The organism is Oscillospiraceae bacterium CM, from assembly GCA_022870705.1.
Classification (GTDB): Bacteria; Bacillota; Clostridia; order Oscillospirales; family Oscillospiraceae; genus Sporobacter.
The window spans coordinates 1-56,353 of record CP072107.1 but is presented as its reverse complement, the minus strand read 5'-3'; the positions used below and the strand labels follow the sequence as shown (position 1 = coordinate 56,353).

Genomic DNA, 56,353 nt, shown 5'->3' with positions numbered 1-56,353 from the left:
TCTGATGATGCGCCAGTCAGGCGTTTCCCTAGAGGATATCTTCTTAAAACTCACTTCAGAAAAGCCTGAAGCAGGCGATATACATTCGAGCCGGAAGGTTGGTGATGCGTCATGACGGCCATTTATAAACGCGAGGTTCGCTCCTACTTTTTTTCGATGATCGGCTGTATATACGCTTTTGTCGTCCTGCTTGTGATTGGACTGATGTTTCTCTTTACAAATCTGCTCGGCGGATACCCTTATTTCGCCATTACAATTGCCAACTGGCTTTTCCTGCTCGTTATGGTTTTCGCCGTTCCTTTTCTGACAATGCGCTCTTTGGCGGAAGAGCGCCGCGCTAAAACCGATCAGATGCTTTTGACATATCCCGTATCCGTTTCCCAGGTTATTCTCGGCAAGTTTTTCGCCATGGTAACGGTTTATGCTGTCCCGCTCATCATCTCCTGTCTGATCCCCCTGATCATTTCGTGGGACAGCGCCGGCGCAGGCTCCTTGATGATTGACTTTTCCGCCATTTTGGCGCTCATCTGCCTCGGGTTTCTGTTCGTCTCCGTCGGTATGTTCATTTCTTCCCTCACGGAGAGCCAGGTCATCGCGGCCGTTTTGTCAATGGGTGTTTTGCTATTGCTCTTCCTTTGGTCGGATCTGGTCTCTTTGCTGCCGCAGACAGTGGCGGCTTCGTTGATCGGCTTTTTTATCATCCTGCTTATTCTTCTCTTTATTTTGTATCATTTGTCTCACAACGCGACGGCAACGGCTTTTGTCGGCCTCGGCGGCGCGCTCACTCTATTCGGTCTGCTCCTTTTCGGCAGGGGCTTGCTGCCCGGTTTGCTGAACAAGATACTCGGAATTTTTTCGGTTACTGAAACCATTAACAATTTTTCCAGCTACAACGTTTTTGATTTGAAAGGGCTGTTATTTTTCCTCTCCTTTGCCGCCCTGTTTGTTTTTCTCACCATACAGTCCGTCTCAAAACGGCGCTGGAGCTGAAGGAGGATGCGAATTTGAGTAACGAACTGATGAAAAAAGTTAAAAACCTTGTTAAAAAGCTTAATGGCGAAAAAACGGCCGGTACAAAACGCGGCATGATGACAGCTGCTGTTTCCGCTGTCGCCGTGGCCGTCGCGGTCATTTTTAATCTCGTGCTTGGCAGTCTGCCGGCGCGGACGCTGCAGTACGACATCTCTGGAAAGGACCTATACACGGTATCGGGCGATACGGTCTCCTATCTCAAAGGGCTTGATAAAGATATTTCTATCGTCGTTCTCGCCAAAGAATCCCAGCTTGACGAGCATCTGACGAAATTTTTAAAAAACTATGCCGCGCAGTCTCAGCACCTTTCTCTTAAAATAATCGACCCAGTTTTAGACCCCACGGCGCTGAAAACGTATGGCGCAGAGCAAAACACCGTCGTCGTCACCTGTTCTGACACCGGCCGTTCAAAAATGCTCTATATTAATGGGGTCGACGGCATTCAGGACGGCCTCATTATTAACGACTTTAACACGTACTATTCCACCCAGACGCTCAAGCCGATTGCCATCGACGCCGAAGGCCAGCTGACAGGTGCCGTCACTTACGTAACGAGCACCACCTCCTCGAATATCTACACGCTGACCGGTCATGACGAAGCCGGCCTCGGCGCAAACGCGCAGGACACCCTAGAGAAGGCGAACATCACCGTCTCCTCCCTCAATCTGCTCACGGCACCTTCGATCCCGACCGATTGTGAGCTTGTTGTCTGCGTGAGCCCGGAAAAGGACCTGGCCGACGTTGAGCTCTCAACCCTGCAGGCTTATCTCCAAAACGGCGGGCATCTTATGCTGTTTGTTAAGGACGCCTCCCTTAAAAACTTTAACACCCTGCTCAAGGCCTACGGGCTTGAGCCGCTTCAAGGAACCGTTGGGGACACCGAGCGGTATAACCAGCAGTACGCCAGTTATTACGGGCAATATTTATTTTACCCCGTTTTGTCGACCGACAGCGACATCACGTCGTCCATCACTTCAGACGCCATTGTACTCAATCCCAGCGCTTTAACGCTCGTCACGCCCGCGCAGGCAAACATCGCCGTTGCACCGCTGCTCACGACCTCGGAAAGCGGCGTTCTTGCTTCCGGCAGCGCCTCAACAAAAGGTACGTATATTGTCGCCGCGACGGCTGTCGTATCGCCCTCGGATGAAGCATCTGCCAGCACGCGGCTGACAGTATTTGGCGGTGCCTCGCTGATCGACAACGACCTGACGTCCTCCTTTACAAACCTCTCAAACCTGGACATCTTTTTAAACGCTGTTTCGGCAAATTTGAAAAACCCATTAAACACTGTCAATATTCCAGCCAAAAGTCTGCAGGTTCAGCCGGTTGAAATCACACATCCCGCACTCTGGAGCGTGTTATTCCTCGCTGTTATCCCCGTTGGCGTTTTGGTGACAGGGCTCGTCGTCTGGACAAAACGGAGACAGCGCTGATGAAAAAAAGCGTCAAACAGCTTTTAATCCTGTCTGCCGCTCTTGTTATTTGCGTCGGCGCTTACATCGGCGTGTCCGTCTATAATGCAAACACGGCAAAAAAGCAGGCCGAAGCTGAAAGTAAAACGGCGCTGTACAGCGCCGTCATGGGATCGCCTATTCAAATTTCCTGTCAAAGTGCGGGACAAACGCGTTCCTACTCTTTTGAGAACGGGATCTGGTATGACAATGGCAACAGGTCCGTGTCTGTTGACCAGACGGCTCTTGATGCGATTGCGTCCGCGCTCGATAGCCTCAAGGCTGTTGATACGCTCAGCGCGCCGTTATCACTTGAAGTCTACGGCCTCGAGCAACCGCTTTACACGGTTCAGGCAGCCGATAAAGACAATAAAGAATTCAGCCTGCGTATTGGGACGCAGACCGGTGAAAACTATTACGTGCAGGTAGCTGGTGCCAATGCGGTTTATACCATACCATCAGCGCTTGCCAATGCCTTGGCGGCAGTGATGACGGCGTCGTGATTGCTTTCCGCATGCCCCGAAACTGATGAAACTACCGCAAGAGAAGCCGCGGGACGATAACCTGAAAATCGGTTGCCGCTTTCGAAGGAAAGTGGCCATGACGCATGGATTTCAAAGACATGAAAGCTGCGTTTTGCCGAAGGAGGTTGCCGTCCCGCTTATGCTGCCCGGGAAATCATGGGTTCAGCCTCTGCGAAATCAGAGGCTTTTAAAGTCCTCGATGAGCTTTTTAACATTGTCGCCGCTGGCGCTGACCATACCGGTTTTGGAAACCGTACCGCCTTTTGCCTGACAAACTTTCGCCATCTGTTTGATAGCGCCTTTGCCACCCCAGAAGGACCGCGTGACAAACAAGCCGACCTTCTGCCCTTTGAGGGACGGGATTTTATCTAAGTAGAGCTTCATGACGGAAGCGAGCGATAGCCCCCAAACGGGCGAAGCGAGAATGACCGCGTCGTATCCTTCCGTACCCGGCGCCGCAGCGACTTTTGACAAGTCGTCACCGGCCGTCGTGACCTGTTCCAAAAGGACGTAATTGCCAGAAGAAAGAAGTGCCTCTTTGAGTTTTTTCGCCACGGAGAGTGTCTTGCCAGTTTTCGAATAAACAATGATGCCAATTTTCATTTTATTATTCTCCTTCTTTCTAAATTGGGTGGCTGGATGCTAGACGTTGCCAGTATAACATAAATAATTTTGCTCTTCAACTAATTTTCATAAAGGATGACAAAGGTTTTGCCTTTTTTTCAAAGACTTTGTATCTTTTGCCGTTGCAAAGTTATCTCTTTTCAACGGGCCCTCTTTTTTAACGTCCATTCTGGCGCAGCATCTCAAATTTTATTAACCGCGAGAAGAACAAAATTCACAATAAACAGAATCGTTGCGCCGTACATGATCGGGTGCACTTCCTTAAATTTTCCCTTGAGAAGACGAAGCGTCACAAAAAGTATAAACCCAAAGGCAATACCTGTTGTAATGCTGTAGGTAAATGGCATCATTGCCACTGTGACAAAAGCCACAGCCGCTTCTTCGAAATTGTGCCAGTCAATATCCAGAACAGATCCCATCATAAGAATACCGACAACGATCAGCGCGGGAGCCGTAGCGCAGGCCGGAACAATGCCGATAACCGGCGCGAGAACGAGGCTCAGTGCGAAAAGGATCGCCGTCACCACGGAGGTAAGCCCTGTCCGACCACCCTCGGCAATACCGACGGCACTCTCGGCATAGGCCGTTGTATTAGATGTTCCGACAAAAGCGCCTGTAATAGTCGCACACAGGTCGGCAAACAGTGCTTTGTCCATCCGCGAGTGAAGTCCGCTGGCCGAATATAAGAGTTCCTCGTCTTTCTGGTCGAAGATTCCCGTACGCCGACCAATACCGACAAAGCACCCCAGCGCGTCAAAAATATCGGTAAGGACAAAGGCGATGATGGCGGTAAAAGCGAGAACGAGTCTGCTTGGGTCAGCAAACAAACCCGTAAAATCCATTTTGAAAGCGGTGTCTTTAATCGCCGCGATAGACGACCCGATTGCAGAAGGAGATATGGAAATCGAGCTAAAAAACGCACTCGCCGTTGTATCTGCCGGAATTGACGGGAAGAAAACACTGGGTTTGATTCCGCAAGCTATACAGATCAGCGTAATTGCCGTTGTCGTTATAATACCGATTAAGATAGCCCCTTTGACCTTTTTAGCCATCAGAACAATTATCAGCAAAACGCCGATGATAGCGAGCAGAACGGCAGGATTTGAGAAATTGACAAGCGAGGGCACCGCCGAGGAATTAGCGATGACAGTTGCGTCTGCCGGGGTCTTACCAAGGAAAAGAAATGTGCCAGGGTCTGACGTGAATTTTAGCAATCCTGCGTCTTTAATGCCGATATAGGAGATAAACAAGCCGATACCGCCGCCGATTGCCCCCTGAAGCGTCTTAGGAAGAGAGCGGATGATCGCCTTGCGAAGGCCAGTCGTTGTAATGATGATGTTGATAACACCACAAATAAGTACCATCGCCAGCGCTTGTTCCCATGTAAAGCCCATGATCTGGCAGATGGTGAAGGTGAAAAACGCATTCATCCCCATACCCGGAGCAAGCGCAAATGGGACATTTGCAAAAAAAGCCATCACAAGCGTTCCGACGACAGACGCGATGATGGTGGCGACAAATATACCCTGAGGCGAAAACGGGTTGTCCGGCGTTCCGGCGAGTGTCAGGATGTTCGGGTTGACAAAGATAATGTACGCCATGGTGACAAACGTGGTAATGCCTGCGATGATTTCAGTTCTGACATTGGTGCCATATGTCTTAAGCTTAAATAATTTCTCCATAAGTATCTCCTCTCTTCTAATGCTAGTGTGCTTATTGGTGATATATTACACTATACTTTTTTCATGCACAAGTTCATTTATATATTTTGTCCTAATTTTATGCTTTCGGGTCATACTATAAGGTATCTGCTCAAAGAGGTACCTAACGATGTCCACCTATACCCGACTGAACGAAGTTTTTCACGCATCACCTGTGATCCCCTATAACGAAGATTCAAAAATCGTTTTAATTGGGGACTGCCATCGCGGTGACGGCAGCTGGATCGACAATTTTCTGCACAACAGGCCCCTTTACTATGCGGCGCTGCGCCATTACTATGATGGCGGCTTTACGTATATAGATCTCGGCGACAGTGAAGAGCTGTGGAAATTTAAAAGTCTGCGCGATATCAGCAGTATTTACATTGATATCTACCGCCTCCTGCACCACTTTTACGCCGAAAACCGCCTTTTCATGATTTATGGCAACCACGACATGGCTAAAAAGGATCCGCAATACGTCCATGAAAATATGGCGCGCTATTACGATAATCATACGAACCAGTATGAGCCGCTTTTTGAAAATATCACCGTTCACGAAGGTCTTATTCTTCGTCACGCGGTGACTGAAAAAGAGCTTTTCCTCGTGCATGGGCATCAGGGCGACCTGCGGGACGATCAGTTCTGGCGCAGCGGGCGTTTTTTTGTCCGGCATTTCTGGCGCCGGATGGAGCTTTTAGGCTTTAAAGATATCACGAGCGCCGCCAAAAATAACGTCAAGAAAAAACGCGTTGAGCGCAGCCTGACACAATGGGCCATCCAAAACAACACATATATCGTTGCCGGTCACACACATCGCCCTGTCTGCCCGCTTGACCCAAAAATCCCGTATTTCAATGTCGGCAGCGCCGTCCATCCAAGCTGCATCACGTGTCTTGAGCTTGTCGGCAATGCTCTAACGCTTGTCAAATGGAGCGTCCGGCCAACGGAGAACTTGTTGCTGTCAGTTGCGCGTCAGGAGATCGCCGTTCCGAGAAACCTCTCTGTCTATACTGACGAATGAATGATTTCGCCAGCCATATATTCAGACGATATATAATATCTTCATCTCCGGCAACGCTTTCAAAAGCCGCTCTCTGAAAAAGGCTTCAGCGACTGTGCGCAGCGGCTGCCGGTAGCAGTATTTGCCGCGCCCTCTGCCCGTCTGATATTCTTTATCAAACAAGACCGGCGCGTTCGGAAACGCTTCTGTATTAATCGCATTTTGGACATAGCTGTACGTCATAAAAATAATTTCGATGAAGGACGATTGTTTAACGCGGGCACTCAGCTTTTCTTGAAGCGTTTCTATAAGCGCGCCATACTGTGCTTCCCAGTCCTCCAAAAGAATGACCGGCGCGATGAGAATCCCCGTCCGATAACCGGCCTGACACATTTTATTGAGGGCTTCGATACGCATAGCAAGCGGTGATGTGCCAAGCTCAATACGCCGAATGATTTCCTCCGGGTTGACGCTCATACGGAAAACGGTCTTCCCCCGATGGTCAAGGCTTAAAAGAGGCTCCACCATATCAAACTTCGTCGGGAATGTGATGTGGCCCGTCCCGTGTGCGCCAAACTGCTCGATCGTCCATGGCAAATTTTCCGTTACGGTGTTCTCCAATACAAGATCGCTGTTGCTGCCGATTTCAAACGTCAGCGGCTTTTCTGCCGCTCTGCTTTTTTTAATGATCCTGTCCATCATGTCTTCCCGATTAACAAATACCCGCAGATATGCGCATTTATTGTATGTGCAGACAAGGTAACAGTATAGGCACATGGCGCTGCAGCCGGAAGAGGTATATGGCACAAGATAGTCTGAAACCTTGTGATTTTCAACGTATTTGTGTGTTTTCCGCACGCCGACGACGAGGCTTCTTTTCATCCGCGCAAATTCCCGGTTTTCCATCTGCTGCATTTGCGGAATACTGTTATGGCTTTTGATTGGAATCCAGTCGGCCACATCGTATTTTTGCCGGAGCATTTTCCCCAGCGGATAATGGAGCGCGTCCGGCTCATAATACACAGCTTCGGGGTGCATTCAATCCATCCCACCTAAAATTCATATTCAAAGCTTGCCTGATCCGTTGTGATGTCAAAAAGGACGCGGCCTTTTTCCGTCAGTGTATAACGTGCCTTGCAGCAAAGGCCTTCCCGGACAAGCCGCGTCATTTTACCGGACGACGGTGCGCGCAAGGCCGTCGTATGCCCCGATATCAGTTCCGCCGTCAGCACGTAAGCGTCCTGATAAACGCGCAGCGTCTTGCCCCCCGTATAATGGAGCTTCGCCCCGCGGTACGTGGCAAATCGCAGCTCCCGGCCACGCCAGAAAACAAAGCCGATGACGCCCACAAACGGGCGCCCAAACGGCCGGACGACGGCGGCCGACAGCATCAGCGAACATGGCCGCGCATCAAACCAACTGTACTGCGTCCAAATATAGCGTTTCGGAAACGAGCGCCCGCTGTCGCCCTCCACATAGCCGACACCGTCTTTAAAATCAAGAAGGCGTCCGTTTATCGTCACGCGGCCGGTGACGGCGTGCGTCACGCTATAAACACTGTGACGGCATTCCATAAACGGCACAAAGCGATACGGCCCCATGATATCGCTATCCGGCATCGTCCATTTGCCGTACCGGAGATGCCCCGTTGCGATGACGTTCGCTGATTGGACGTTGAGCTCAATGCCTTTTTTTGAAAACGTGCTGTCGGCAAGCGTTATGGCGGTATTGTAATTGTCAATGCGCGCGACGGACGCCGGAAAATCAAGATAAAAGGACGCGTCCTTCATGATGATCTGCAGGGACGCCCGCTCGCGCCCGCCCTTTTCAACAGAAACAGCCGGGATGAGTGCGAGCATGTTGCCACCGGCTTGCTGTTTAAAATACCAGCCTTCAAATCGTCCCGCCATCACTTTCTCCTCAGCTTTATGATTGACCTTCAAACGCAGCCACGCTGTTTTAGTATTCTCCGTCTATTGATATCCATTCTGTTTGCCGTCTCTTTTCTGCCGTCTTAAAAAATAAAACCGAAGGACAAAAATCCTTCGGTTTTATTGTAATTTCTTCACGTTTACAGCGGGTAATCGACAAAGCCGCTTGTCGTGAGCGTTTTGGCGTATTGAAAGCCGCAGGCCTTGGCCAGTTCTGCCGCTTCGCTGAATTGATAGCAGATCGACGCCCCATCGTGGCTGTCACTCGAGAGGATGATTTCGCCGCCGCGCGCTTTCAGTTCCTTTAAAAGAAAAGCTGCGGGATACGGGGCCTTTTTCCCAACGCGGTACATCGCGCCCGTGTTGATTTCAAACAAACGGTGTGTTTCTAAAACAGCAACGAGCGCCTCTATCGCCACGTTTTGATACCGTTTATCTGCCTCGTCAAAAAACCGGCCGCCCTCGTTGAATTTCGTGACAAGATCAAAATGCCCGATGAAGTCTGGGTTCGTTTTCCTGGCAATGTCGGCGGCTGTGGCATAAAAATCCCGGAAGTAGGCGTAAAAATCCCCGCCGTAGTGGCGCGTGACGTCATCTTGCTGCACCGCGTCGCTCTCGTCAACGAGCAAATATTCACCGTCCTTTTTGATGTAATGGCAGGAGCCAATCACATAATCAAAACCGGCTGTCGGCTCGGTGGCATAATAGTCCTGCTCGATGCCGGTAAAAAGCGTGATCCGGTCACCGTATGTCTCTTTCAAGCGGGTCATTTCGTCGACAAACGCCGCCGTTTTATCAGGGCTCATGCACCAGTCTGTCTCAAAGCCCATATAGGCGTGGCCGGAGAGGCCGAAGGCGACAAGCCCTTTTTGGACGGCGGCACGCACCATCTCTTCGCACGATTCCGACCCATCGCAATACGTTGTGTGTGCGTGAAAATTCGATAAGGTCATGGCGTCATTTTCTCCTGCTTCACTTTCTTGTCGACAATGTGCCGGGCGGCAAGCTCGCTTTTGATATCGTCAAGCGTGATGCCCATTTCGATCATGAGAACCAAAACGTGATACGTCAGGTCGGCGATTTCATACACCGTCTCTTTATTATCGCCCGCTTTTCCGGCGATGATGACCTCCGTAGACTCCTCGCCGATTTTTTTTAGGATCTTATCAATACCCTTTTCAAAGAGATACGTTGTATACGAGCCCTCTTTGCGCTCCCTTTTACGCCCAATAAGCAGCGCCATCAGATCATCCAGCGAAAAGGTCGGTGTCGATTCGCCGATGTAAACATCGTCATTAAAACATGAATCCGCGCCTGTGTGGCAGGCCGGGCCGTCTTTCCTGACGGTGACGGTCAAAGCGTCCCTGTCGCAGTCGGCCTGGATGCGGACGATGTGCTGGACGTTGCCGGACGTCTCCCCCTTGCGCCAGAGAGCCTGCCGCGAGCGCGACCAAAAGCATGTTCTGCCCTCTCGCATGCTGATTTCAAGGCTCTCCTTGTTCATATAGGCCACCGTCAGGACTTTTTTTGTCTCCTCGTCAAGAACGACGGCGGGGATCAGCCCCTTCTCGTCAAATTTCAGCGCATCGATGTCAATCATCATAACTTTTATATCCTCACGTTGATGTTTTCGTTTTTTAACACAGTTTTCAGGTCCTTGATGCTGACCTCGCCGAAGTGGAATATCGAGGCCGCCAAACCGGCGTCCACTTTTGGCAGGACGTTGAAGAGTTCGGTAAAATCCGCGATTTGGCCGGCACCGCCCGATGCAATCACGGGGATGGATACGGCATCGCAGACGGCCGCCAGCATTTCTAGGTCAAAGCCATTTTTCACGCCGTCCGTATCAATACTGTTGACGACAAGCTCGCCCGCGCCGAGGCTCTGGCCGCGTTTGACCCACTCAATAGCGTCCATCCCGGTGTCTTCGCGTCCACCCTTGGCAAACACGCGGAACTGCCCGTCGACACGTTTAATATCCACCGATAAAACGACGCACTGATCGCCATATATCTTAGCCGCTTCATGAATCAGCCCCGGGTTCTTTATCGCGCCGGAATTGACGCTCACTTTATCCGCTCCGCATTTTAGCACTCTGTCGAAATCGTCTGTCGTGTTGATGCCGCCGCCGACGGTGAGCGGGATGAAGATGCAGCTTGCGACCTCCTTGAGAATATCGGTGAAAAGCCGCCGCTCCTCGAAGGAGGCCGTGATGTCGTAAAAAACAAGCTCGTCGGCACCGTTGTCACTGTAGAATTTGGCGAGCTTCACCGGGGACGACACGTCGCTGAGCCCTAAAAAATTGACGCCCTTGACAACGCGCCCGTCCTTCACGTCAAGGCAGGGGATAATTCTTTTCGTAATCATCGCAGAGCCTCCCCGCTAAGCTTGGCCTCTTGGATGGCCGACTTAAGCTCAAGATGACCTGTGTAAAGGGCTTTGCCCAAAATAGCCCCGTAGAGACCGAGCGACCGTAGCGCGTGGATATCTTCAAGCGACGTCACGCCGCCCGAGGCGATAATGTCGGCTTTTATTTCAGCCGAGAGGCTTTGATAGAGCGCCGTGTTCGCCCCGCCGAGAACGCCGTCCTTCGAAATGTCGGTACAGATCACTGTCTTCACGCCGAGCGCGTCCATCTCGCGGCAGAACTCCATGCCAGTGCGCCCGGTGACCTCCGTCCAGCCCTTGATGGCAACGTAACCGTCCTTGAAGTCGATGCCGACGGCGATCCGGTCACCAAACGCTTTGACCATATCGCCAACAAAGCCGGGCTTTGTGACGGCCGCCGTGCCGAGAATGACGCGGCTGACACCGAGGTCACAGTATTTTTCAATCACGTCACGCGTGCGGATGCCGCCGCCCACTTGGAGAGAAAGGCCGCTTTCAGCAAGCTTTCGGATCGTTTCAAAATTCGCGGTCGTCCCGTCCTTTGCCCCTTCGAGGTCGACGACGTGCAGATTTGACGCGCCCGCGTCACTGAAAGACCGGGCAACGCTGGCTGGGTCGTCGCTGTAAACCGTCATCTGGGCGTAATCACCCTTGAAAAGCCGGACGACGCAGCCGTTAAACAAATCAATTGCGGGAAAAATAATCATGGCGACTCCTTATATTTCGCAGAAAGCACGCAGAATGTTGAGTCCCACGTCACCGCTTTTTTCGGGATGAAACTGCGTCCCGTAAATGTTGCCGTCGGCAACAGCCGCCGTCAGCTCCGCGCCGTATTCCGTTGTGGCGATGACAGCTTCGTCGCAATCTGACGCATAGTAGGAGTGGACGAAATAGACGCAGTCACCCTCACGGATATATTTAAACAGCGGGCTTTTTGCCTTGTCTTTCGGAAAAATCAGCCCATTCCAGCCAATTTGCGGGATTTTATACCCCTTTGGGACAACCGGCTCCATGGAGACGACGCGTCCCTTGATGAGCCCAAGCCCCTCATGTTCGCCGTATTCATAGCTTTTTTCAAACAAAAGCTGCATGCCGAGACAGACGCCCAGCAGCGGCTTGCCGCTTCGCGCCTGTGCCGTGACAACGTCATACAGGCCGCTGTTTCGGAGCTTTCGGGCGGCGTCCTCAAAAGCGCCGACACCGGGCAGAATGATCCGGTCGCTGTTTTGCAGCGCGGTGGCACTGTTTGTAACGGCGGCATCCTGCCCGATATATTGAAGGGAGCTGCGCAGGGAAAAGAGATTCCCGACGCCGTAGTCTACAATGGCGATCATAGTGTACCTCGAATAGTCAGTCTGCGCTGCCGTCAGCCCGCAGGCATGACGGCGGCGATTTGTTTCAGATAACGCCCTTTGTTGACGGAATTTCGTCCTTGAACGCCGCATCGATTGAAACGGCCTTCGCCAACGCGCGTGTCAGCGCCTTAAAGCAGGCCTCGATAATGTGGTGCGTATTACCGCCCGCCAGCTGACGGACATGGAGCGTGATCCCCGCCTTGCGCACAAAGGCCAGCAAAAACTCCTCCACAAGCTCCGTATCCATACTGCCGACCTTGCCATCCGGCAGGTCCAGCCCATAGGCCAAACAGCTTCTGCCGGAGACGTCCACAGCGCATAAGACAAGCGCCTCGTCCATCGGCAGCAGCATGTCGCCATAGCGCTTGATGCCCTTCATGTCGCCGAGCGCTTCGGCAAACGCCATGCCCAGACACAGGCCGATGTCCTCCACGGTATGGTGCGCGTCGACATGGGTGTCGCCTTGGCATGTCAGTGTAACGTCAAAGCGCCCGTGCCGGGCAAAAAGTGTCAGCATATGGTCGAGAAAGCCGATGCCGGTGTCGACGGTGCTGTCGCCCCGCCCGTCGAGATTCAGCTTGAGAGAAATGTCTGTCTCCGCTGTTTTGCGCTGAATGTCGCTCTGCCTCATATTATGTCTCCCTTCCGAGAATCACCGCCAGCGCCGATAGCAGCGCTTTCATCTGCTCCGGCGTGCCGATAGTGATTCTAAGATAATCTGAAATTCTGTTTTTGTCAAAATGGCGCACAAGAATGCCGCGCGCCTTCAACTGCCGGTAGAGGTCGCCGCCCGACGCTTCGGGGTGCCGGGCGAAAAGAAAATTGGCAACGGATGCCGTCATCTGAAAGCCGAGCGCCTTGAGCCCTTCGGCCGTCTTTTCGCGCGTTGCGATGACCCGGCGGCACATGGCGTCATAATACGCCGCGTCGTCAAACGCCGCTTCCCCGGCCAGAAGAGCCGGGCGGCTGACATTATAGGAATTAAAAGAGTACCGAACGGCGTCAATGTCGTCTATCAGCGCCTTACAGCCGAACGCAAAGCCCAGCCGCGCACCCGCCAGGGACCGCGATTTCGAGCACGTCTGCACGACGAGCAGGTTGTCATATTTTTGAATGAGCCCGACGGCGGTGTCTCCCCCGAAATCGACATATGCCTCGTCAACGATGACGACGTTATCAGGGTTTGCGGCCAGAATCTTTTCGATCGCGTCAAGCGATACGGCAAGGCCCGTCGGCGCGTTCGGATTGGCAATGATAATCGTCTTGCCGATGCCAACGTAATCGTCGGCGCAGAGCGTAAAATCAGACCGCAGCGGGATAACGGCGCGCGGGATCCCAAACAGGTCACAATAGACGGGGTAAAACCCATAGGTGACGTCGGCAAAGGCCGCGGGCGTCTTTTCGTCGCAGAAGGCCATAAACGCAAACGCCAATGCCTCGTCCGACCCGTTTGACAAAAAGACATTTTCGGGTTCCAAGCCGTACTGTGCCGCGATTTTTTGTCGCAGTGCCTTCCCCGTCGGGTCGGGGTATAGGTTGAGCTTGTCGAGCGCGGCACTGACAAGCCGCTCGAGCACCATGGGTGACGGCGGATACGGCGATTCGTTTGTGTTGAGCTTGATATAGGCCATATCGGTCGGCTGCTCGCCGGGAACATACGGTACAAGATCAGAAAGGCGTTTGCTCAAAAACCGGCTCATGGCGTCACGTCTCTTTCTGCCTGAAGCCGGACGGTGACGGAGCGGGCATGCGCGTCAAGCCCCTCCCGTGCGGCAAAGGCCGCGACGTCTTGGGCCACCGCTTCAAGCGCTGTTTTCGTGTAGTAGGTAAATGACGATTTTTTTATGAAGTCGTCAACGGACAGGGGGCTTGAAAAGCGCGCCGTCCCCATCGTCGGCAGCGTGTGGTTCGGCCCGGCAAAATAGTCACCCAGCGCCTCGGGGCAATATTTCCCCAAAAAGATGGACCCGGCGTTTTGGATCATGCCGAGATAATCAAACGGGTTATCCACACAGATTTCCAAATGCTCGGGCGCAAGCGCATTCGAAATCTCCAGCGCGCGCTTCAGCGTTTCGGTAACAATGATCTTCCCGTTGTTATCAATCGCCTCTCTGGCAAATGCGCGGCGCGGGAGCGCCTCAAGCTGTTTTTCAAGCTCGACATGCACGGCTTCGGCGAGCGATGGGCTGTCCGTCACCAAAACGGCACTCGCGTTTTTGTCGTGCTCGGCCTGTGAGAGCATATCGGCTGCAACAACGGCGGGACGGCATGATGCGTCCGCGATTACGAGAATTTCGCTTGGCCCGGCAATCATGTCGATGGCAACAGTGCCGAAAACCTGTTTTTTAGCCTCAGCGACATAGGCGTTGCCCGGCCCCACGATTTTATCGACCCGCGGGACGGATGCCGTACCGTATGCCAGCGCCCCAACGGCCTGTGCCCCGCCGATTTTAAAAACCCTGTCTGCACCCGCGATGCGCGCCGCCGCCAGAATGTTCGGGGATACAACGCCGCTAGGCGCCGGCGTCGTCACGATGATTTCGCCGACACCGGCAAGCTTTGCCGGGATGCAGTTCATCAACACGGAGGACGGATAGCTTGCCGTCCCGCCTGGGACGTAGACGCCGACGCGCGCAAGCGGCGTAATTTTCTGCCCGAGGACGACGCCGTTTTTCTGTGTGACAACAAAGCCTTGCCGCACCTGGTTTCTGTGAAACGCTTCGATATTGGCGGCTGCTTTTTGCATAATGGCGACGAGTGCGTCGTCCGCCGTCTCCTCGGCCGCATCGAACTCCTCTTGTGTAACTTCCAAGGCTGCAAGCTCGGCGCCGTCAAATTTTTTCGCATACTGAAAAAGCGCTGCGTCGCCATTTTCCCGGACGTCGGATAAAATGGCGGCAACGGTCTTTTCGATACCGCTCGTATCGTCAGACCGGTAGAAGATTTGATCCGGCGAAACGTCGCCGTCTTTATAAATCCGAATCATTTTACTCAGCCCTCTTTTATCATGTCGGATACCCTGTCGCACAGGGTTCGGAGCTTTTCGTGCTTAAACCGGTAGCTGGCCTTGTTGGCGACGAGCCGCGCGCTGACCGGCACAATCGTCTCGATGACGCCGAGGTCGTTTTCTCGGAGTGTTGTACCCGTTTCAACAATGTCGACAATGACGTCCGACAGGCCGAGAATCGGCGCGAGCTCAATAGAGCCGTTGAGCTTAATGATATCAATTTCCCGGCCGAGGCCTGCGTAAAACGTTTTGGCGACGTTTGAAAACTTCGTGGCAACACGCAGCGTCCTGTCAAGGTCGTCGCGAAAGTCTTTTTTCGCCGCCACGCACAGTCGGCATTTGCCGACGTGGAGATCCAAAAGCTCGTAGATATCGGGCTCATATTCCAGAAGAATATCCTTCCCGGCGATACCGAGGTCGGCCGCGCCGCGCTCGACATAGATGGCCACGTCCGACGGCTTGACCCAGAAGTAACGGACGCCCGTCTCTTCATTTTCAAAAATGAGCTTTCTGTTGTTGTCCCATATGGCGGGGCAGCCGTAGCCAACGGCCTCGAATACCTCATAGACCTTTTCGCCGAGCCGCCCCTTCGGCAGCGCGATATTAATCCAGTCGTTCAAGAACGTCGAACCCCCCGTCTTTCATTTGATAAAGCTGCCTGTATTTAATGCCGTCGGCGGGCCCCCGCTCTGCCCGGACGCTCATGTTGTCATCCGTCAGCACTTTCACGGCCCGCGCCAGTGCCTGGGCGTCCGTCGTCTCGTCATAGAGAAGCAAAATATCCACGTCAAACGGCCGCGGCGCCTCATCAAACCGCTCGAGAAGGTCGAGATAGACGGCAAACCCAATGGCGCCGGCCTTTTTCCCAAAGCGCTCCAGCAGCTTGTCGTACCGCCCGCCGGACAAAACACCCGTCGGAATCCCGTCGACAAAGCCTTGAAAAATAATACCGTTATAATACGTCATGTCGTTGACGATGGAGAAATCGAGCCGGATATTCTCGCCCGCGCCGAAGCTCTTGATAACGGTGAAGACGCTTTCCAGTTCACTGACGGCATCGTCCGTTCTCTCGTTAATGCTGAGCTTCTTCAAAAGGCCGATGGTTTCCTCAAACGACCCATACAGAGCGGCGATCGCCGTGAGCCGCCGGGTATCATCTGCTTGAAGGCCGACGGCCTGCGACAGCTTTTCAATCTCCGGCACGTTTTTTTCACTGATGCACCGGAGCATGTGCGCCGCCTGCTCTTCGGCAAGACCCAGCCCGTCAAAAAGGCCGCTGAGATAGCCCATGTGCGAAATGTCCAGCGCGTATCTGCCGCTGATGAGCTGCAGGCTCCTGTCCGCCAGCAGTATAACTTCCGCCATGGCGTACAGGTCGATAGGGCCGATGCACTCAAGGCCAGCCTGCATCCGCTCTTTAAACTCGCGGCCTGTGTGCGACAGGCGGTAGACGTTCTCATTATAAAAATATTTGCACAGAGACGCGTCATCCTTCGCGTTTTTGACAATTGATAGCGTCACGTCCGGCTTTAATGCCAAAAGCTTTCCGTTTGTATCATTAAACGTGATAATCTGCTCGGACGCAAGAAAATTTTTATTTCGGACGTACAGATCATACTCCTCAAACTTGTTCATCTTATATTGTGTATAGCCGTACTTTCTGTACAGAGCCCGCAGGCTCATCATCGCCTTTTCTTCGTTTTTCAGGACATCTCCGGAAAAAGTCATAATTCCTCTCCAGCCTTCATCATGATATGGTCATTATAGCTCACTTTAGCGTATTAGTCAAGTAATTCGGTAATATGATAATTCATTAATTTGCCGGTTTACCCGTCTCATTTTTTGTGTATTTGGCCGATGCTTCTATAGTGGTGCGGTCTGCGGCTGTATCCACTGGCACCTGTGCAAAAAACAGGCGCAGGGCTACCGCCCCGCGCCGTCTACTTCTCATGCGTCACGTCTCGCTACATTTTTTTCAAACAGCTTCTGCGTCACCATTTCCCCTGGAGGAACGAGGACGAAATCGCCGTCAAACTGCAGGCGCATCATTTTTTTCAGGACGCCGTGCGGCGCTCTCAGGCGGTTAATAGTGGCGCCAACCGTGTCAGCCAGCGGCTTAACGCGGCGGCAGCAGGCGTCGTAATCCCCGACGCCTGTGTCGGTATAGGCAAAATACTGATAATTTCTGTACAGCGTCTGCATAATGTCATCGGCCGTCTCATCGCCGTATTTGTCGATAGCCCACTGGTATTCGCGGATAAAGGTGCGCCCGTTTTCAAGCCAGCCGTCTGTAAAAAAATATGTATATTTCGGGCGCTCAATATCGCCAAGCGTTTTTTCTGACAGCAGCAGATCGGTGCAGTCCTCGCATCTCGGTAAAACGAGTGTGGCGCTGTCAGAGCGGAGACCGAACGTACTCTTGCCGCACTGCCCCATCGGCAAAAGCACGTAATCGACATTGCAAAGGCGCGAGAGCATATCCTTCAGATAGTCGTTGAGCTTATCGGGAAATACGTGTAATTCCGGCAGATAATAAATCGGATACGGCGCGTTTATTTCATTGGCTATGGCGTTGACTTCCTGTTTGATGGTCGGGCAGGCAATCATGAGGACATTTGGCATCGGCGTTTCCTCCCAATCACATATGTGACTTGAATGGGCTATTCGTTAAAAACAGTGTACCACTAAACTGGTTCCAAAGTCAAGGACAGTTTTCTGACAGTTATTTCAAGGCAAAATCATATTTATTTGCTAAAAAAGCGCAAACACAGCATGGCCGCCGCATATGCGCCGACCGTGCTGTGTTTATAGGTGGGGTGTTCTTGATGTTAGTAAATTTACCGCAATTAAATCTGCAAAGCAGTCGGCGGGTTCACACATTCCTTTACCGACGGGCACCTGTCAGCAGATTACTTTTGTTAGAAAAGCTCTCGCATATCATAAATATAGGCAAGCTCCGGATATCTGATCCAGCTTTGTCCACAGCTTAGTTCTGCGATAAGATTAGCCGATGCCGACAGTAGGTAGCTTTGTGCTCGTTTTGCCTTTTCAAGCACTTCTTTCAAATGAGTAACTTGTAACATGGCAGTTTTCTTGGAGCGTGTCCACTTTGATATTTCACGCTGCAAAATACGCTGATCCCTTGCTACAACCATCGTGGGATTTTTTATGATTTTCTGTGCTACTTCCCGTTTCCGTGCATTAGCAGCTCTTGCTTTGCTGCTTTTCTCCGCTGCCGCATTGAGCCGTGCCGTTACTAAGGTCCCAATCGGCATAAGCTCTGTCGCTTTGATGCCGTAGTAGTTGTCCATAGGGTAAATCCCGGTGGTAATGTATGTATAGTATTCAGACGGTGTCAGTCCCGCAAGGGCATATTGATAGTGCTCATCATTGTAAGCGCCTATGTAGCCGGTAACCATGCGTTTGGCAGTCTCCGCATCCGGGCAGAGTGCTATTAAATCGAGCATCTCGCATTTCATTCGACCGAAGAATGATTCCATGGGTGCGTTGTCCTGCGAATTTCCCCTGCCGGAAACAGATTGAACAAACCCATCGTCTGTTAGCAGTGTCTGAAAGGTTGTGGAAAGATATTGAGACCCCTGGTCGCTGTGGATCACGCATTGGGCGTCATGCAATTCTTTGCCATGCTTCTCCATCATGGCGTTGTAAGCATTTTTCACAAGCTCTACTGTCATACGGGTGTCAATATCGTGCCCAAGAATTTCTTTCGTGTAAGCATCTCTAAAGGCGCAAAGATAGATGGGTGTGCGAGCAAAACCATAGTAGAGATAGGTAATATCGGTCAAGATGACTTTTCGAGGGCCAATGTAGAAGTTTTGATTTACCCTATTTTCCGGGGAGGCACACTCGTGATCATGGGTTGCCTGATGCTTGTAGGCATCCTTTTTTGGTTTGTTTGCCGCAAGGTTCATTTCTTTCATGAGCGTCCGGCAACGCTTCACGCTGATGCTGATATTGAAATCCCGCCACATATAGGTCTGAAAAGTCCGCTTTCCCGGGACAAAGCCCAATTTTCTCACGATTTGCCGAAACTTCTCTTTTAATTCATTTCGGCTTTCCTGTTTTGCCACGCGGGAACCCTTCGTATCTTTCTGACGTTCAATCCATGAATAGTAGCCGGAACGTGACACGCCAAACATACACAGGCACTGCGTAGTGGACAAGCCGTCCTTTTTCCCAGCTTGCCGACCAATAAAAGCGTCTGCCATTTGAAATCTGTCTGCATTTACGTTTTCGGATTCGATGATATAGTCATGTCCGCCAATGCGGATTGGAGTTTTTTTTGAGCAGAAACCAGCTCCTCTAAATAGAAGTTTCTTGCCTTTAAGTAAGCCAATTCTTCCAATGGAGACATAGCTCCCATGGCCTCTCTGGGTACGGAGCCATCGTAGCTGGAAGGGTTTACGGTAAACAGCCGTTCCTCACGAGCCATCTGCATCGCACGTTTTCCCGCTGAATTGGCTCGATCCTCTCCAAGGACAGCGGTGGAAAAGCCGAGACTGTTATATGCCGCCACGTAGGTCATGTGTTCCTCGGATATTTTTTTATACATGGCCACGTAAAAATCCTTTGTGTAGATCATATCGCGGCCTCTAAAGTCCTTCAAGAATGGATTGTCCAGAAATGGTCTAATCTCATCTGAAGGCTGTTTTCTTATCTGATTTTGTTTCATAACAGCAGCCTCCCATCGCTTTTCTCATACGCCTAAGCTCTTTGCTCGTTCAATCGCCAGTTTTGCGGCTTTCACTTTCATCCGCTGATATTTTTCTTCCTCACACAACAGATATTCACCAAAGTCATTCTCTGTCATATTCAGGAGATACTGCTCATATTCGACCGGTGTCATGCGATTTCTATCCCACATACGCCTCTCGTAGTTATAGTAATCTGCATACCCGGCAACCAATGCTTTCAGTTCATCAAGATCCCTGCACCTTGAGTAATTGCACTCATCTTTGAAATGCCCGAAAAACGACTCTTGCGGAGCGTTGTCCTGACAGTTTCCACGCTTAGACATGGACTGCTCAAACCCTTGATCGCTGACCTCTTGCTGGAAGGTGCCGGATAGATATACCACACCTTGATCGGAATGATAGATGCCTCCGTTGCAGCATGGATGTGAATCCGATTGCCGGAGTGTTTCAAGGGCAAGCTGCAAATCATTGTGTTCGCTAACAAGAAAAGCAATCAGCCTGCCGGTAACGGGGTCAAGCAGTGCAGATCCGTATGCTCTGCATCCGTCACCGTAAGTCAGATAGGTGACGTCTGTCAACCTCACCTCGTTCGGTCTGTGGAGGCGAAATCTACGTCCAAGAAGATTTGGTTTTACATTTTTTCGGAGTGCTGCTCCACCCATACGATTTGAGGAATCCGATTTCCGAATGGATGATGTAATCCCATATTCCTTCATGATGCGGCGTATCTTTTTTAGTCCCAAGTGCTGCCCCGTGAGAGTGGGCAGCATCATATAAATCTGTCTTGATCCCTTGGCGAAGCCTTTGTATTCCATCACCCTTCGAATAAGCTGGGCATCTTGCGCATCCTTTTCATTTCGTTTGATGACCGCTTGACCATAGTTCCCATTTTTCAAGATCGCATAGTATGATGCGCGAGAAATGCCAAGCAATGACAGAATATATTTCACCGTATATTTTCGCCCGGGATCTGCCATAAGTTCTTGAAGCCACAAGCAAAGAGCCTTTCTTTGAAACACATTCAAAGCAGGGACGATGTCGCCAATTCGAAGAAATCCTTTTTCCGCAATACCATCCAGTGCATTTATTCTGCTGCGGAGAATCTCTCGTGTAGGAATCACCTCCGGGACATCAGCACCGTCTGTCTTAACCCATTGGCTTAAAATTCGGCTGATACGGTATCGCTCCGTCGCAGAAAATATGCTTGGCTCAATGTCAAATACACGGAAAATATCGTCAATCGGCAGAGAGGAAATCGGCGCTGCCGCCTCAAAAAACGCAGCCTGCAGCGTTATCTTCTCACGAGTAGCCGTTTGAATATAGGGGTGATTTGTGTACTGCTTCACGGTTGCGGCATCGTAACCCGAATTGCGGCCTTTTTTCATGCTGCGGCCAGTATCTCTACCTGAGGAACGCTCAAATTTTTCCTTTAGACAATAAATTTTGTGGTAGCCTACATCCGCCGGAGCTATTCCATGTGCAAGCAAACCATCCTCTATGGACTGTTTTGGATAGTTTCGATATAGCTCCGCCTCAAAGTCCGGGTGCAGGATTAGCCGATTGACATCCCAAATGAATTTCCCGCTTTCAAGCAGTTCCTCCGAGGTTTTCGTGGGCATATTCATTGTTTTAGACCAATTTGCCTGTGTTTCGGGCGATGCCTTGGAATACTTCGGGCGTCCTCCTCGCTTAAAAACAGACCCTACCGATTGGGTAAAATTCTGCCCGAGCTGCTGCGTGTCAAAACCGTTAATTTCCAGCATTCTTCGGACGGTTGACCTTTCAGGCTTTAAAACCCATTCCTCATAGACCTGCTGCCTAAACTCAATTGTCAGCGATAGACGGTTTTCCAAAACCTCTAACACATTCGGATTTTTGCGCAGTGCTTCCATTTCTTCTTCTGAATATTTTTTGGCACCACATTTTTTTGCCATGTTCTTCACCCATAGGCTCTGCTCATATTTTGCATGATTCTTTTGGCATTTGTCAACCCTGTGTCCATTGCTTTTGCATCGTTGGCAGAATAATGTCTATTTTTCCTGCTTCGCTGTCAACCAGCAGTCTATTTCTCATGCCTTTTTGTCAGAGCATTGTCCTTTCTATGGGTACCATTTTACACTGCAGGTACCGCCTTGCAAGAAGAAAATGAGGGCAATAAAACCGCGGCGGCTTTTACCGTCGCGGTTTTGTTTCAGTGATTGTTCGTCCAGGAATCTGTCCCCTCCGCAAAATCAAGAATCTCGGCAGTTGACAGCATCACGCCGCTGTCGAGGTCCTCGACGCCATCGGAAAAGCCGTTTTCCGCCATCAGCTTGCCGGACGCTTGGGGCGAGACGTTGTAATTATCCATCATTCGCGGCACTGATGCTTTTTTTCTGGGGCGGTATTCCTTGACATCTTCCAGCTCCGTTCTTTCCATCGTCTCACTCCGTCCATTATAAGCCCGTCAGTTTTCCCTGCTCGGCCTGAATCATCTTTTTGACCATCTGGCCACCGATCGGCCCGCCCTGCTCCCCGTTGACCCTCGACGGGAGGTCTCCTTTAAAATGGTCATTGTTTTCCTTCACATATTGGAGTCTGCCGATTTCCTCGGCCGCTTCCATTTTCAATTTTTTCAGCTTTTCACTGACATCTTTCCTTGACATGTTACCCTCCTGTTTCAAACGTCGTTATCTTCAACCGACTGTTTCTTGGCATTATTATTTTGATTTTGGTTTTCCTTTGTTATTGGCGTTTTGCCATGCGCTTTTTGGGTTCTTGCTTTTTTATTGTCGGGCTGGCTGTCTTTGGCCATGTCGATCACCTTTCATCGATATCCTCAAACGGACCGGTTTGAACCGTCCGGCGCGTTAAAAAGTATCGGGTTTGCTTTTTCTTTTGTAAACTTGGCTTTTCCTTGAATTGCCTCAACCGGTTTTGCATCATTTTTCGGAAAGTGTGTTTTCCGATTGCTCTCCGTCCCGTGGGGCTCTTCCGGGTCAGGCCGCCGCATGCCTTGCTTCGCCATAAATTCCCCCCTATTCCTCATCGCACAGGTCGACAAACATTTTTACCTGCTCATATTCGCTTCTGGATGACGCCCCGCCGCGGCCGAGCCTGTCGCACAGGCTCAAAAGCGCGACCTCGCCGACATCCGTCTGCCGTTTCATACCGCCGATGTCCTGAAACGGCAAGTCGTTGACGACATAAAGAATCTGCATGTGATATCGGACGAGATGCGCGACCTTGTCGATAAACCGCGTGTCGTCCGTCAGCTCGGATAAAAAGGTGCGTGATAGCTCCGCGCCGACCTTATCGTGGTCATACGCCGTTATCTTGCCGCGGCGATTCACCGTTGTCGCCGGTTTTCCGATATCATGGAGTAGCGCCGCCCACATTAGGGCTTTCGGGTCGCCGCTCTCGTCTTTCCTTTTTGCCGCCTCATCGACGACGAGCATGGTGTGCTTCCAAACATTCCCCTCTGGGTGATACTTTGACGATTGCGCCGTTTTTTCAAGCTTTTTGAGCATATTGAAGGGGTATGTGTCAAACGCAGGGTCACGGAGGCATCTGTTTAAAGCCTGTGACGGGGCCGCGTCGTGCAAAAGATGCGTTTCAATATCGTCAAACAGCGCCCTTGCCGCCTCTGATGCCGGTCTAGCGATCGTCTTCATGACGCGTCAGTCCGAAAACTGCCCGGGCGCTTTCAGCATTGGGGTCATGCTTGATATTTTTGGAATGAAAGGCCTTGTCTTCTTTTTTGCTGTGCTTGTTGTTATGCGTTTTATTGCCGCTGCTCATATCGGTGTACCCCTATCGTTTTGTATTTGGCCCCATTGAGACTTTTTTGGTATTGTGGTTTTTATTTTGCCTGTTGTTCTCGCTGCCAGAGCTGGGCTCCACATTGATCTCCAGCTGCTTGACCTTCTTATTTTCAAGACGGCGGTCGTGCGCGTTTTTCATTTCCTCACCTCATGTCGGGATGCTGTTATTATAAGCCGACAGTATAAAACAATTCGTATAACGCCATTCGTTATTATCAAACGGCGCTGACAAATGTTCCCGTCAAAAAATAAAAAGCTGTTGCAATGCGGCACACAGAGCGATGCCGCGTTTTGCAAAGCTTTTTTCTATTTGCCATTATTCCGATGCGGCGCAATCCCCCGTCTTGCTCAGCAGCTTATCCAGCCCGTGGCGGAGGGCCGGGATGCAGACGGCCAAATTCTCACGGATGGCCTTGGGGCTGCCGGGCAGGTTTACAACAAGTGTCTGCCCGCGAATCCCGGCCTGCTGGCGCGAGAGCATGGCGCGGCTTGTTGTTGCCAAACCTTCACGCCGCATCGCCTCCGGGATACCGGGCACGAGGCGCGGGCAGACGGCAAGCGTCGCCTCCGGCGTCACGTCACGCTGGGAAAAGCCCGTGCCGCCCGTCGTGACGACGAGGGCGAGCGCCAAAATGTCGGCGCAATAAATAAGCGCCGCTTCGATTTCCGCTTGGTCGTCCGGGATAATGCAGGTATAGGTTACGTCGTATCCGGCGTCCTTTAACAGGCGGCAGACCAGCGGCCCGCCCGTATCGTCCCGCAAACCCAAAAAAGCCGAATCGCTGACGGTGATGACGGCTGATTGATACATTTGTCCTCCATTTATCATCTGTTGCCGAAATAACACGTCTCAAAGCGGCAATCCGGGCAAAATCGGCACAGTCCGCCGACGCCATAGTCCGCAATTTCTTCTTTTGTGATTTGAATACCGGCGAAAACGCGCGGCAGAAAAACGTCGAAGCTCGTCACCGGATGGTGCATGACGGAAGCGGGAATCCCGATAAGCGCCGTTTCGCCCAAATAAGCCAGCATCAGCATATTTCCCGGCTGCATTGGCACCCCCCGCGCTACAACGGCCGCCCCGCTTTGAACAATCGCCTCGGGCGTCACATCGTCGGCATCGACGGACATACCGCCTGTTAAAACAACGAGTGATGCGCCCTGCTCTTGAAAAGCATTGATCGCCCGGCAAATCACCGCCGCGTCATCCGGGCATTTGACGGCGTTTAACACACGTGCCCCAAAAGCTTCAAGCTTTTTTCTGACGACCGGCTCCATGCGGTCCTGAATACGCCCTTTGTATATTTCATTGCCGGTAATAATGATCCCGCAGAGAAGCGGCTTAAACGGTATAACCGAGAAAACGGGATTATCCTCCCGCGCGATACCAACAGCCTTGTCAACCGTTTCCCGGCTTGTAACAAGCGGCACAATTCGGAGGGCGCAAAGCGTTTCATTCACGTGCGCCGAAATATCGCCCGGACGGCAGACAACTGAATAGTCGCCGACGCTGTTGAGGCGCTTAACTGCCGCTGTGTTTACACGGAATAGCCCGGCAGCCGCCGCGCAAAGCGTCACCTTGCCTTCCGTGGGCGTGCGCACAAAACGCATATGCCCACCGCAAACAGCCTCGGCCAGCGCCAATGCCGCCTCTTCCTCGTGAACGTCGCCCGAATCTGCCTCCCAGATGTTCACCTGGCTTTTGCCGATATCTAAAAGGCGCGGGATGTCCGCCTCGGTAATGATATGGCCCCGCCGGAACACAACGCTTTTTTCTCCTTTGCCGTCAACCCCGGTTAAATCGTGGCACAGCGTTTGGCCAACGGCCTCCGTCACGCGCATTTTTTTCATAGCGCTTCCCAACGGCGTTTCAAAACGCGCACGCTTGGCCCGGTGCGACAATTTCGACGGTGTCCCCAGCCCGAATCGTCCCTTCCGCCAGCGCAACGGCAAAAACGCCCTCCCGCGGCATGACGCAGTCTCCTGTCATCAGTTTAATCGCGCAATCTCTATGGCATTGCTTGCCGACCTGAGAGACCTCCAAAAGCGTTTCGCCAATCCGCAGCCTTGTGCCAACGGAGAGCTCATATAGCGCAATGCCGCGCGTTAAAATGTTTTCGGCAAAAGCACCGGGCGGAAGGTCCGGGATAAACGGTTTGAGTTTTTCAACGCTCTCCTCACAGAGCAGGCTGATCTGTCGGCGCCCCGCGCCGGCGTGCGCGTCGCCCTCGATGCCGATGTTTTTCCGCACAAGAACTTCCTGGACGGCATGCTTCTGCACACCTTTTTCATCACTGATGCAAACCGCCGTCACAACAGCCATATTAATCACCCAACCTTCTATAATCGCCGCTTTTTCCGCCGCTTTTTGAAACGAGACGGATTTCGCCGATCACGATATCTTTCTGCACAGCTTTGCACATATCGTAAATCGTCAGCGCCGCAACAGACACGGCGGTGAGCGCTTCCATTTCGGCGCCTGTCCGGCCCGTGCAGCGGACGGTCGCCGTGATATGGATTTGCCGCGCTTCACGCTCGGGCGTTATCGTCATTTCAATGCCTGTCACCCCAATCGGATGGCACAGCGGGAGAAGCTCCGGCGTTTTTTTTGCGGCCATGATCCCGGCAATCTTGGCAACGGTGAGGACGTCTCCTTTTTTTAAACATCCCGATACAAGCTGATGATACGTATCGTCATTTAGAAAGACACGCCCGGCTGCCGTTGCTGTGCGGTGCGTTTTTTCCTTTGCGCTGACGTCCGTCATGTTGATCTTTTGCATATATAATGGCTCGTCCATTTCTAACCGCCTATCGCATTCATTTGACGGCCTGTAATGCCTTCGCCCATAAACGGCCGTTCCGTGGGCTTTTCAAGGATTGCCGCTTTTATTGTGTATTCGAGCGATGCGCCGTGCAGCCCGCGCAGGCTGTATTCCGCAGGCGCGTGCAGGCACGGCTTCAGAAAGCCGTCGGCTGTCACCCGCAAGCGTGTGCAGGAGGCGCAAAAGCGCCCGCTCACCGGGCTGATGAGCCCAATCGTCCCTCTGTGGCCGGGCCGCCTGTACAGCGACGCCACGCCAGAAAAACAAAGCGGCTGCAGATCAGGCACCGCTTTCAGAACTTCCGACGTGCTGACAAAATGCTCGTTACTCCATGGCGTGCACGCACCAATCGGCATCAGCTCGATAAAGCGGACGGATGTCTTTTCATCGCGTGCCAGCTCCAAAAGCGCGCGAATGTCTCTGTCAGGCGTTCCTTTGACCAAAACGGCGTTAATATTAATTGTATCAAAACCGGCTTCCCGTGCCGCCTGTATCCCGCAGAGCGCCGCGTTCAAGTCTCCGCCGCGCGTGAGCGCCCGATACATTTCGGCATCGAGCGTATCGAGATGGACGGTCAGACGCTGAAGACCTACTTTTTTCAGCGGTCCTGCAAAATGCTTCAGCAGCGTGCCGTTTGTCGTCATGCACAGCTCGCGGACGCCGTGGACGGCCGCCATAGCCTGACAGAGCGGGATGATATCGGGCCGTAGCAGCGGCTCGCCGCCTGTCAGGCGAATTTTACTGACGCCCAAAGACGCTGCCGCGCGGACGATTTCCACGAGCGCGTCTGCTGTGAGCAGCGCGCCGTTTAACGCCTGTCCCGCCGCTGTTTCCGGCCTGCAATAAATGCAGCGCAAATTGCAGCGGTCCGTTACCGACAGCCGAAGATAATTAATGGTTCGCCCGAATTGATCGTTCATTCTTTTTCCTGAAATAATGAGGCAGCCTGTTTTGGACGGCAAAACAGGCTGCAGCCAGGCGCGGCGCGCTTTGATGCGGTGATACAACAAAACGCTTCGTCATAGCCGGTTTTGCGGGACGTCCCGCTTTTCCCGGTCGGCCGCGCACAACGCTCTATAAGAAAACAATAACATATTGTCCATAATTTGTCAATTGCGTCGGCACAGTAATTTATGGGGCGCTTCGCCGGAAATACGCCGCATTCGCTCAAGACGGCCGTTTTGTGCTATTCCACCCGCACCGCATACATCCGCATCCAATAATCAACTTGCAAGAGATAGGCTAAAAGCTGCGGCGCGTTCATCAGCTGCCCGAACCACGGGATGTTCGTCTCTCTGTCAAGTGTTTGGGCGAGGGTGCGCACCGTTTCGAGCTCGATAAGCGGGCGGATAGGCGACGCCGTGTCGTCGAGCATTTTAAGCGTAAGCCGCCTGAGCGTTTCGATGTAATTCGGGTTGTGTGTTTTTGGGTACGGGCTCTTTTTTCGCCACAAGACATCGTCCGGCAACAGCCCTGTCATCGCTTGCCGTAAAAGTCCCTTTTCCCGCTCTTTGTAATATTTCATCGACCACGGGATGTTCCAGACGTATTCAACAATTCGGTGATCGCAAAACGGCACGCGCAGCTCCAAGCCCGAATACATGCTCATGCGGTCTTTCCGGTCTAGGAGCGTCGGCATCCACCGCGTCAGATTCAGGTAAAACAGCTCCCGCATGTGGTTCTCATCCGTGCTATCCCCCCCGAAGCGTGGCACCTCGCAGCAGGCTTCCTCGTACCGCGCGGCGACATATTCTTGTGGCCGGATGCTGTCAACAAGCGCCGGTGAGAACATTTTAACGCGTGATTCAAGATGCTGTGACCACGGGAATGTCCCGGCGTCGGCATGCCTTGTAAACCATGGATACCCGCCGAAAACCTCGTCGGCACATTCGCCCGACAGACCGACCGTCGCGCGGTTTTTGACCCAGCGGGAAAAGAGCAGCAGGGACGAATCGATATCGGCCATCCCGGGGAGGTCTCGGGCCATAACGGCAGGGAAAAGCGCGTCGGCGAGCTCCGGTGTATCAAGAAAGCAGTTTTCGTGCGTCGTTTCTAAAAAGTCTGCAACGCGCCTGACCCACGGGGCGTCATCATTCGGCTGAAAGTCGCTCGGCCGGAAGTTTTTGTCGTTGTCGACATAGTCGATCGAGAAGGTTCTCAGGCGCTCGTTTCGTTCCTTTTTATAGTATGTAGCCGCAACGCTGGCAATCGCACTTGAATCAAGCCCGCCGGAAAGCAAAACGCACAGCGGCACGTCGGATACGAGCTGCCGATGGACGGTGTCGACAACAAGCTCCCGGACTGTTCTGACCGTTTTGTCAAAATCGTCCGGATGCTCATGGCTTTGCAATGTCCAATACGGCCTCGATTTTTCCCCGTTCTTGTTAAAAACGAGGCAGCAGCCAGGCCGGAGTTCTGAAACGTCTTTGAAGACACCGCTGCCGGGTGTTCGCGCCGGGCCGAGGGCAAAAATTTCAGCCAGACCGCTCGTGTCGATAACCGGTTCGATTTCAGGATGCTTGAGTAACGCTTTGAGCTCTGAGGCGAATATCAGCCCTTTTCCGCGCCGGGCGTAAAAAAGGGGCTTTACTCCGATTCTGTCCCGCGCAAGAAACAGGCACTTCTTCTGCCCATCCCAGACGGCAAAGGCAAAAATCCCGTTAAGCCTTTCAAGGCACGCGTCGCCCCACGCGGCATAGGCGTGCAGCAGCACCTCTGTATCTGACCAGCCTTCAAACGTATGCCCTTTTTCTTTAAGCGCTAATCGAAGCTCTTCGGTGTTGTACAGCTCACCGTTATAAACAATAACATATGTATGGCCGCCCGCGAGAAGCGTCATCGGCTGTTTCCCGCCCACCGGGTCGACAACGGTGAGACGCCTGTGCCCTAAAAGCGCGTGCTCTGACAGCCAGCAGCCCGCATCATCCGGGCCGCGGCGGGCCAGCGTATCCGTCATATTCTTAATAACGTCCGTTTCGTCGAGCAGTATTTTTGAAAAATCCGTCCATCCGGCTATCCCGCACATAAAAATCCCTCCCAAAAAGCGGGGCCGTCATGAGAAAAACGAGCCGATGTACACATCAGCCCGCCAGATACGTTCTGTCATTTCCCGCCTTCAGACAGCCCCTACACTGATTCCAACTCAGTATATGCCGGGGGCGCTACATGTGTTTGCGCCGATACTCGTCGAGAAGCCTCTCCCAGCCCGTCTCGGAACGCCAGTTGGGGGCCTGTGTCTTTCGATACACGGCGAACTGCCAGAGGTGTTCAAGCGCGTCCGCGCTCAGTGCGTCAAACAGTGCGTGGCATTCGTTTCCCCAGAAGCAGATATTCAATACCTCCGCCCAGTCCCGCAAACTGAAGAGCTTCTCACGGGCCAGCGCGATTTTTTCGGAGACATTCCGGCAATCGGCAATGGAGTCAATAAGCGCCCGCAGCATTTCATCATCCATACACACGCCGTCGATATAGGTAACGGTTGGCTTCGGTTCACCGTTTTCCCTGTTCAGCGGGGGAAAAATTATCCGGAGCTGCTCCGTCGTTTTCAGCTTTTTAACGCGCAGCCAAAGCCCCTCGGCCGTTTGAGATAAATACCGCAGCACCGCATCATCTCCGATGGCCAGTTCCACGCAGAGCGCTGCTGCGGCGGAGCGTAGTTTTTCGGGCGCCTCGTTGCCTTTCCACGCACGAAAAAGCGCAAAAATAGTGCCTCGGTCCCACTCTGTGATGTCCAGCGCACGGGCTTCGCTTTTCAAAATCGTCAGAGCGATGGCGTTCGACGCTACCGCCTCATAGATGTTTATTAAATCTTCCTCGTATTCTGGGGAGATTCTTCTCAGCAGCGCCGTCACCGTCTTCTCGTCAAAGTGTCCCACAAAGTCATTTTCAATCAGGAGTCGGCGGAGGTATTGATTGATATAATCAATGCCACCGAGCGCCTCGTCGGTAGGGTGCGCCAGCGGGTAATCGATCATACAGGGGATTTCATGGGCAAAATGGTGGTAATGATACCGTCTGAAGAAGACGCCGAGTTCCCGGAGCGAATCATGAAACGCCATGTTCTCAATCGCAGGCACCGTCATCAGTGCTTGCTGCAAAAGTGTTTTGCCATGTGCGACCTTTTCTTCAATATCCGCGAGCCCCGCTTTAAAAAGCGCATCGAAATCACCGCCGACAAGCTGCTGTTTCAAGCCCTACGGCCCGGTATTCGGGTCAATCCCATGTCGGAGGACAAAACAGGTGCCTTTTAAAAGCTCTTGTGCCGTCTCAGCCCGAACAGTCGCGCTGCCGCCCATCGTAAAACTGACGGCGCGCTGCGCGAGCGTGTCCCAGAGCTTTTTCTGTACGGCAAGGCGCTCGGCCGGTGTGAGCTGACTTATTATGCCGATATTTGTTAAAACGGCAAGAGGGTTTTCCTCGCTCGCTTCCATACATCCTCCAATTACACGAGTGTGTTTAGTTTGCCTGTTTTCTTTCAGAACAGGCGGCCGTCACCTTCTGCTTCATAGCCATATCGTGTGTTGCGGCACAAATCCTCCAGGGTCGTGCCGCTCAGGTAGTCGAGCGACCCCTGACAAATCGTGTCAAAGTGGCGGTGCATGATGGCAATGAGCTCATCGTCCGGGATGCGGTCCGCTGATTCATTTTTGAAATAATAGAAGGAATCCAAAAGCTCCAGAATCGTCTCGACATAGTTTTCCTGATCGATATACGGCGAGTCGCAGAATTCCTCCAGCAGCATCTTCATGTTGCCGTGACTGAATGCGACGCGTCCCGTTGCCTCCAGCGCCTCAAAGTGTTTCTCCACAATAGTGGCTATTTGTTTTTCGGAGAGTGACAGCCCGTATTGTCCTGTCACGGCGTTTAACGCCCGCAGCTCCGCAGCGGCATTTTGTCTGCTCGTCTCTTGAAGAGACTGTTCAAAGGCATTTTCCATCGCTCTCACCCCACACTGACTATAGCCGCGGTTTCTAAGAAGAACAAGACTTGAATTATTTTCAATTTTGTGGTAATATACAAGCAGAAAACCACTGCAATATTGACTTTATTTCCCGCGCATGCTACAATTCAGTCACATAATGGCCCAATGAGGGAGTAATCGGCGCGAAAACGCGCTTCAAGTCAACAGACGCGGCGGCATTTGTGCCGTCTGGCTTGAATGAAATGATGAGACTCATGGATAGGATAACCCTGTCCATGAGTTTTTTAATATTTTTAAGGAAATTATATAGAAATCTAGGAGGATTGCCTTGAAATTTTACTGTGAAGAAATTGAAACCGTCCTGACGGAGACGAAGAGCACGCCAGCGGGCGTGACGGCTTCCGATGCCGAAAAAAGGCTTCTCGAGTCTGGGAAAAACAAGCTTAAAGAAGGCGAAAAGGTCTCTCTCGTCAAGCGTTTTTTGATGCAGCTTGCCGACCCGATGATCATCATCCTGCTTGTCGCCGCCGTTGTCTCTGCCGTCACATCGGTACTGCAGGGCGAAAGCATCGCCGATGTCTTTATCATATTGTTCGTCGTTATTGTCAATTCCGTTCTCGGTGTTTTTCAGGAAAATAAGGCCGAAAAGGCTATCGAGGCCCTGCAGCAAATGGCGGCGGCCACAAGCAAGGTCCTCCGGGACGGTAAAATCACCATCGTCAAAAGTGAGGACATCGTCGTCGGTGACGTTGTTTTGCTGGAAGCAGGTGACGCCGTACCGGCGGACGGGCGCATTCTGGAGAGCGCCAGCCTAAAAATAGAAGAGGCCGCGCTGACGGGCGAAAGCGTTCCGGTTGACAAATTCACCGACGCGATTTCACTTGGCAGTCAAACCGACATTCCGCTCGGCGACCGGAAAAACATGGTTTACATGGGCTCTACCGTTGTCTATGGCCGCGGCTCGGCTGTCATCACCGCCATTGCCATGGATACGGAAATGGGCAAAATTGCCGATGCGCTCACGCAGGCAAAGGAAAGCCGCACGCCGCTGCAAATTCAGCTGTCCCAGCTGAGCAAAATCCTGACATATCTTGTGCTCGGCATCTGCGCCGTGATCTTCGCTGTCGGGCTGCTGCGTGACGGCACCGCCCAGCTTCTGCCGACCTTCATGGTTGCCGTTTCACTGGCTGTCGCCGCCATCCCGGAAGGCCTTGTGGCTGTCGTAACGATCGTTTTGTCAATCGGCGTCACGCGCATGAGCCACCGCAATGCCATCATCCGCCGCCTGACCGCCGTTGAAACGCTGGGCTGCGCTCAAATTATCTGTTCCGACAAAACCGGAACGCTCACGCAGAACAAAATGACGGTCGTTGACGCCTATACAAGCGACGTTGCACTCCTTGCCTCAGCGATGGCGCTGTGTAGCGACGCCGAACTGACGGAGGAGGGCGGCGTCACCGGCGAGCCGACGGAAGCCGCCCTTGTCGTCTGGGCAAACAAAATGGGCCTAAGCAAAGACCAGCTCCGGATTGATACGCCAAGGATCGGTGAAGCGCCGTTTGATTCCGTACGAAAAATGATGAGCACCGTTCATCTCCATTCGGACGGGAGCGTCGTGCAGTTTACAAAAGGCGCGCCGGACGAGCTTTTGAAAAACTGTTCGCATATCCTGAAAGACGGCGAAATGCATGTACTGAATGAACAGGCCAAGGCGGATATTCTCCTGGCCAATAAAAATATGGCCGACCGCGCGCTGCGCGTGCTTGCCGCCGCGAAAAAAACATATCAAACCGAACCGGCGCGCTTTGAAGCGGATGATCTGGAGCACGACTTGTGCTTCATCGGGCTCGTCGGCATGATTGACCCCGTACGTCCGGAGGTCAAGGCAGCGATCGATAAATGCCGCAGCGCCGGTATCCGCCCCATCATGATCACCGGCGACCATATCGACACGGCCGTCGCCATCGCCACTGAGCTGGGGATTTTGACAGAGGAGACGACCGCCATTATCGGCAGCGCGCTGGGTGATATGCGCGACGAGGATTTTGCGCGCCAGTTCCAAAATATTGCCGTCTACGCCCGTGTCCAGCCCGAGCATAAAGTCCGTATTGTCAACGCCTGGCGCGGCGCAGGCTTCGTCACCGCCATGACCGGTGACGGTGTCAATGACGCGCCCAGCATCAAATCCGCCGATATTGGCGTGGGTATGGGCATTACCGGTACCGACGTAACGAAAAACGTGGCGGACATGGTACTGGCCGACGATAACTTTGCCACCATCGTCAGCGCCGTTGAAGAAGGCCGCCGGATTTATGACAATATCCGAAAAGTCATTCAATTCCTTCTCAGCTCGAATATGAGCGAGGTTATTAGCATATTTGTCGCAACGCTGCTAGGTTTTGCAATCCTCAAGCCGGTCCATCTTCTCTGGATTAATCTCGTGACCGACAGTATCCCGGCAATGGCGCTCGGTTTAGAAAAGGCGGAGCCAAATCTCATGTCTCGTTCTGCCCGCTCACCAAGAGACGGCGTATTTGCCGGCGGTATGGGCTTTGATATCGCCTATCAGGGTATCGTCGTCGCGCTCTTAACGCTTGCCGCCTATTTCATCGGTCATTTCATGGAAGCGGGTCGGTGGGAAATTGCCAACAGCGCCGACGGTACGACAATGGCTTTTCTGACAATGAGCATGGCTGAGATTTTCCACAGCTTTAATATGCGCTCCCGCCGCGAAAGTATCTTTACTTTGAGAACGAACAACAAAATTCTCAACTGGGCCGGTATCGCGAGCCTGGCGCTGACGTCCCTTGTCATTTATGTGCCATTTTTGGCAACGGCTTTTGAGTTTGAGCACATCAGCCTAAACGAATACGTCACGGCGCTCGTTTTGGCCGCTTTGATCATCCCGATTGTTGAACTCGTTAAGCTGATTCAGAGAAAATCCAAAAAAACAGCATAAAAAGAACGCGGAAAGCGCGCACACGCTTGCCGCGTTCTTTAACAGTCTGCGAAGCCGGCTAGAGCCGGCTTCGTTTTATTTGATGTTGATACACACGAGCATCTGTGCGTAAAAGTCATTGGCCGCCTGCCCGCGGGTAAAACCGGCGTTCTGGATGACGATCTTCAGCGCAGCTTTGTCGTTTTCAGTCGTAAAGGTCGCCTCGTCAAGCGAGAGGTTGTTGTCATAACGCGTGAGCTTATCAAACCGGGCGCGGATTGTCGATGCATCGAAGACAAGAAGCGTTTTCCCATTGGAATCCAAAAGCCGCAGTTGCATCTCGCTGCCGTTTGTTTCCATACGATACGTTATGCTGTTAACTTCAAATGCGGCGGCATTTGTTGCTCCTGTTTTTTCCGTCAAGGCAGGCGCTGACATCACGTTTTGTGTGACGACGTCGTATCCGGCAACAGTAATCATGTCGGAGAAATCGTACGAGACGCTGACATATTGCTCTGTCGGCCTGTCGATTTCATAGAAATGAAACCCAAAGACATTATAAAACGATGCATCGTCGTATGGGCTGAATCCGGCGGGCAGGTATGTCACGGCTGTAATTTCGTTTGTTGAGGCGAGATATTGCAGCGCCGTCGTCAGTCGCGCCTTGTCCTCCTCCGGAATATTGCCGTTGGGCTGTATTTTTCCATCTGTCAGCATGCCGTTTTTCTCCAGCACCGCCGTCATCACTTGTATTTGGCTGTTGCGGCTGACGGTAAACGCGTCAATCGGTGGAACCATTGAAATAGTAGCCAGCACCAGAAAACACGCCGCTATCGCGCCGCTTTTCCAAACAGGCCAGCCACTCAGAACGATTCCTGAAAAGACGGAAAACACCCCGAACAGGATGACAAAATATCGCGAAAAGGTTACGCCCGCGTCGGCCGCCTGAAGAACGGAGGCAACCGTCTGAAAAAGCGCAATCAGGACGAGGACTTTTGGGAAAATCATTTTAAACAGCGTCGCGAACTTGTTTTCTAGCCTGCCAACAAGAAGCGTGAGGATCAGCACCGTGATCGAATAGGATATCAGCAGCGGTTCTAAAAGGTCATTCGTCCAGAACTTGCCGCCAATATTCATAAAAATATAGATGACAAGAATGAAGGTAAATACGGCCGCCAGCGGTATGACGATATAGGTGAGCAAAACCTCCAGAAACCTTGGGCAGCTCGTCCGCTTTTCGACGAGCGCTTGCCGCGCCGTATCACGATCCTCCGTCGTACCGCCCCGTCCGGGATAAATGGGCACAAGCGATAAAAAGAGCATTGGCAAAAACACGATAAATACGAAATCAGCCGTATAGGGATAAGCGTTCTCGTGAACCGGCAGGATCAATAGGTCAACCGCCGCGATAATCGCCGCACACCCCAGAAAAAGCACGCCCGAGAAAAACAGGGCCTGCGCCAAAGCTTTGAAGGCCGCCATAAAGCTGTCGTTAAACCCGATACGGCTGCCGACGACGCCGAGCCAAATGTAAGCAATCAGCAGCGTGGCAATTGAAACAACGGCGCGCACTGCCGTTTCAGCTGTGTCAGTCGGCAGCCGGAAGATGGACAGGTAAAACAGCGCCGTTACTAAAAGTCCGGCGGCAAAAAGCGTCGTGCGCCATATGGCACCGATAAAAAATCGCTCGTAGGCCGATTGAGCCGCGGCAAGTGCTGCCGCGCCGACGGCGCATGTCAGTGTCATTTTGACGAGGTCCCGGCCGTCGTGGATCATCAGGCCTGTCATGACGGCTGCGGCAATGAGAAATACAACCGTGACGGGATATCGCCCTACAGAGTCGGTCAGGCCGCTTAATCGGCGCTTGATCGCAGAAATCATAGTAATCCCTCCTTTGTTATGATGCCCTGATATTACCATGATTGTCCGGCGATTTATAGTTTTTTAAAAAATTTTTATATCACTCTTGACAAGTACGCCGAATGGTGTATTATTGTATTAGTCTACTAACACAATAATACAGGCGGTGATTCAATGAACTGGCATTTTGAAAGTGATCGGCCAATCTATTTGCAGCTCAAAGAGCAAATCCTGCTGCAGATCGTATCCGGCTCGTATCCGGCGGGGTCGCGCCTTCCGCCCGTACGAGATATGGCGGCTGAGGCTTCGGTTAACCCAAACACGCTGCAGAAAGCCCTGTCGGAGCTTGAGCGGGACGGTATCGTCTACGCGCAGCGAACAAGCGGCAGATTTGTAACGGAGGATGAAAAGATGATAGCACAGGCGAAAGAGGCTCTGGCAAGCGAGCAGCTTGAGCTTTTCCTGAAAAAAATGGCGGCGCTCGGCTATACGAGGGCGGAAACGCTCGCGCTTATTAATAAAAAGGCGAAGGAGTGAAAGAAATGCCCATTTTGGAGTGTCTCGGTTTATCAAAAGCCTACGGCCGCAAAAAGGCTCTCAGCAACGTCAATCTCACTGTCGAACAGGGGCGGATTGTCGGCCTCCTCGGCCCGAACGGCAGCGGAAAGACAACGCTTATTAAGCTTTGCAATAATTTGCTGACACCATCAGGCGGGAACCTTCTCATTGGCGGTGCTGCCCCCGGCATTAAAACAAAATCCCTTGTCTCGTACCTTCCGGAGCAAACATACTTAAACGACTGGATGCGCGTGCGGGACATGATCGCCTTTTTCGCCGACTTCTACGCGGATTTTGACCATGCCAAAGCGCTTGACATGTTAAAAAGTCTCCACATCGACGAAGGCGATCGCCTGAAAACCCTGTCAAAAGGGACAAAGGAGAAGGTTCAGCTTATCCTTGTCATGTCGCGCCAAGCGCAGCTGTACCTGCTTGACGAGCCAATCGGCGGCGTTGACCCGGCAGCTCGCGACTATATTCTGAACACCATCATCAAAAACTACAACCCAGAAGCGTCGGTTATTATCTCAACACATCTTATTTCGGACATTGAGCGGGTGCTTGACGATGTCATTTTTCTGAAGGACGGCGAAGTTGTGCTAACGTCATCCGTTGACGCCATTCGGGCGGAAAAAGGCGTTTCGGTCGACGCGCTGTTCAGGGAGGTATTCAGATGTTAGGCAAACTGATGAAATACGAATTTAAAGCAACGGGGCGCATTTTTCTGCCGCTGTTCGGCGCGCTGCTCATCGTCGCCTTGATCAACAGGGTTTTCATCGAGCTGAATTTTAAAGTCCCAATGATCATTGGGACGACGATGTCCTCCTTTATGATCGGTGCCGTCTGCGTTGTTGCGCTTGTTCTCACAATCCAGCGTTTTTATCGCAACCTTTTAAAAAGCGAAGGCTACCTCATGTTTACGCTGCCGGTCACAGCGGATGGCCTCATTTGGAGCAAGCTGATTGTTGCAGCTGTCTGGACGGTTGTCAGCTTCGTCGCCGTGATGCTGGCTATCCTTTTAATGACCGCCGACAGCAGAACGCTGCAGTATATTCAGGACGCTATAATAAGCATAATCCTCGGCATCAAAGAATTCGGGTTCCAAGCCATCCTCTGTATGGTTGAGAGCATTGTTCTGATGGCTGAAACGCTGCTTTGCGGCATCCTTCTCGTCTATACTTGCCTAGCGCTCAGCCTTCTCGTCAACAAGCACCGTATTGGGTTTGCCTTTCTCATGTATATTGTTATAACGACTCTTTTACAAGTCGTTGCCGCAATCGGGGTGGAATTATTCCGTTTCGTTGATATCTGTGCCCTTATCGAGCACATGAGCAGCTTTGGGCAAATTCAAACGGCCTTGGGGGCTTATTTCCTCGCCATTACAATCCCCGGTGCGATCTTCTACTTCCTCACGCGCTATATGCTACAGCGCAAACTCAATCTTGAGTAAGCGCGCTTAAAAAGAAAGAGGGTGCCGCCTGGTGCGGCACCCTCTTTTATTTCTCAACCGACTTTGCATTTTCCGTTAGTCGTTTTCGCAGTGTGGCGACACCCGCAAACGGTGCTTGGCAGCTTTTGTTTTGACAGACATAGAAAAGGGTTTCGTCTCTTAACGGATAATCTTTGACAGACGGCACGATTGCATTTATACGTCCGGCGTTCTCCGGCGTTTTGACGAGCAGTGTCGTGTTTGGCACAAAAGCGTCGGCCAGTGCTTCTCTTAGCTGCTCTGCGTCGTCCGGCGCGCTCATTGTGCAGATCACTTCCATCGTCGGATACAGTGCTAAAATCGCAGCCATGAGACCAAAGCTGTGTCCAAGCGGGTACTCCTGTATCGATGCGGCTAAAAAAGCCGCCTGCCGGTCAGCGCGCGCCTGCCATGCCGGTTCACCCGTCAGGGCGGCAAGCCGATACAGGACATATGCCGCAACGGCGTTGCCGGAGGGGATTGCCCCGTCAAACGTCTCCTTCGGCCGCAGGATCAGTTCTTCCGCGTCGTCCCCGTAAAGGAAGAACCCACCTTCAGCCGTGTCTTCAAACAAGCCACACATCATTTCCGCCGTTTTCACAGCCTCTTCAAGATGCGTCACGTCAAACGTCGCATCATACAGCATTAGCAATGCGAAAGCGAAAAACGCATAGTCGTCTAAAAACCCCGTTCCGGCGGCATCGTTGTCACGATAGCGCACCATAAGATGCCCGTCCGTAGTTGTCAGCTTTTCTATGATAAACGTAGCCGCCGATTCGGCCGATTCGCGATAGGATGCGTTTCCCGTCACTTGATACGCCTTGGCAAACGCCGCAATCATCAACGCGTTCCACGATGTAAGGATTTTATCATCTTTAAAAAGCGTTGTTCTGCTCAAGCGGAATGACCGCAGCGCGGGAAGGAGGGCGTCAATCCGATCATCCGGTTTGTCGTAAGCTTCATTTTCGATCAGATTCGCGATACTGGCATGCTCAAAGTTTCCATTTTCCGTGATGTCGAAATAGCTGCAAAAATAGTCGCCGTCGTCATGTCCGAGAACAGTGAGGACATCGTCGGGTGTGAGGACGTAGTAGCGCCCTTCCGCGCCGTCGCTGTCAGCGTCCTGCGCACTGTAGAATCCCCCGCCCGGTGCCGCCAATTCCCTTTGGACATATAACAGAATCTTATCGGCAACGCTGCGGTAAAATTTCTTATGTGTCACCTGATATGCTTCCAAGTACGCCAGCGTTAAGAGGGCGTTGTCATACAGCATTTTTTCAAAATGGGGGACAAGCCATTTGTTGTCGGTCGAATAGCGCGAAAACCCATAGCCGATATGGTCAAAAATGCCGCCGCGATACATCTGCCGGAGCGTCATTTCAACCATATCAAGCGCATTCTGATTCCCCTCCAGAACGGCATACCGCAGTAAAAACAAAAGGTTATGCGGCGTTGGGAATTTAGGCGCGTGGCCGAAGCCGCCGAAAGCACCGTCAAAGCTGGCACGGAACATTTCAAAGGCATTCGTAATCGCACGTCGCGTCAGCTCCCCCGCTTTTCTCTGTTTACCACCTGTGATATTTTTTTGAATCTCCGTACCCATCCGCTCGAGTTGTTCGCGTTTATTTTTCCAAAGGTCTTTCACCGTCAAAAGAATTTCAACAAGGCCGTTCATTCCAAAGCGGCTCTCCTTCGGAAAATACGTTCCGGCAAAGAAGGGTTTTTTCTCTGGCGTCAACAAAACGGTCATCGGCCAGCCGCCCTGCCCGGTGAGCGCCTGGCAAACCGTCATGTAAACGGCATCGATGTCGGGGCGCTCCTCCCTGTCAACCTTGACGGCGACGAATGCGTCGTTTAATATCGCCGCCACCTCGTCGTCCTCAAACGATTCGCGCTCCATAACATGGCACCAGTGACAGGTGGAATAGCCAATCGATAGAAAAATCGGCTTGTCCTCCTGTCGTGCTTTTTTAAACGCCGCGTCCCCCCATGGGTACCAGTCCACGGGGTTGCGCGCGTGCTGAAGCAGATAGGGTGATTTTTCGTTAATGAGTTTGTTTATATGGTTTCTTTCTGACATAAAAACGCCCTTTTGTTTGCTTTGATCCTTTATAGTGCCAGTATATCACGTTCTGTAAAAACAATTCATCTTACCAACGATCTACGAATTGAAGAATGATTCTTTGCGTGCTTGTTGAAAAACACTTTGATTCTTTGCAAGATATTGTGATTTTGTATCATAATATCATACTTTTTATACAAACTGCTGTTGACAGTTAAATTATTAACGATATACCCTGTGTGTAATGTTTTTTTCAGAGAACCAGCCACCTTTGTTTTATTATGCTGCTCGGTGGCATGATAATGAACAGAAACGCGCCGTCCTGTGCATTATTTCTTATAACGTTTAGCCGTTGATTTTTTTTACGCCGAGGTATACTGTTACTGCCATAGAAAGGTGTGTCGCGATGATTGGTCTTCTCGTCGGTATCATTGCCGGGTCTATCCAATTATATATGCTCATGCAGTTTAGCACATTTATCTCGAAAGGCATTATGCATGGCAAGGCGCTGATGTTCGGAGCCCTTCAGTTTTTTATGCCGATGATCGTCCTTCTCGGTGTGGCCGTTTTCAGACGGCAGGATCTTATCTGGGCCGCCATCGGCATGAGCGGGATTTTACTTGTCGGGGCTGTCGTTAAATTCGTAATCTATATGAGAGGACGAAAGGGAAACAATGAGTGACAACTATACGATAATAATCTCCATATTAGCCCTTGTAGGCGGGTACGTATGGCGTCGGCGGGTGGTGGCCGTGATTGCGGGCGCGGAGAAGCCGACGAAGGGGCAGAAGCGGAACAGGACGCTGGCGACGCTTGTGACGGTGATTGGCGGCTACTTACTGCTGACGAAGCTGATTGAACTGGTTTTCGGCCCGCAGGAGGCGAAGCCGCTCGAGGTGGCAATTGCGCCGGAGCGCGTCGAGCTATTTGGCCACAGTGTCTCGTCAACCGTTGTGACGTCGTGGGTGATCATCGCGGTGCTTGTGGTCATTGCCATTTTACTGCGCGTTTTCGTACTCACCCGGCTGAAGGACACGCCGCGCGGGGCGCAGAACGTTCTGGAACTCATGATCGAGACGGTCACGAGCTATACGAAGAGCTCGGCGCACGGCGTGGGCGAATTTATGGCCAGCTACATTTTCACGGTAGCGATCTTTCTGGTTGGGTGCGCATGCGCCGAGCCATTTGGCGTTCGGACGCCGTCGTCGGACATCACGCTGACGGGCGCACTGGCGATATTGACGTTTTTTATCATCAACTACTACGGCATCAAGGTCAAGGGCGTGGGCGGGCGCATCAAATCGCTGGCGTCACCGACGCCGGTGGTTTTCCCGATCCGGATTGTAACGGACCTTGCGGTACCGGTCTCACTGGCGAGCCGACTGTTCGGCAACATGCTGGGCGGCCTTGTCGTTATGGATCTTTTGTACTCGGCGCTCGGCGGCTACGCGTTGGGGATACCCAGCGTGGCGGGGCTTTACTTCAACGTGTTTCACCCGTTAATCCAGGCCTTCATTTTTGTCACATTGACATTAACATTCATAAATGAAGCAACAGAATAGGAGGATAAAAAAATGAGTTATTTACCAATCGGTGTAGGACTGTGCCTGTTTGCCGCGGCGCTTGCAGGTCTCGGAATGGGCATTGCCACGGGCAAGGCTGTTGAAGCGGTGGCGCGTCAGCCGGAGGCCTCGGGCAAGATCAACGGCCTTCTGCTTCTTGGTCTGGCGATCACAGAGTCGACGGCGATCTACGGCTTTGTCACAGCGCTCATCATGCTCTTTTCGCTCAAATAAATCAAAGTGAGGTATTGACGGATGGAAGGTCTGCATCCTTCTGACATCCTGATACACATCATCAACGTCCTCATATTGTTCATTCTGCTGCGGGTGATTTTGTTCAAGCCCGTCAGCGCGTTTCTGGCGGCACGGTCGGCGAAGGTGGAAGCCCAGCTGAAGGACGCCGAGACGAAGCAGAACGAAGCGCTCGAGATGAAGGCCTCGTATGAGCATCATATCGAGACGTATGAGGAAGAAGGCCGGGAAATCATTCGACACAGCCAGGTCAAGGCGTCACAGGAAGCCCAGGAGATCGTCAAGGACGCCCGCGGGCAGGCTGAGCGCCTGATGACCGACGCGCACGAGCGGATCGCCGCCGAGAAGGCCCAGGCGATCGCGGAGGCGCGCACGGAGGTGGCGCTTTTGGCGACGGAAATCGCCGCGCGCATTTTAAAGCGTGAGGTGAGCGCAGTCGATAACAAGGCCGTCGCGGAAGACTTTTTCCGTGAGATGAGGTAGTCATGGATAAACCAGTATTGTTGATCGCCTCGCCGTATGACGAGGGGACGGTCAAAGCGATCCGGGACGGCTTTTCGAAGCAGTACGGCAGTGAGCTGGACTTTGAAGTCGTCGAGGACAACAAGATCATAGGCGGTTTTATTGCGATCATAGATGGCAAGGTATACGACGCGAGCTACTCCTCGCGTCTGTATGAAATCAGCCGGCAACTGAGTGAATGAGGTGAATAGATGATTGATTCTTCTTTTGCAACTGTCGGCGCGTTTTTAAAACAACGGGTGACGACGGCCGAGCCGGACACGGCAGTCTACGAGTACGGCGAGGTTGAAAGCTTCAGCGACAATATCGTCCAGATCAAGGGGCTGTCACAAAGCCGCTACGGCGAGCTTCTGGAATTTGACGGCGGGGCCGTCGGTCTGACGCTGGACCTGCATTTAGGGGGCGTCGGCGCGGCGCTTTTAGGCGGCAAGGTATCGACATCGAGCGTTGTGCGGCCGACAGGGCGCGTAGCGGAGGTGTGCGTGGGCGAGGAGCTTCTCGGCCGCGTGATTGACCCGATCGGCCGCCCGCTGGACGGCAAGGGCGAACTCAAGACGACGAAATTCCGCCCGATTGAATCGCCGGCACCGACGATCATGCAGCGCGCACCGGTCGACACAGCGCTGGAGACGGGCATTTTATCGGTCGACAGTATGATACCGATCGGCCGCGGCCAGCGCGAGCTGATTATCGGCGACCGCCAGACGGGCAAGACATCGATCGCCCTGTCGGCGATTATGAACCAAAAAGGGCGCGGCGTGTACTGTGTGTACTGCGCGATCGGCCAGAAGGCCTCGACGGTGTCGGGCCTTGTGCACATGCTGGAGAAAGCCGGCGCTTTGGAGAACACGGTGATCGTGGCTGCCTTCGGCAGCGACGCGGCGGCGATGCAATACATTGCACCGTACGCGGCGTGCGCCGTGGCGGAAGAGTTTATGTACAGCGGCAAGGACGTGCTCGTCGTGTACGACGACCTGAGTAAGCACGCGGTGGCATACAGAGCGATGTCGCTCCTGTTGCGCCGTCCGTCGGGCCGTGAGGCGTACCCCGGCGACGTTTTCTATCTGCACAGCCGTCTTTTAGAGCGCTCGGCGAAGCTGAGCGACGAGCTGGGCGGCGGCTCCTTAACGGCGCTGCCGATCGTTGAGACGATGGCGGGCGACATTTCGGCATATATTCCGACGAACGTCATCTCGATCACAGACGGCCAGATTTATCTGGAAAGCGAGCTGTTCAACGCGGGCATGCGCCCGGCTATCAACGTGGGCCTGTCGGTCTCGCGCGTCGGCCGTTCGGCGCAGCACAAGGCGATGCGGGCCGTTTCGGGCAGCCTGCGTCTGGACGTTGCGCAGTACCGCGAAATGGCGGTGTTCGCACAGTTTGGTGCCGACATTGATACGGCGACGGCAAACATGCTCAAAAACGGCGAGCGCCTGATGGAGCTGTTAAAGCAGAAGCAGGATCAGCTGTTTTCCCTGTCGGAGCAGACGGCGATATTGCTGGCTGTGTCAAACGGCGTGTTCACATCGTTTGACAAGCGGGACGTTGACAAGGTGCGGGCGAATTTGCTGGCGTATCTGCATCAGAACGCGGCAAACGTGATGAACAGCATCGACAAGACGGGCCAGCTGACGGACAACGACAAGACAGACCTTCTGCGCAGCTTTGAGCGGTTTGCGGCGGAAAGCGGGGAGAAGTAATGGCGAGCCCTACCGAGATACGCCATCACATCGCCGCCGTCGAACAGACGAAAAAAATCACGGGGGCCATGGAAATGGTCTCGTCGACCCGGATGAAGCGGGTCATGAGTCATATTGAACAGAATCACCGGTACTTTGACCACGTCCAAAAGACGATGAAAGAGATTCTGGTCACCGCGCAGGGCGTATCGCACCCGTACCTGAAGGACGTCCCGGCGGGCGGGCACTGCACCTACATCGTCATCTCGGGCGACAAGGGTCTGTGCGGCTCGTACAATTCAAACGTTTTGAATCTGGCGCTGCGTCACATTGAAGAGCACCCGAATCACTCGATTTTAACAATCGGGAACACGGCGGAGGACTTTTTCAACGCGCGGTCGATGGTGCCGGACGTGACGTATCTGGGCATCGCGCAGGACCCGGCGCTGACGCGGGCGCGCATGCTGGTGCGCGACGTGATGGCGCTGTACGACAGCGGGAAGACGGACGAGGTGCGCCTTGTGTACACGTCGTTTTACGGGGCGACGAAGAACAGGCCGGTGGAACGGCGGCTATTGCCGATCCGGCTGGACGATTACAGCAATATCGCCGACGCAGAAACGCTGGCGGACATCATGTATCACCCGACGCCGCAGGAGCTGTTTGACCTTCTCATACCGCAGTATATCCTCGGCATTCTGTTCGGGGTCATGGTACAGGCGTACGCGAGCGAGCACTTTGCGCGGATGAACGCGATGCACAGTGCAACGACGAACGCGCAGGACATGCTCAAGAGCCTGCGGACGAAATACAACCTGGCGCGGCAGAGCGCCATCACCAACGAGATAGCCGAGATTACCGGTGCGGCTGAAATCCTTAGAAAAGGAGACAGGTAAATTATGCCGAGTACGAACAGCGGAGTGCTTATCAGGATCAGCGGCCCTGTCCTGGACGTCCGTTTTGAAAACGCCGAAAGCGAGCCGCAGATCAATGATCTACTGATAACCTCCGACGGCCGCCACATGGAGGTCGCCGCGAACGTCTCGCCGGGCGTCGTGCGGTGCATCGCGCTGGAGGCAACCGACGGCTTAAGCTGCGGGATCAGCGTTGAGAACACGGGGCACGGCATCCAGGTGCCCGTCGGCAAAGAGGTCCTGGGCCGCGTTGTCGACGTTTTAGGGCGGCCGATCGATAACGGCCCGCCGATTGAGAGCACAGAGACGTGGGATATCCACCGCAGTGCGCCGAAATTTACAGACCTCACGCCGGTCACCGAGTTTTTCGAGACGGGCATCAAGGTCATCGACCTCATCACGCCGTACTCCAAGGGCGGTAAGATCGGCCTGTTTGGCGGCGCGGGCGTCGGCAAGACGGTTCTGATCATGGAGCTCATCTACAACATCGCCACGATGCACGGCGGCTTCTCCGTTTTCGCCGGCGTCGGCGAGCGCAGCCGTGAAGGCAGCGAGCTGATTCAGGATATGAAGAGCTCGGGCGCCATCAGCAAAACCGCATTGGCTTTCGGCCAGATGAACGAGCCGCCTGGCTCGCGTATGCGCATCGGCCTCACGGGCCTCACGATGGCCGAATACTTCCGCGACGAGATGAACCGCGACGTTCTCTTGTTTATCGACAACATCTTCCGTTACGTCCAGGCGGGCAACGAGGTATCGGCGCTTTTGGGCCGTATGCCCTCGGCCGTCGGCTACCAGCCGACGCTGGCCAACGAGCTGGGTAATCTGGAAGAGCGCATCGTTTCGACGAAGAACGGCTCCATTACGTCGGTACAGGCGATTTACGTCCCGGCCGACGACCTGACGGACCCGGCCCCGGCGACGATCTTTACGCATCTGGACGCGACGACGGTTCTGTCGCGGTCGATCGCCGAAATCGGCGTCTACCCGGCCGTGAGCCCCTTGGAATCCTACTCCCGTATTCTCGACCCGCTGATTGTCGGCCCGGCGCATTACAACGCGGCGCAGGGCGTCATCACGTGCTTAAACCGCTACCGCGAGCTGCGCGATATCATCGCCATTCTCGGTATGGAGGAGCTGTCGGAGGAAGACCGGAAGACGGTTTACAGAGCGCGGCGCATTCAGCAGTTTTTGTCGCAGCCGTTTAACGTTGCCGAGCAGTTTACGGGCAACAAGGGTAAATACGTGGCGCTTGCCGACACGATTCGCTCCTTTGAGGCGATTCTCGGCGGCGAGGCCGACAGTATGCCGGAGGCGGCCTTCTCCATGGTCGGCAATATTGACGACGTTTACAACAAGGCCAAGAACATGAAGTAACAAAGCGGGGGGCACGCGCCCCCCGATACCGCGCAATGAATCTCAGCCGCAGCGCGGCGGCGGAACGGACGGAACAAATGGCCAAACTGTTCAATCTGAAGATACTGACGCCGGAAAAGCAGTTTTTTGACGGCGACGCCGAGGTCCTGACGGTGACGACGACGGACGGGCGTTTCTCCTTTCTGGCTGACCACGCCCCGCTCGTCATGCCGATTGCCGTCGGAACGCTTTATGTGAAGACGCCGACAGAAACACGCGAGGTCTTCAACTCCGAGGGCTTCCTGGAGGTTCGCCACGGCGGCGTGCTCGTCTATGTCCAAGCCTGTGAAAAGCCGGAGGATATCGACGAGGCCCGCGCCGAGGAGGCGCGCCTGCGCGCCGAGGAGCGCCTGCGCCAGCAGCAGAGCATGCAGGAATACCGCCAGTCCAAGCTCGCCCTCGCCCGCGCCATGGCCCGACTCCAGGTCACCAAAGGCCGGGATAAAGTGTAGGCGTTTTAAGAATTAAATAGTCATACCCCCAAAGCTGCTTGCTTTGGGGGTATTTCTAGTTTGCTATTTTCAGCCGCTCGGCTACAGCAAGCGCGTCACACCGGTTGTTAAATTCATTCTCGGCGTGCCCTTTGACCCAGATAAATGAGACATTATGCGTTTCGAGAAGTGGAATCAGCGTCAGCCAGAGATCGACGTTTTTGACTTCCCCATCGCGTCGTCGCCAGCCACGCTTCTGCCAGTTCGTCAGCCAGCCCTCGTTGACGGCATTGACAACATACTGAGAGTCGGTGTATAAGTCGACCTGGCATGGTTCGTGCAGTGCCTGCAAGGCCGCAATTACACCTGATAGTTCCATCCGGTTATTCGTCGTCTCAGGGGCGCCGCCGGAGAGCTCTTTTTCCTTCTCCCCGTATCTCAAAATCGCCCCCCATCCTCCAGGGCCAGGGTTGCCGCTACAGGCCCCATCCGTATAGATTGTGACCTTTTTCATATCTCTTCCTCGGCACCGATGTCATCCGTGCCGATATCTTCTTCCTTATCCGTCCGAGCAATGGAAATAACACGCGCGTCGTCGCCAATGCGCATGAGCTTAACGCCCATCGTCGCCCGGCTGTAAACGCTGATATCGGCAGCTGCCATTCGAATGATCGTCCCATCGTCTGATATGATCAATACGTCGTCATTGTCGTCAACAACCTTAACAGCGGCGACCTTGCCGGTCTTATCTGCTATATTGTAATTTTTCAGGCCGATACCGCCACGGTTTTGGGCCGCCCGCTCAGCGCCTTCACAGACGACGCCGCGGAGGTATTCGTCAATTGGTGTTCTTTTGCCGTATCCCTTTTCGGTAACCGTTAGCAGCGCGCCGCCCTCGCGCGTTCTAGCTGCGCCGACACAGTAGTCTCCTTGCCGCAGACGAATGCCGCGGACACCGGCCGCCGTTCGCCCCATAGGGCGCAGGTCCGTTTCACAAAAGCAAATGGCCATACCATCGTGCGTAGCGATCAGAATTTTCTGCAGACCGTCCGTATCGCGGACGGAGATGAGCTCATCATCTTCGTCAAGCGTGATTGCCCGGATGCCAATATTACGGATGTTTTTTAATTCGGCCATCCGCATCCTTTTAACGGTGCCGCCCCGTGTAATCATAACAAGGTAGATTTCCTCTTCAAAATTCCGTACGCGGATCATAGCGGACACCTTTTCTCCCGGCTGCATTGGCAGGATGTTGACAATATTCGTCCCCTTTGCCTGCCGCCCGGCCTCCGGTATCAGATAACCCTTTTTGCGATAAGCTTTCCCAAAATTCGTAAAGAAGAGAATATAATCATGCGTCGAGGCGGTAAAGACCGTTTCGACATAGTCTTCATCTCTTGTCGTCATCGCCGTGATGCCGCGCCCGCCACGCTTCTGCGCTCTATACGTGTTGGCGGGCATCCGCTTGATATAGCCGCCGTTTGTGAGCGTGTAAACACACTCCTCCTCATCAATGAGGTCTTCAATATCGATCTCGTCTTCAACAACGGCGATTTCCGTCCGGCGGTCGTCGCCGTATTTGTCACGGATTTCCGTCAGCTCATCAATCAAAACGGATTTCATAAGCTCTTCCTCGGATAAAAGACGGAGGAAGTAGGCAATCTTCTCCATGAGCTCCTGATATTCGCTCTCGATTTTTTCGCGCTCAAGGCCCTGAAGACGGCGCAGCTGCATTTCAAGGATCGCCTGTGCCTGAACCTCGGACAGGCTAAAGCGCTCCATCAGGCGCTCTCTGGCGTCGTTATAGCTTGCGCGGATAATGCGAATAACCTCGTCAATATTGTCAACCGCGATGCGCAGCCCTTCGAGCAGATGCGCGCGCTCCCGCGCCTTTTTCAGGTCAAATTCCGTCCGTCGGCGGAGAACCTCTCTTTGAAAAGCAATATATTCGTCCAGGATCTGCTTTAAAGACAGGATGCGGGGCTGTGACTGATCTTCGACAAGCGCAAGCAGCACGATGGCAAACGTTGTCTGCATCTGTGTTGACGCGTAAAGCCGATTTAAAACAACCTGCGCGTTGGCATCTCGCTTGAGCTCAATGACAATGCGCATCCCGTCACGGTCAGACTCGTCACGCAATGCGGAAATTCCATCAATTCTTTTATTCTTAACAAGCTCGGCAATCGCCTCAATGAGGCGCGCTTTGTTGACCATATACGGCAATTCCGTCACAATGATGCGTGTTCTCCCTTGCGAGAACTCCTCCATCTCCGTGCGCGCGCGGACGTGAATCCGGCCCCGCCCCGTGGCATAGGCGGCGCGAATGCCGACTCTGCCCATGATGATCCCTTTCGTGGGAAAATCAGGCCCTTTGATATACTCCATCAACTCGTCAAGCTCCGCTTCCGGGTTGCGGATGACGCTGACAGCGGCGTCAATAACCTCGCGGAGGTTATGCGGTGGAATATTCGTCGTCATGCCGACGGCGATGCCCGAAGAACCATTAACGAGCAGATTCGGAAACCGGCTGGGAACAACGCGCGGTTCCTTCCTCGTTTCATCATAGTTTGCGGCCCAGTCAACTGTTTCTTTCTCGATGTCACGCAAAAGCTCGTTTGATATCTTCGACATGCGCGCTTCCGTGTACCGGTAAGCCGCCGGCGGGTCCCCATCAATTGAGCCGAAGTTGCCGTGGCCGTCAACCAACGTATAGCGCATGGAAAAATCCTGCGCCAGTCGGACGAGTGCATCGTAAACAGACGCATCGCCATGCGGATGATATCGGCCAAGCACATTACCGACAGCGGTAGCCGATTTTCTAAAAGGCTTATCACTCGTCAGATTATCCTCATACATCGAGTAAAGGATGCGCCGGTGCACCGGCTTTAGACCGTCCCGCACATCGGGGAGCGCCCTGCCGACGATAACCGACATGGCGTAATCGATATACGAATTCTGCATCTCATCCACAAGCGGTGAGACGACGATTTTCTGATCTGGAAACAGGATATCGGACTGGTCACTGTCCTTACGTGCCATTTATATCAAGCCTTTCTCGGGAATTTCGCTCAGATGTCGAGGTTGACGACGTATTTGGCGTTCTTTTCGATGAACTCCTTGCGCGGCTCCACGCGCTCGCCCATGAGGATTGTAAAGATTTCATCGGCTCGGACGGCGTCGTTGAGCTCAATGCGCTTGAGAATACGCGTTTGCGGGTTCATTGTCGTCTCCCAGAGTTCATGTGGATCCATTTCGCCGAGACCTTTATTGCGGCTGATGTCAACCTTCCCCTTGCCGTCTTCCCCGCGCATTTCTGCGGAAATCTGATCGCGTTGCGACTCGTTGTATGCATATCGAACCGTCTTCCCGCGCACCAACTTGAAAAGAGGAGGCTGCGCCGCGTAGACATAACCGCCCTCGATGAGGGGGCGCATAAAGCGGAAGAAGAACGTGAGTAACAGCGTTCTGATATGACTGCCGTCGACATCGGCGTCGGCCATAATGATTACTTTATGATACCGCAGCTTTGTCTCGTCAAAATCCTCGCCGATGCCGGCACCGAGCGCCGTTATAACCGGTGTGAGCTTGTCATTGCCGTAAACCTTGTCGGCCCGCGCTTTTTCGACGTTGAGCATCTTGCCCCACAGCGGCAATATCGCCTGAAACCGGCTGTCACGCCCGCCTTTGGCACTGCCGCCGGCCGAATCGCCCTCAACGATATAAATTTCTGTCAATTCCGGGTTGCTCTCATTGCAGTCGGCGAGCTTTCCCGGCAGGGCCATGCCCTCCAAGGCGTTTTTACGCCGGATGTTTTCGCGCGCGCGCCGGGCGGCCTCCCTGGCCCGCGAGGCTGTCAGCGCTTTGTCGAGAATGCCGTGCGCCGTGGCCGGGTTTTTTTCCAAAAACTCCGTGAGCTTATCCGTCATAATGTTGTCGACGAGCGTGCGCATCTCGCTGTTGCCGAGCTTGGCTTTCGTCTGCCCTTCAAACTGCGCCTCCGTCAGCTTGACGGAAATGACGGCCGTCAGCCCCTCGCGGCAGTCCTCGCCGGAGACCTTATCGTCATTTTTCAGAAAGTTGTTCTTTTTCCCGTAGTCGTTGAGCACACGCGTGAGTGCCGTTTTGAACCCCGTCTCATGCATGCCGCCTTCAGGCGTATGGATATTGTTGGCAAAGCTTAGAATCATTTCGTTATAGCTGTCGTTATATTGCAGAGCAACTTCCGCAGCGGCATCGTCCCGCGTGCCGGAGACGTAAATGACATCTTCGTGCAGTGCGGTTTTGTTGCGGTTAATATACGAGACAAATTCTCGGATGCCGCCGGCATAGCACATCTCGTTTTTCGTCTGGGTGCCGGGCCTCTCGTCAATCGTTCTGATTTTAAGCCCGGCGTTTAAAAAGGCCTGCTCTCGCATGCGCGTCAGGAGCGTGTCGTAATTGAAAATCAGCTCGTCAAAAATCTCACTGTCCGGTTTAAATGTCACCGTCGTCCCGGATTTGTCCGTTTGGCCGACAATTGTGAGCTCCTGTGTGATGTCACCCCGGGAAAAGCGCATTTCGTAGATATTGCCGTTTTTATGCACCTGGACAACAAGCCATTCTGACAGGGCGTTGACGACCGACGCGCCGACACCGTGCAGTCCGCCGGAAACCTTATACCCACCACCGCCAAACTTGCCACCGGCGTGTAAAACGGTAAAGACGACCTCCAAGGCGCTTTTTCCGGTCTGTTCCTGCATGTCGACCGGTATACCGCGCCCGTTGTCTATGACGGTAATGACATCCTCCTCGCCGATGATGACGGATATATCGGTGCAAAAACCGGCAAGCGCCTCGTCAATCGCGTTATCCACTATTTCATAAACAAGGTGATGAAGACCCGATGCCGATGTTGAGCCGATGTACATGCCCGGTCTTTTCCGGACAGCCTCAAGCCCTTCCAGCACCTGAATCTGTGACGCGTCGTAGTCATTCGCGGGTCTATTGATGTTATCGGACATCTCATTCTCCTCCAATGGGCTTGCTGTTTTGTCGGGCCGATCAGTCAAAGCGGACCGTTTCGCTGCGCTTAAAAAGCGTTGTTGACGCCAGCTGCGACAGATAAATTGTCGTTATCCCGCCGTCGCGGCAGACGATAAAGGATTTTGGCAAATCGGCGGAAACGTTAACAACCTGACCGGCTTTTTCCGCCCTGCTTAAAAAAGCGCGCGTCAGGTGTGATCCCGTTGTGTTGTCCAAATCAAAGATGCCAACAACTGAGCCTGTCGGCACGACAACGTTTTGACCTAGGTGCAAATACATCAGCCGATCATCCTTTTCCGAATTTGCTTATAAGATTAAGCGTCCGCTGTTCTGGTATCAACACGGCCGTTTCCATAACCCTCAGCTGCCTGTAAGTTCGCCGCCGGCAATATGCAAAAGGCGGCCGCCTGTCTCAAGACCGATGCGGGCATCCTCACAGCATGTTATAAATACCTGGCCGTCATGTATATGGTTTAGAACATATTGCTGCCGGCTTCTGTCAAGCTCAGATAGGACATCGTCAAGCAGTAGGATGGGATGCTCACCGCTGTCGTGAAAATGAATGTCGCGCTCGGCAAGCTTAATCGATAAAGCCGCTGTGCGTGCTTGCCCCTGCGAGGCATAGCATCGGGCAGCCTGACCGTTAATATGAATTTCCAAATCGTCCTTATGCGCGCCGGAGAGGCACGTGCCGGATTCAAGCTCCGCTCGTCGGTGTTCTTGCTGATGGGCCAGCAGCTGGTTTAACAACTGCTCTGGTTTTTTTGTCACATCGGTGATGGTTTTCACCGTGCGGTATGTTATGGTCAGTTTTTCAACGCCGCCGCTGAAATCAAAATGAATGGCGGAGGCTTTCTCGGAAAGACGTGATGAAAAAGCTGACCTGTAGTGGATCAGCTCGGCGCCCAATGCCGCTAGGCGCGCGTCAAAATCGTCTAATGTGTCCAGAAGAGATGGTTTTATTTTATAGTCCTTCAGAATTCTCGTCTTATGCTCCAAAAGACGATTGAATTCGGCCAGAATTGCGGCATAGCGCGGCCGCAACTGACAAAGGCAGGCATCCATCAGACGCCGTCGAACGGCGGCACCATCGCGGACAAGGTTTAAATCATCCGGGCAGAAAAGTACGGCGCGCAGCTTTCCGGACAGCTCGGCAGCTGTTTTTAATTTGACGCTGTTAACAAAAAACTGACGACGAGAAGCTCTCAAAAGACGGGCTTCCATCGTCTGGTCTCTTCCCTGCGTTGTGACATCGGCGTAAATGACCGCATCATTGCGCTCAAAGCCGATCATCTCCCGGTCGTTGCGCGCGCGGAATGACCGGCCTTGCGTCAAAAACCAAATGGCTTCAATCAGATTCGTCTTACCCTGCGCGTTGTTCCCGATTATGATGTTGACGCGGTCGGAAAAACAGGCCGTGAAGTCTGTATAATTCCGAAAACCGTCTAGCCTGAGTTTTCTGACAACCATTTTTATTCCTTTTTTTCGGCTATGACATTTAAAATCGTTTTTCCGAATGCCACGGTTTCTCCCGGCCTTATTTTTTTGCCGCGCTGCAGACATACTTCCCCGTTGACGGAAACGAGACCGTCTTGGATAAAAAGTTTTGCCTCGCCGCCTGACTGTGCCAGGCATGCAAATTTTAAAAGCGCATCCAAACGGATAAATTCACCTGTAATCGCGACCGGAAGGCCATTTTCCGGCCTGATTTTTCTGACCTTAACTTTCATTAGCCTTTAACCGAACCGGCAGAATCATATACAGAAAATTATTGCTGCCGTCTGCCGGGATAATGATACACGGCGTAATGCCGGAGGTAATATTAATGCGAACTTGTTCAGATGGTGCGGCTTTCAGAGCGTCCAGCAGATATCGGTTGTTAAAGCCGATTTCCATATTCTCGCCGTCACCCTTAACCGGGCATTCATCACTGGCGCGGCCAAGCGCCGTATTTGACATAAATCGAATTACGCCGTCTGAAAAGATGCAGCGAACTGGGCTTTTAAGCTTGTCGCTGATAATTAGCGAAACACGTTCAACAGCGTCCACTAAGGCGCGCCGATCAGCATCAATGCTATATTTTTCTGTATGTGGTATCGAATTTTTATAATTTAAGAATTCACCTTCAAGACGTCTTGAAATCAGAACTGTCCCGCCAATCACAAAAATGATGTGCTTTGTCCCCAGTAAAATGGAGACATCCTCCTCCGAATCAGTGAGAATTTTTTCAACTTCATTAAGTGCCGTTCCTGGTACAACAAAATTCATACTTGCCTCAGCCGGCACACTGAGCATTTCACGCCGCAGCGCCAGCCTGTAACCGTCAACGGCAACAACCGTCAATACACCGTTCTCCGCTTCAAACAGTGCGCCTGTGTGAATAGGGCGTGACTCATTGTCACTGACAGCGAAATTCGTCTGCGCGATCATATTTTTCAGATTCTTCTCCGTTATTTTAAGAGAATTTTGATAATCGACGGCAGGTAAATCGGGGTAATCATTTGCCGGGGTGCCGAGGACCTGAAAATCACTCATGCCACAGGATATTTTTGTCATGTAATTGTCGTCGGCTGAAACTGTGACGATATTATCGGGGAGCTTTCGAATAATCTCTCCAAACAGCCGCGCGTTTAAAACCATATTACCCTCTTGTAAGACGTCGGCCTGGACAGTCGTTGATATCCCAGTTTTTAAGTCATAACCGGAGATCTTGATGGTATTGTCCGTTGCTTCAACAAGCAGCCCCTCCAGTGCCGGAACGGCGCTTTTCACGGCGGCAGCGCGTGATGCTGTAGAAATGGCTGTCTGTATAAGATTCTTTTCAACCGTAAACTTCATCGTATGTCCTTTCCCCGTCCGTCAAATTTTTTGCATAAAAGGCAGACAGAAAGAATATAATATATATTTTTAGTAATAGTAGCAGTAGTACAAAATTATGTGGAAAACATCCATTTATACGACAACTGCGCACTTTTTCAGCACGGTCTCAATGTGGATAGTTTAGCACAAAAAACATGAAATCAGCACAAACGCGGGGAATTCACAAAACGTCAACAATTAATGCACGAAGATTTGTGGACAATTAGTTTCGGGCATTGATATTGGCGGTAATGTCACGGATCATCTGAGAAAACGGAGAAGAGGCTTTCATAGTATCCTCTATGCGGCGAATGGATGATAAAACTGTTGTATGATCACGGCCTTCATAGAGATCTCCAATGTCCTTGAGGGACAAGTTCGTCAGCTTGCGGATCAGGTACATTGATACCTGTCTGGCTTGCGCCGTATTTTTTGTCCGTCGCTGCCCCTTCAAATCATCCGATGTGAGGGAATAGAATTTGGCTGTTTCATCAATTATGAGATCTGCCGTGGGCATATATTCCGTTTTTTCCTTAAACATATCTTTGATGGCTTTAGCAACGGAAGAGACGGTGATGCTGTCGTTCATCAGATCACGGTAAGCCATCACTTTTTTAACGGCGCCTTCGATCTGCCGGACATTTGATGTCATGTTTTCGGCAATGTAATCGGATACATCGTCTGGCAGGAACATGCCGAGCTGCTCAGCTTTATTTTTGATGATCGCCATACGTGTTTCATAATCGGGCGGCTGTATATCCGCCAAGAGGCCGGATTCGAAGCGGGTTTTAAGGCGGTCTTCCAAGCGTGTCATCTCATTAGGTGGCCGGTCAGACGTGAAAACGATTTGACGATTTGCTTCATACAGGGTGTTGAAGGTGTGAAAAAATTCTTCCTGTGTCTGAATTTTTCCAGCTATAAACTGAATATCATCCATTAAGAACAAATCAGCACCGCGATACTTTTCGCGAAATTCCACGTTTTTGCCAACCTGCAGCGCTAATATCAGTTCGTTCGTGAAATCATCACCCTTAACATAGACGATATGATATTCCGGGTGCTTTTTGGCGACGGCGTGACGGATGGCGTGCAGCAGATGCGTTTTGCCGAGCCCGGAATCGCCATAGATAAAGAGAGGATTGAAGTTTTTTATCTGTCCCTCGGCGACAGCTTTCGCAGCGGCATGGGCAAACTTGTTGGAATTGCCGACAACAAAGCGCTCAAACGTAAATTCCTCTTCAGAAGGATCAAAGGACGGTTCTTTTTGCTTGAAGGCGTCAAGCTCACCTTCCCCCAGCACGAGAACATCAAAATCACCTGAAAACAGCTCATTCAATGCGTTTTTGACAGATCCTAAAAAACGCCCTTCAATCACATCTTTTTTGAAATTGGAAGGCGTATGAATAACAAGACGGTTATCGACGATTTCAACAGCCGTACAATCGTCAAACCAGGTCGTGATCGCCGTAGATGTGAGCTCGTTACCCAGTATTTTTAGAATTTTGCCCCAAACATCGGCAGCTGAGTTCAT

Annotated in this window: 60 protein-coding genes (1 of these 60 cut by a window edge); 18 read left to right on the top strand and 42 right to left on the bottom strand. The window is 52.6% G+C overall.

Translation table 11 applies throughout. The annotated features are described in order from the left end of the window. The 4 genes in view from IZU99_00300 to IZU99_00285 are tightly spaced (at most 14 nt apart) and all read left to right on the top strand, a layout consistent with a single transcriptional unit that may run on beyond the window. On the top strand, positions 1-115 hold the 3' portion of the coding sequence (locus IZU99_00300) for an ABC transporter ATP-binding protein (GenBank protein ID UOO37743.1). It extends 866 nt beyond the left edge of the window; the window shows 115 of its 981 coding nt (coding positions 867-981); its start codon lies off the left edge, out of view; its stop codon occupies positions 113-115. Beyond that, a complete protein-coding gene (locus IZU99_00295; protein UOO37742.1) occupies positions 112-990 on the top strand; it encodes an ABC transporter permease in 879 nt (292 codons plus the stop codon). The genes IZU99_00300 and IZU99_00295 overlap by 4 nt, the downstream gene beginning before the upstream one ends. 14 nt (positions 991-1,004) lie before the next feature. Then, a complete protein-coding gene (locus tag IZU99_00290) occupies positions 1,005-2,468 on the top strand; it encodes a Gldg family protein (GenBank protein UOO37741.1) in 1,464 nt (487 codons plus the stop codon). Further along, entirely contained in the window at positions 2,468-2,989 is a 522-nt protein-coding gene (locus IZU99_00285; protein UOO37740.1) for a DUF4340 domain-containing protein, read from the top strand. Before IZU99_00290 ends, IZU99_00285 begins: the two co-directional genes overlap by 1 nt. 198 nt (positions 2,990-3,187) lie before the next feature. Here IZU99_00285 and IZU99_00280 read toward each other — a convergent pair whose 3' ends face one another. After that, the gene (locus IZU99_00280; protein UOO37739.1) at positions 3,188-3,613 is read right to left on the bottom strand and encodes an NAD(P)H-dependent oxidoreductase; all 426 of its coding nucleotides are present in this window, start codon (positions 3,611-3,613) and stop codon (positions 3,188-3,190) included. Between the two features lie 203 nt (positions 3,614-3,816). Next, positions 3,817-5,316: an NCS2 family permease gene (locus IZU99_00275; protein UOO37738.1), complete on the bottom strand. Its 1,500-nt coding sequence runs from the start codon at positions 5,314-5,316 to the stop codon at positions 3,817-3,819. Positions 5,317-5,464: 148 nt separating this feature from the next. Here IZU99_00275 and IZU99_00270 point away from each other — a divergent pair, with 148 nt between their 5' ends. Beyond that, positions 5,465-6,358, top strand: a complete 894-nt coding sequence (locus tag IZU99_00270; protein ID UOO37737.1) for a metallophosphoesterase family protein — start codon at positions 5,465-5,467, stop codon at positions 6,356-6,358. A 21-nt stretch (positions 6,359-6,379) separates the two neighbouring features. Here IZU99_00270 and IZU99_00265 read toward each other — a convergent pair whose 3' ends face one another. The 30 genes from IZU99_00265 to IZU99_00120 form a co-directional block, all read right to left on the bottom strand. Continuing rightward, positions 6,380-7,375 carry a spore photoproduct lyase gene (locus IZU99_00265; GenBank protein UOO37736.1) on the bottom strand — a complete coding sequence of 332 codons (996 nt, stop codon included), beginning with the start codon at positions 7,373-7,375 and terminating at the stop codon, positions 6,380-6,382. A gap of 14 nt (positions 7,376-7,389) precedes the next feature. Beyond that, positions 7,390-8,247 carry a hypothetical protein gene (locus IZU99_00260; GenBank protein ID UOO37735.1) on the bottom strand — a complete coding sequence of 286 codons (858 nt, stop codon included), beginning with the start codon at positions 8,245-8,247 and terminating at the stop codon, positions 7,390-7,392. A 161-nt stretch (positions 8,248-8,408) separates the two neighbouring features. Beyond that, positions 8,409-9,221: a histidinol-phosphatase gene (locus IZU99_00255; GenBank protein UOO37734.1), complete on the bottom strand. Its 813-nt coding sequence runs from the start codon at positions 9,219-9,221 to the stop codon at positions 8,409-8,411. Further along, the gene (locus IZU99_00250; GenBank protein ID UOO38698.1) at positions 9,218-9,868 is read right to left on the bottom strand and encodes a bifunctional phosphoribosyl-AMP cyclohydrolase/phosphoribosyl-ATP diphosphatase HisIE; all 651 of its coding nucleotides are present in this window, start codon (positions 9,866-9,868) and stop codon (positions 9,218-9,220) included. Before IZU99_00250 ends, IZU99_00255 begins: the two co-directional genes overlap by 4 nt. Before the next feature lie 8 nt (positions 9,869-9,876). Then, on the bottom strand, positions 9,877-10,635 hold the full coding sequence (gene hisF, locus IZU99_00245; GenBank protein UOO37733.1) for an imidazole glycerol phosphate synthase subunit HisF: 759 nt from the start codon (positions 10,633-10,635) through the stop codon (positions 9,877-9,879). Beyond that, positions 10,632-11,363: a 1-(5-phosphoribosyl)-5-[(5-phosphoribosylamino)methylideneamino]imidazole-4-carboxamide isomerase gene (gene hisA / locus IZU99_00240; protein ID UOO37732.1), complete on the bottom strand. Its 732-nt coding sequence runs from the start codon at positions 11,361-11,363 to the stop codon at positions 10,632-10,634. The genes hisF and hisA overlap by 4 nt, the downstream gene beginning before the upstream one ends. Before the next feature lie 9 nt (positions 11,364-11,372). Further along, a complete protein-coding gene (gene hisH, locus IZU99_00235; GenBank protein ID UOO37731.1) occupies positions 11,373-11,990 on the bottom strand; it encodes an imidazole glycerol phosphate synthase subunit HisH in 618 nt (205 codons plus the stop codon). A 64-nt stretch (positions 11,991-12,054) separates the two neighbouring features. Further along, a complete protein-coding gene (gene hisB, locus IZU99_00230) occupies positions 12,055-12,642 on the bottom strand; it encodes an imidazoleglycerol-phosphate dehydratase HisB (protein ID UOO37730.1) in 588 nt (195 codons plus the stop codon). A 1-nt stretch (position 12,643) separates the two neighbouring features. Continuing rightward, a complete protein-coding gene (locus tag IZU99_00225) occupies positions 12,644-13,711 on the bottom strand; it encodes a histidinol-phosphate transaminase (protein UOO37729.1) in 1,068 nt (355 codons plus the stop codon). Then, on the bottom strand, positions 13,708-15,006 hold the full coding sequence (gene hisD, locus IZU99_00220) for a histidinol dehydrogenase (protein ID UOO38697.1): 1,299 nt from the start codon (positions 15,004-15,006) through the stop codon (positions 13,708-13,710). Before hisD ends, IZU99_00225 begins: the two co-directional genes overlap by 4 nt. Continuing rightward, positions 15,003-15,638 (bottom strand): ATP phosphoribosyltransferase, encoded by a 636-nt coding sequence (locus IZU99_00215; GenBank protein UOO37728.1) that lies wholly within the window; start codon positions 15,636-15,638, stop codon positions 15,003-15,005. The genes hisD and IZU99_00215 overlap by 4 nt, the downstream gene beginning before the upstream one ends. Further along, the gene (locus IZU99_00210; GenBank protein ID UOO37727.1) at positions 15,622-16,746 is read right to left on the bottom strand and encodes an ATP phosphoribosyltransferase regulatory subunit; all 1,125 of its coding nucleotides are present in this window, start codon (positions 16,744-16,746) and stop codon (positions 15,622-15,624) included. Before IZU99_00210 ends, IZU99_00215 begins: the two co-directional genes overlap by 17 nt. A gap of 219 nt (positions 16,747-16,965) precedes the next feature. Continuing rightward, on the bottom strand, positions 16,966-17,640 hold the full coding sequence (locus IZU99_00205) for a DUF1638 domain-containing protein (protein UOO37726.1): 675 nt from the start codon (positions 17,638-17,640) through the stop codon (positions 16,966-16,968). A 296-nt stretch (positions 17,641-17,936) separates the two neighbouring features. Continuing rightward, positions 17,937-19,247: an IS3 family transposase gene (locus tag IZU99_00200; GenBank protein UOO37725.1), complete on the bottom strand. Its 1,311-nt coding sequence runs from the start codon at positions 19,245-19,247 to the stop codon at positions 17,937-17,939. 17 nt (positions 19,248-19,264) lie between these two features. Then, positions 19,265-19,711 (bottom strand): hypothetical protein, encoded by a 447-nt coding sequence (locus IZU99_00195; GenBank protein UOO37724.1) that lies wholly within the window; start codon positions 19,709-19,711, stop codon positions 19,265-19,267. 24 nt (positions 19,712-19,735) lie between these two features. Next, positions 19,736-21,667: an IS3 family transposase gene (locus IZU99_00190; GenBank protein ID UOO37723.1), complete on the bottom strand. Its 1,932-nt coding sequence runs from the start codon at positions 21,665-21,667 to the stop codon at positions 19,736-19,738. Between the two features lie 257 nt (positions 21,668-21,924). After that, positions 21,925-22,152, bottom strand: a complete 228-nt coding sequence (locus IZU99_00185) for a hypothetical protein (GenBank protein UOO37722.1) — start codon at positions 22,150-22,152, stop codon at positions 21,925-21,927. Positions 22,153-22,168: 16 nt separating this feature from the next. After that, on the bottom strand, positions 22,169-22,378 hold the full coding sequence (locus IZU99_00180) for an alpha/beta-type small acid-soluble spore protein (protein UOO37721.1): 210 nt from the start codon (positions 22,376-22,378) through the stop codon (positions 22,169-22,171). Between the two features lie 173 nt (positions 22,379-22,551). After that, positions 22,552-22,740, bottom strand: coding sequence for a hypothetical protein (locus IZU99_00175; GenBank protein UOO37720.1), 189 nt, complete (start codon positions 22,738-22,740; stop codon positions 22,552-22,554). Between the two features lie 10 nt (positions 22,741-22,750). After that, entirely contained in the window at positions 22,751-23,386 is a 636-nt protein-coding gene (locus tag IZU99_00170) for an HDIG domain-containing protein (GenBank protein UOO37719.1), read from the bottom strand. A 139-nt stretch (positions 23,387-23,525) separates the two neighbouring features. Next, on the bottom strand, positions 23,526-23,675 hold the full coding sequence (locus tag IZU99_00165) for a hypothetical protein (protein UOO37718.1): 150 nt from the start codon (positions 23,673-23,675) through the stop codon (positions 23,526-23,528). 177 nt (positions 23,676-23,852) lie between these two features. Then, positions 23,853-24,347, bottom strand: coding sequence for a MogA/MoaB family molybdenum cofactor biosynthesis protein (locus tag IZU99_00160; protein UOO37717.1), 495 nt, complete (start codon positions 24,345-24,347; stop codon positions 23,853-23,855). 14 nt (positions 24,348-24,361) lie between these two features. Further along, a complete protein-coding gene (locus tag IZU99_00155) occupies positions 24,362-25,387 on the bottom strand; it encodes a molybdopterin-binding protein (GenBank protein ID UOO37716.1) in 1,026 nt (341 codons plus the stop codon). Between the two features lie 19 nt (positions 25,388-25,406). Next, a complete protein-coding gene (locus IZU99_00150) occupies positions 25,407-25,859 on the bottom strand; it encodes an MOSC domain-containing protein (GenBank protein ID UOO37715.1) in 453 nt (150 codons plus the stop codon). A gap of 1 nt (position 25,860) precedes the next feature. Next, the gene (gene moaC, locus IZU99_00145; GenBank protein UOO37714.1) at positions 25,861-26,334 is read right to left on the bottom strand and encodes a cyclic pyranopterin monophosphate synthase MoaC; all 474 of its coding nucleotides are present in this window, start codon (positions 26,332-26,334) and stop codon (positions 25,861-25,863) included. A 2-nt stretch (positions 26,335-26,336) separates the two neighbouring features. Next, positions 26,337-27,278, bottom strand: coding sequence for a GTP 3',8-cyclase MoaA (gene moaA / locus IZU99_00140; protein UOO38696.1), 942 nt, complete (start codon positions 27,276-27,278; stop codon positions 26,337-26,339). A gap of 266 nt (positions 27,279-27,544) precedes the next feature. After that, on the bottom strand, positions 27,545-29,383 hold the full coding sequence (gene asnB / locus IZU99_00135) for an asparagine synthase (glutamine-hydrolyzing) (protein ID UOO37713.1): 1,839 nt from the start codon (positions 29,381-29,383) through the stop codon (positions 27,545-27,547). Between the two features lie 136 nt (positions 29,384-29,519). Beyond that, positions 29,520-30,548: a hypothetical protein gene (locus IZU99_00130; protein ID UOO37712.1), complete on the bottom strand. Its 1,029-nt coding sequence runs from the start codon at positions 30,546-30,548 to the stop codon at positions 29,520-29,522. 3 nt (positions 30,549-30,551) lie between these two features. Continuing rightward, on the bottom strand, positions 30,552-30,788 hold the full coding sequence (locus IZU99_00125) for a hypothetical protein (GenBank protein UOO37711.1): 237 nt from the start codon (positions 30,786-30,788) through the stop codon (positions 30,552-30,554). Between the two features lie 44 nt (positions 30,789-30,832). Further along, positions 30,833-31,294 carry a hypothetical protein gene (locus IZU99_00120; GenBank protein UOO37710.1) on the bottom strand — a complete coding sequence of 154 codons (462 nt, stop codon included), beginning with the start codon at positions 31,292-31,294 and terminating at the stop codon, positions 30,833-30,835. A 313-nt stretch (positions 31,295-31,607) separates the two neighbouring features. Between IZU99_00120 and IZU99_00115 the strand changes: the two genes are divergently transcribed. Beyond that, entirely contained in the window at positions 31,608-34,238 is a 2,631-nt protein-coding gene (locus IZU99_00115; protein UOO37709.1) for a cation-translocating P-type ATPase, read from the top strand. A gap of 75 nt (positions 34,239-34,313) precedes the next feature. Here IZU99_00115 and IZU99_00110 read toward each other — a convergent pair whose 3' ends face one another. Continuing rightward, positions 34,314-36,098: a DUF4153 domain-containing protein gene (locus tag IZU99_00110; protein ID UOO37708.1), complete on the bottom strand. Its 1,785-nt coding sequence runs from the start codon at positions 36,096-36,098 to the stop codon at positions 34,314-34,316. 153 nt (positions 36,099-36,251) lie between these two features. Between IZU99_00110 and IZU99_00105 the strand changes: the two genes are divergently transcribed. Genes IZU99_00105 through IZU99_00095 form a run of 3 tightly spaced genes read left to right on the top strand, consistent with a single transcriptional unit; the run spans position 36,252 to position 38,085 of the window. Then, the gene (locus IZU99_00105; GenBank protein ID UOO37707.1) at positions 36,252-36,614 is read left to right on the top strand and encodes a GntR family transcriptional regulator; all 363 of its coding nucleotides are present in this window, start codon (positions 36,252-36,254) and stop codon (positions 36,612-36,614) included. A 5-nt stretch (positions 36,615-36,619) separates the two neighbouring features. Next, positions 36,620-37,315, top strand: a complete 696-nt coding sequence (locus tag IZU99_00100) for an ABC transporter ATP-binding protein (GenBank protein ID UOO37706.1) — start codon at positions 36,620-36,622, stop codon at positions 37,313-37,315. Continuing rightward, positions 37,309-38,085: a hypothetical protein gene (locus IZU99_00095; protein UOO37705.1), complete on the top strand. Its 777-nt coding sequence runs from the start codon at positions 37,309-37,311 to the stop codon at positions 38,083-38,085. The genes IZU99_00100 and IZU99_00095 overlap by 7 nt, the downstream gene beginning before the upstream one ends. Positions 38,086-38,131: 46 nt before the next feature. On the opposite strand, the gene IZU99_00090 is transcribed toward IZU99_00095, so the two are convergent. Further along, the gene (locus tag IZU99_00090) at positions 38,132-40,183 is read right to left on the bottom strand and encodes a thioredoxin domain-containing protein (GenBank protein ID UOO37704.1); all 2,052 of its coding nucleotides are present in this window, start codon (positions 40,181-40,183) and stop codon (positions 38,132-38,134) included. A 388-nt stretch (positions 40,184-40,571) separates the two neighbouring features. Here IZU99_00090 and IZU99_00085 point away from each other — a divergent pair, with 388 nt between their 5' ends. From IZU99_00085 to atpC, 9 genes are all read left to right on the top strand, one after another. Further along, positions 40,572-40,847 (top strand): hypothetical protein, encoded by a 276-nt coding sequence (locus tag IZU99_00085; GenBank protein UOO37703.1) that lies wholly within the window; start codon positions 40,572-40,574, stop codon positions 40,845-40,847. Then, positions 40,840-41,727 (top strand): F0F1 ATP synthase subunit A, encoded by an 888-nt coding sequence (locus IZU99_00080; protein UOO37702.1) that lies wholly within the window; start codon positions 40,840-40,842, stop codon positions 41,725-41,727. The genes IZU99_00085 and IZU99_00080 overlap by 8 nt, the downstream gene beginning before the upstream one ends. 12 nt (positions 41,728-41,739) lie before the next feature. Further along, positions 41,740-41,961, top strand: a complete 222-nt coding sequence (atpE, locus tag IZU99_00075; GenBank protein ID UOO37701.1) for an ATP synthase F0 subunit C — start codon at positions 41,740-41,742, stop codon at positions 41,959-41,961. 21 nt (positions 41,962-41,982) lie between these two features. Continuing rightward, complete coding sequence (gene atpF, locus IZU99_00070) at positions 41,983-42,462, top strand: F0F1 ATP synthase subunit B (protein UOO37700.1); 480 nt, start codon at positions 41,983-41,985, stop codon at positions 42,460-42,462. A gap of 2 nt (positions 42,463-42,464) precedes the next feature. Then, positions 42,465-42,683: a F0F1 ATP synthase subunit delta gene (locus IZU99_00065; protein ID UOO37699.1), complete on the top strand. Its 219-nt coding sequence runs from the start codon at positions 42,465-42,467 to the stop codon at positions 42,681-42,683. 9 nt (positions 42,684-42,692) lie between these two features. Beyond that, a complete protein-coding gene (locus tag IZU99_00060; protein ID UOO37698.1) occupies positions 42,693-44,201 on the top strand; it encodes a F0F1 ATP synthase subunit alpha in 1,509 nt (502 codons plus the stop codon). Continuing rightward, positions 44,201-45,076, top strand: a complete 876-nt coding sequence (gene atpG, locus IZU99_00055) for an ATP synthase F1 subunit gamma (GenBank protein ID UOO37697.1) — start codon at positions 44,201-44,203, stop codon at positions 45,074-45,076. The genes IZU99_00060 and atpG overlap by 1 nt, the downstream gene beginning before the upstream one ends. 3 nt (positions 45,077-45,079) lie before the next feature. After that, positions 45,080-46,471, top strand: coding sequence for a F0F1 ATP synthase subunit beta (locus tag IZU99_00050; GenBank protein ID UOO37696.1), 1,392 nt, complete (start codon positions 45,080-45,082; stop codon positions 46,469-46,471). A 77-nt stretch (positions 46,472-46,548) separates the two neighbouring features. Continuing rightward, on the top strand, positions 46,549-46,962 hold the full coding sequence (atpC, locus tag IZU99_00045; GenBank protein ID UOO37695.1) for an ATP synthase F1 subunit epsilon: 414 nt from the start codon (positions 46,549-46,551) through the stop codon (positions 46,960-46,962). A 55-nt stretch (positions 46,963-47,017) separates the two neighbouring features. Here the strand turns inward: atpC and rnhA are convergent, their stop codons facing one another. From rnhA to dnaA, 8 genes are all read right to left on the bottom strand, one after another. Continuing rightward, on the bottom strand, positions 47,018-47,455 hold the full coding sequence (gene rnhA, locus IZU99_00040; GenBank protein UOO37694.1) for a ribonuclease HI: 438 nt from the start codon (positions 47,453-47,455) through the stop codon (positions 47,018-47,020). Next, entirely contained in the window at positions 47,452-49,980 is a 2,529-nt protein-coding gene (gene gyrA, locus IZU99_00035) for a DNA gyrase subunit A (GenBank protein ID UOO37693.1), read from the bottom strand. The genes rnhA and gyrA overlap by 4 nt, the downstream gene beginning before the upstream one ends. A gap of 29 nt (positions 49,981-50,009) precedes the next feature. Next, on the bottom strand, positions 50,010-51,941 hold the full coding sequence (gene gyrB / locus IZU99_00030) for a DNA topoisomerase (ATP-hydrolyzing) subunit B (protein UOO37692.1): 1,932 nt from the start codon (positions 51,939-51,941) through the stop codon (positions 50,010-50,012). Positions 51,942-51,981: 40 nt separating this feature from the next. Next, positions 51,982-52,242 carry a DUF370 domain-containing protein gene (locus tag IZU99_00025; protein UOO37691.1) on the bottom strand — a complete coding sequence of 87 codons (261 nt, stop codon included), beginning with the start codon at positions 52,240-52,242 and terminating at the stop codon, positions 51,982-51,984. A gap of 81 nt (positions 52,243-52,323) precedes the next feature. After that, positions 52,324-53,433: a DNA replication/repair protein RecF gene (gene recF / locus IZU99_00020; protein ID UOO37690.1), complete on the bottom strand. Its 1,110-nt coding sequence runs from the start codon at positions 53,431-53,433 to the stop codon at positions 52,324-52,326. Positions 53,434-53,435: 2 nt separating this feature from the next. After that, positions 53,436-53,693: an RNA-binding S4 domain-containing protein gene (locus tag IZU99_00015; protein ID UOO37689.1), complete on the bottom strand. Its 258-nt coding sequence runs from the start codon at positions 53,691-53,693 to the stop codon at positions 53,436-53,438. After that, on the bottom strand, positions 53,683-54,801 hold the full coding sequence (dnaN, locus tag IZU99_00010; GenBank protein UOO37688.1) for a DNA polymerase III subunit beta: 1,119 nt from the start codon (positions 54,799-54,801) through the stop codon (positions 53,683-53,685). Before dnaN ends, IZU99_00015 begins: the two co-directional genes overlap by 11 nt. A 244-nt stretch (positions 54,802-55,045) precedes the next feature. Beyond that, positions 55,046-56,353, bottom strand: coding sequence for a chromosomal replication initiator protein DnaA (dnaA, locus tag IZU99_00005; protein UOO37687.1), 1,308 nt, complete (start codon positions 56,351-56,353; stop codon positions 55,046-55,048).

Excerpts from the sequence above, each read along its gene's own strand:
- IZU99_00295 (UOO37742.1), top strand. The coding sequence starts at position 112 with ATGACGGCCATTTATAAACGCGAGGTTCGCTCCTACTTTTTTTCGATG.
- IZU99_00285 (UOO37740.1), top strand. The coding sequence starts at position 2,468 with ATGAAAAAAAGCGTCAAACAGCTTTTAATCCTGTCTGCCGCTCTTGTT.
- IZU99_00280 (UOO37739.1), bottom strand. The coding sequence starts at position 3,613 with ATGAAAATTGGCATCATTGTTTATTCGAAAACTGGCAAGACACTCTCC.
- IZU99_00275 (UOO37738.1), bottom strand. The coding sequence starts at position 5,316 with ATGGAGAAATTATTTAAGCTTAAGACATATGGCACCAATGTCAGAACT.
- IZU99_00270 (UOO37737.1), top strand. The coding sequence starts at position 5,465 with ATGTCCACCTATACCCGACTGAACGAAGTTTTTCACGCATCACCTGTG.
- IZU99_00265 (UOO37736.1), bottom strand. The coding sequence starts at position 7,375 with ATGCACCCCGAAGCTGTGTATTATGAGCCGGACGCGCTCCATTATCCG.
- IZU99_00260 (UOO37735.1), bottom strand. The coding sequence starts at position 8,247 with ATGGCGGGACGATTTGAAGGCTGGTATTTTAAACAGCAAGCCGGTGGC.
- IZU99_00255 (UOO37734.1), bottom strand. The coding sequence starts at position 9,221 with ATGACCTTATCGAATTTTCACGCACACACAACGTATTGCGATGGGTCG.
- IZU99_00250 (UOO38698.1), bottom strand. The coding sequence starts at position 9,868 with ATGATTGACATCGATGCGCTGAAATTTGACGAGAAGGGGCTGATCCCC.
- hisF (UOO37733.1), bottom strand. The coding sequence starts at position 10,635 with ATGATTACGAAAAGAATTATCCCCTGCCTTGACGTGAAGGACGGGCGC.
- hisA (UOO37732.1), bottom strand. The coding sequence starts at position 11,363 with ATGATTATTTTTCCCGCAATTGATTTGTTTAACGGCTGCGTCGTCCGG.
- hisH (UOO37731.1), bottom strand. The coding sequence starts at position 11,990 with ATGATCGCCATTGTAGACTACGGCGTCGGGAATCTCTTTTCCCTGCGC.
- hisB (UOO37730.1), bottom strand. The coding sequence starts at position 12,642 with ATGAGGCAGAGCGACATTCAGCGCAAAACAGCGGAGACAGACATTTCT.
- IZU99_00225 (UOO37729.1), bottom strand. The coding sequence starts at position 13,711 with ATGAGCCGGTTTTTGAGCAAACGCCTTTCTGATCTTGTACCGTATGTT.
- IZU99_00210 (UOO37727.1), bottom strand. The coding sequence starts at position 16,746 with ATGACTTTTTCCGGAGATGTCCTGAAAAACGAAGAAAAGGCGATGATG.
- IZU99_00205 (UOO37726.1), bottom strand. The coding sequence starts at position 17,640 with ATGCCAAATGTCCTCATGATTGCCTGCCCGACCATCAAACAGGAAGTC.
- IZU99_00200 (UOO37725.1), bottom strand. The coding sequence starts at position 19,247 with ATGGCAGACGCTTTTATTGGTCGGCAAGCTGGGAAAAAGGACGGCTTG.
- IZU99_00195 (UOO37724.1), bottom strand. The coding sequence starts at position 19,711 with ATGAAACAAAATCAGATAAGAAAACAGCCTTCAGATGAGATTAGACCA.
- IZU99_00190 (UOO37723.1), bottom strand. The coding sequence starts at position 21,667 with ATGGCAAAAAAATGTGGTGCCAAAAAATATTCAGAAGAAGAAATGGAA.
- IZU99_00185 (UOO37722.1), bottom strand. The coding sequence starts at position 22,152 with ATGGAAAGAACGGAGCTGGAAGATGTCAAGGAATACCGCCCCAGAAAA.
- IZU99_00180 (UOO37721.1), bottom strand. The coding sequence starts at position 22,378 with ATGTCAAGGAAAGATGTCAGTGAAAAGCTGAAAAAATTGAAAATGGAA.
- IZU99_00175 (UOO37720.1), bottom strand. The coding sequence starts at position 22,740 with ATGGCGAAGCAAGGCATGCGGCGGCCTGACCCGGAAGAGCCCCACGGG.
- IZU99_00170 (UOO37719.1), bottom strand. The coding sequence starts at position 23,386 with ATGAAGACGATCGCTAGACCGGCATCAGAGGCGGCAAGGGCGCTGTTT.
- IZU99_00165 (UOO37718.1), bottom strand. The coding sequence starts at position 23,675 with ATGAAAAACGCGCACGACCGCCGTCTTGAAAATAAGAAGGTCAAGCAG.
- IZU99_00160 (UOO37717.1), bottom strand. The coding sequence starts at position 24,347 with ATGTATCAATCAGCCGTCATCACCGTCAGCGATTCGGCTTTTTTGGGT.
- IZU99_00155 (UOO37716.1), bottom strand. The coding sequence starts at position 25,387 with ATGAAAAAAATGCGCGTGACGGAGGCCGTTGGCCAAACGCTGTGCCAC.
- IZU99_00150 (UOO37715.1), bottom strand. The coding sequence starts at position 25,859 with ATGGCTGTTGTGACGGCGGTTTGCATCAGTGATGAAAAAGGTGTGCAG.
- moaC (UOO37714.1), bottom strand. The coding sequence starts at position 26,334 with ATGGACGAGCCATTATATATGCAAAAGATCAACATGACGGACGTCAGC.
- moaA (UOO38696.1), bottom strand. The coding sequence starts at position 27,278 with ATGAACGATCAATTCGGGCGAACCATTAATTATCTTCGGCTGTCGGTA.
- asnB (UOO37713.1), bottom strand. The coding sequence starts at position 29,383 with ATGTGCGGGATAGCCGGATGGACGGATTTTTCAAAAATACTGCTCGAC.
- IZU99_00125 (UOO37711.1), bottom strand. The coding sequence starts at position 30,788 with ATGGAAGCGAGCGAGGAAAACCCTCTTGCCGTTTTAACAAATATCGGC.
- IZU99_00120 (UOO37710.1), bottom strand. The coding sequence starts at position 31,294 with ATGGAAAATGCCTTTGAACAGTCTCTTCAAGAGACGAGCAGACAAAAT.
- IZU99_00110 (UOO37708.1), bottom strand. The coding sequence starts at position 36,098 with ATGATTTCTGCGATCAAGCGCCGATTAAGCGGCCTGACCGACTCTGTA.
- IZU99_00105 (UOO37707.1), top strand. The coding sequence starts at position 36,252 with ATGAACTGGCATTTTGAAAGTGATCGGCCAATCTATTTGCAGCTCAAA.
- IZU99_00100 (UOO37706.1), top strand. The coding sequence starts at position 36,620 with ATGCCCATTTTGGAGTGTCTCGGTTTATCAAAAGCCTACGGCCGCAAA.
- IZU99_00095 (UOO37705.1), top strand. The coding sequence starts at position 37,309 with ATGTTAGGCAAACTGATGAAATACGAATTTAAAGCAACGGGGCGCATT.
- IZU99_00090 (UOO37704.1), bottom strand. The coding sequence starts at position 40,183 with ATGTCAGAAAGAAACCATATAAACAAACTCATTAACGAAAAATCACCC.
- IZU99_00085 (UOO37703.1), top strand. The coding sequence starts at position 40,572 with ATGATTGGTCTTCTCGTCGGTATCATTGCCGGGTCTATCCAATTATAT.
- IZU99_00080 (UOO37702.1), top strand. The coding sequence starts at position 40,840 with ATGAGTGACAACTATACGATAATAATCTCCATATTAGCCCTTGTAGGC.
- atpE (UOO37701.1), top strand. The coding sequence starts at position 41,740 with ATGAGTTATTTACCAATCGGTGTAGGACTGTGCCTGTTTGCCGCGGCG.
- atpF (UOO37700.1), top strand. The coding sequence starts at position 41,983 with ATGGAAGGTCTGCATCCTTCTGACATCCTGATACACATCATCAACGTC.
- IZU99_00065 (UOO37699.1), top strand. The coding sequence starts at position 42,465 with ATGGATAAACCAGTATTGTTGATCGCCTCGCCGTATGACGAGGGGACG.
- IZU99_00060 (UOO37698.1), top strand. The coding sequence starts at position 42,693 with ATGATTGATTCTTCTTTTGCAACTGTCGGCGCGTTTTTAAAACAACGG.
- atpG (UOO37697.1), top strand. The coding sequence starts at position 44,201 with ATGGCGAGCCCTACCGAGATACGCCATCACATCGCCGCCGTCGAACAG.
- IZU99_00050 (UOO37696.1), top strand. The coding sequence starts at position 45,080 with ATGCCGAGTACGAACAGCGGAGTGCTTATCAGGATCAGCGGCCCTGTC.
- atpC (UOO37695.1), top strand. The coding sequence starts at position 46,549 with ATGGCCAAACTGTTCAATCTGAAGATACTGACGCCGGAAAAGCAGTTT.
- rnhA (UOO37694.1), bottom strand. The coding sequence starts at position 47,455 with ATGAAAAAGGTCACAATCTATACGGATGGGGCCTGTAGCGGCAACCCT.
- gyrA (UOO37693.1), bottom strand. The coding sequence starts at position 49,980 with ATGGCACGTAAGGACAGTGACCAGTCCGATATCCTGTTTCCAGATCAG.
- gyrB (UOO37692.1), bottom strand. The coding sequence starts at position 51,941 with ATGTCCGATAACATCAATAGACCCGCGAATGACTACGACGCGTCACAG.
- IZU99_00025 (UOO37691.1), bottom strand. The coding sequence starts at position 52,242 with ATGTATTTGCACCTAGGTCAAAACGTTGTCGTGCCGACAGGCTCAGTT.
- recF (UOO37690.1), bottom strand. The coding sequence starts at position 53,433 with ATGGTTGTCAGAAAACTCAGGCTAGACGGTTTTCGGAATTATACAGAC.
- IZU99_00015 (UOO37689.1), bottom strand. The coding sequence starts at position 53,693 with ATGAAAGTTAAGGTCAGAAAAATCAGGCCGGAAAATGGCCTTCCGGTC.
- dnaN (UOO37688.1), bottom strand. The coding sequence starts at position 54,801 with ATGAAGTTTACGGTTGAAAAGAATCTTATACAGACAGCCATTTCTACA.
- dnaA (UOO37687.1), bottom strand. The coding sequence starts at position 56,353 with ATGAACTCAGCTGCCGATGTTTGGGGCAAAATTCTAAAAATACTGGGT.